This window comes from Paraburkholderia sp. OAS925 (genome assembly GCF_040543975.1).
GTDB lineage: Bacteria > Pseudomonadota > Gammaproteobacteria > Burkholderiales > Burkholderiaceae > Paraburkholderia > Paraburkholderia graminis.
The window spans coordinates 230687-288357 of record NZ_JBEUNO010000001.1 but is presented as its reverse complement, the minus strand read 5'-3'; the positions used below and the strand labels follow the sequence as shown (position 1 = coordinate 288357).

General features: G+C 62.3%; 38 protein-coding genes, 1 tRNA gene, 3 pseudogenes and 2 riboswitches (1 of these 44 cut by a window edge). Of the genes and pseudogenes, 28 read left to right on the top strand and 14 right to left on the bottom strand.

Annotation, left to right across the window (positions count from 1 at the left end; translation table 11 throughout):
• The 21 genes and pseudogenes from ABIE53_RS01300 to ABIE53_RS01200 form a co-directional block, all read left to right on the top strand.
• Positions 1-506, top strand: the 3' portion of a protein-coding gene (locus ABIE53_RS01300) for a branched-chain amino acid ABC transporter permease (protein WP_006050831.1). The gene continues 379 nt to the left of window position 1, outside the view; only the last 506 of its 885 coding nucleotides appear in the window; its start codon lies beyond the left edge, outside the window; it ends in the stop codon at positions 504-506.
• Positions 506-1477: a branched-chain amino acid ABC transporter permease gene (locus tag ABIE53_RS01295; protein ID WP_006050832.1), complete on the top strand. Its 972-nt coding sequence runs from the start codon at positions 506-508 to the stop codon at positions 1475-1477. The genes ABIE53_RS01300 and ABIE53_RS01295 overlap by 1 nt, the downstream gene beginning before the upstream one ends.
• Positions 1478-2000: 523 nt before the next feature.
• Positions 2001-3167, top strand: a complete 1167-nt coding sequence (locus tag ABIE53_RS01290; protein WP_006050833.1) for an ABC transporter substrate-binding protein — start codon at positions 2001-2003, stop codon at positions 3165-3167.
• A 387-nt stretch (positions 3168-3554) separates the two neighbouring features.
• Complete coding sequence (locus ABIE53_RS01285) at positions 3555-4727, top strand: ABC transporter substrate-binding protein (RefSeq protein WP_006050834.1); 1173 nt, start codon at positions 3555-3557, stop codon at positions 4725-4727.
• 164 nt (positions 4728-4891) lie between these two features.
• Positions 4892-5947 carry a branched-chain amino acid ABC transporter permease gene (locus ABIE53_RS01280; RefSeq protein ID WP_006050835.1) on the top strand — a complete coding sequence of 352 codons (1056 nt, stop codon included), beginning with the start codon at positions 4892-4894 and terminating at the stop codon, positions 5945-5947.
• 4 nt (positions 5948-5951) lie between these two features.
• On the top strand, positions 5952-7736 hold the full coding sequence (locus ABIE53_RS01275) for a branched-chain amino acid ABC transporter ATP-binding protein/permease (protein WP_006050836.1): 1785 nt from the start codon (positions 5952-5954) through the stop codon (positions 7734-7736).
• A gap of 11 nt (positions 7737-7747) precedes the next feature.
• Entirely contained in the window at positions 7748-8500 is a 753-nt protein-coding gene (locus ABIE53_RS01270) for an ABC transporter ATP-binding protein (protein ID WP_006050837.1), read from the top strand.
• A gap of 162 nt (positions 8501-8662) precedes the next feature.
• Entirely contained in the window at positions 8663-10621 is a 1959-nt protein-coding gene (gene mnmG, locus ABIE53_RS01265; RefSeq protein WP_114156628.1) for a tRNA uridine-5-carboxymethylaminomethyl(34) synthesis enzyme MnmG, read from the top strand.
• The gene (rsmG, locus tag ABIE53_RS01260; RefSeq protein WP_006050839.1) at positions 10618-11316 is read left to right on the top strand and encodes a 16S rRNA (guanine(527)-N(7))-methyltransferase RsmG; all 699 of its coding nucleotides are present in this window, start codon (positions 10618-10620) and stop codon (positions 11314-11316) included. Before mnmG ends, rsmG begins: the two co-directional genes overlap by 4 nt.
• Before the next feature lie 65 nt (positions 11317-11381).
• Entirely contained in the window at positions 11382-12173 is a 792-nt protein-coding gene (locus ABIE53_RS01255) for a ParA family protein (RefSeq protein WP_006050840.1), read from the top strand.
• Between the two features lie 18 nt (positions 12174-12191).
• Positions 12192-13079 (top strand): ParB/RepB/Spo0J family partition protein, encoded by an 888-nt coding sequence (locus tag ABIE53_RS01250; RefSeq protein ID WP_006050841.1) that lies wholly within the window; start codon positions 12192-12194, stop codon positions 13077-13079.
• A 485-nt stretch (positions 13080-13564) separates the two neighbouring features.
• Positions 13565-14119 carry an ATP synthase subunit I gene (locus ABIE53_RS01245; RefSeq protein ID WP_029971216.1) on the top strand — a complete coding sequence of 185 codons (555 nt, stop codon included), beginning with the start codon at positions 13565-13567 and terminating at the stop codon, positions 14117-14119.
• A 157-nt stretch (positions 14120-14276) separates the two neighbouring features.
• Complete coding sequence (atpB, locus tag ABIE53_RS01240) at positions 14277-15128, top strand: F0F1 ATP synthase subunit A (protein ID WP_029971217.1); 852 nt, start codon at positions 14277-14279, stop codon at positions 15126-15128.
• 81 nt (positions 15129-15209) lie between these two features.
• Positions 15210-15479: a F0F1 ATP synthase subunit C gene (gene atpE / locus ABIE53_RS01235; RefSeq protein WP_006050844.1), complete on the top strand. Its 270-nt coding sequence runs from the start codon at positions 15210-15212 to the stop codon at positions 15477-15479.
• Positions 15480-15614: 135 nt separating this feature from the next.
• Positions 15615-16086 (top strand): annotated as a pseudogene (locus ABIE53_RS01230) (F0F1 ATP synthase subunit B).
• Positions 16087-16088: 2 nt separating this feature from the next.
• A complete protein-coding gene (locus ABIE53_RS01225) occupies positions 16089-16628 on the top strand; it encodes a F0F1 ATP synthase subunit delta (RefSeq protein ID WP_006050846.1) in 540 nt (179 codons plus the stop codon).
• A 58-nt stretch (positions 16629-16686) separates the two neighbouring features.
• Positions 16687-18229 (top strand): annotated as a pseudogene (gene atpA, locus ABIE53_RS01220) (F0F1 ATP synthase subunit alpha).
• A gap of 139 nt (positions 18230-18368) precedes the next feature.
• Positions 18369-19253: a F0F1 ATP synthase subunit gamma gene (atpG, locus tag ABIE53_RS01215; protein WP_006050848.1), complete on the top strand. Its 885-nt coding sequence runs from the start codon at positions 18369-18371 to the stop codon at positions 19251-19253.
• 125 nt (positions 19254-19378) lie between these two features.
• Positions 19379-20773: a F0F1 ATP synthase subunit beta gene (gene atpD, locus ABIE53_RS01210; RefSeq protein ID WP_006050849.1), complete on the top strand. Its 1395-nt coding sequence runs from the start codon at positions 19379-19381 to the stop codon at positions 20771-20773.
• Positions 20774-20883: 110 nt separating this feature from the next.
• The gene (locus tag ABIE53_RS01205; protein WP_006050850.1) at positions 20884-21309 is read left to right on the top strand and encodes a F0F1 ATP synthase subunit epsilon; all 426 of its coding nucleotides are present in this window, start codon (positions 20884-20886) and stop codon (positions 21307-21309) included.
• Positions 21310-21560: 251 nt separating this feature from the next.
• Entirely contained in the window at positions 21561-23291 is a 1731-nt protein-coding gene (locus ABIE53_RS01200) for an AMP-binding protein (RefSeq protein WP_192700423.1), read from the top strand.
• Between the two features lie 930 nt (positions 23292-24221).
• Here the strand turns inward: ABIE53_RS01200 and ABIE53_RS01195 are convergent.
• On the bottom strand, positions 24222-25019 hold the full coding sequence (locus ABIE53_RS01195; protein WP_006050852.1) for a transporter substrate-binding domain-containing protein: 798 nt from the start codon (positions 25017-25019) through the stop codon (positions 24222-24224).
• A gap of 208 nt (positions 25020-25227) precedes the next feature.
• Between ABIE53_RS01195 and hemE the strand changes: the two genes are divergently transcribed.
• Positions 25228-26328, top strand: a complete 1101-nt coding sequence (gene hemE / locus ABIE53_RS01190; protein WP_006050853.1) for a uroporphyrinogen decarboxylase — start codon at positions 25228-25230, stop codon at positions 26326-26328.
• Positions 26329-26803: 475 nt separating this feature from the next.
• Positions 26804-29053: a primosomal protein N' gene (locus ABIE53_RS01185; protein ID WP_114156626.1), complete on the top strand. Its 2250-nt coding sequence runs from the start codon at positions 26804-26806 to the stop codon at positions 29051-29053.
• Positions 29054-29375: 322 nt separating this feature from the next.
• Here ABIE53_RS01185 and ABIE53_RS01180 read toward each other — a convergent pair whose 3' ends face one another.
• Positions 29376-29528, bottom strand: coding sequence for a hypothetical protein (locus ABIE53_RS01180; protein WP_006050855.1), 153 nt, complete (start codon positions 29526-29528; stop codon positions 29376-29378).
• 307 nt (positions 29529-29835) lie between these two features.
• Between ABIE53_RS01180 and putA the strand changes: the two are divergent.
• Positions 29836-33784: pseudogene (gene putA / locus ABIE53_RS01175) on the top strand (trifunctional transcriptional regulator/proline dehydrogenase/L-glutamate gamma-semialdehyde dehydrogenase).
• A 168-nt stretch (positions 33785-33952) separates the two neighbouring features.
• Entirely contained in the window at positions 33953-35101 is a 1149-nt protein-coding gene (locus ABIE53_RS01170) for a branched-chain amino acid ABC transporter substrate-binding protein (protein ID WP_029971222.1), read from the top strand.
• A gap of 81 nt (positions 35102-35182) precedes the next feature.
• On the opposite strand, the gene ABIE53_RS01165 is transcribed toward ABIE53_RS01170, so the two are convergent.
• The 8 genes from ABIE53_RS01165 to ABIE53_RS01130 all read right to left on the bottom strand — a co-directional run bounded on the left by ABIE53_RS01165 (position 35183) and on the right by ABIE53_RS01130 (position 46448).
• Positions 35183-36901, bottom strand: coding sequence for a thiamine pyrophosphate-binding protein (locus ABIE53_RS01165; protein WP_114156624.1), 1719 nt, complete (start codon positions 36899-36901; stop codon positions 35183-35185).
• Between the two features lie 200 nt (positions 36902-37101).
• Positions 37102-38490: an L-serine ammonia-lyase gene (locus tag ABIE53_RS01160; protein WP_114156623.1), complete on the bottom strand. Its 1389-nt coding sequence runs from the start codon at positions 38488-38490 to the stop codon at positions 37102-37104.
• A gap of 29 nt (positions 38491-38519) precedes the next feature.
• On the bottom strand, positions 38520-39650 hold the full coding sequence (locus ABIE53_RS01155; protein ID WP_114156622.1) for an alginate lyase family protein: 1131 nt from the start codon (positions 39648-39650) through the stop codon (positions 38520-38522).
• A gap of 115 nt (positions 39651-39765) precedes the next feature.
• Complete coding sequence (gene gcvP / locus ABIE53_RS01150; RefSeq protein WP_114156621.1) at positions 39766-42702, bottom strand: aminomethyl-transferring glycine dehydrogenase; 2937 nt, start codon at positions 42700-42702, stop codon at positions 39766-39768.
• Between the two features lie 70 nt (positions 42703-42772).
• Positions 42773-43153, bottom strand: coding sequence for a glycine cleavage system protein GcvH (gene gcvH / locus ABIE53_RS01145; protein ID WP_006050862.1), 381 nt, complete (start codon positions 43151-43153; stop codon positions 42773-42775).
• A gap of 71 nt (positions 43154-43224) precedes the next feature.
• A complete protein-coding gene (gene gcvT / locus ABIE53_RS01140) occupies positions 43225-44343 on the bottom strand; it encodes a glycine cleavage system aminomethyltransferase GcvT (RefSeq protein WP_114156620.1) in 1119 nt (372 codons plus the stop codon).
• A 78-nt stretch (positions 44344-44421) separates the two neighbouring features.
• Positions 44422-44574, bottom strand: a riboswitch (glycine riboswitch).
• Between the two features lie 56 nt (positions 44575-44630).
• A riboswitch (glycine riboswitch) is annotated at positions 44631-44730 on the bottom strand.
• 110 nt (positions 44731-44840) lie between these two features.
• Complete coding sequence (locus tag ABIE53_RS01135) at positions 44841-45191, bottom strand: hypothetical protein (RefSeq protein WP_114156619.1); 351 nt, start codon at positions 45189-45191, stop codon at positions 44841-44843.
• Between the two features lie 207 nt (positions 45192-45398).
• A complete protein-coding gene (locus ABIE53_RS01130; protein WP_114156618.1) occupies positions 45399-46448 on the bottom strand; it encodes an oxidoreductase in 1050 nt (349 codons plus the stop codon).
• Positions 46449-46866: 418 nt separating this feature from the next.
• On the opposite strand from ABIE53_RS01130, the gene ABIE53_RS01125 reads away from it, so the two are divergent.
• Complete coding sequence (locus ABIE53_RS01125; protein WP_114156616.1) at positions 46867-48972, top strand: UvrD-helicase domain-containing protein; 2106 nt, start codon at positions 46867-46869, stop codon at positions 48970-48972.
• Between the two features lie 158 nt (positions 48973-49130).
• On the top strand, positions 49131-49706 hold the full coding sequence (locus ABIE53_RS01120) for a hypothetical protein (RefSeq protein ID WP_114156615.1): 576 nt from the start codon (positions 49131-49133) through the stop codon (positions 49704-49706).
• 109 nt (positions 49707-49815) lie between these two features.
• Here ABIE53_RS01120 and ABIE53_RS01115 read toward each other — a convergent pair whose 3' ends face one another.
• Positions 49816-50733 carry a c-type cytochrome gene (locus ABIE53_RS01115; protein WP_053858889.1) on the bottom strand — a complete coding sequence of 306 codons (918 nt, stop codon included), beginning with the start codon at positions 50731-50733 and terminating at the stop codon, positions 49816-49818.
• A 310-nt stretch (positions 50734-51043) separates the two neighbouring features.
• Between ABIE53_RS01115 and ABIE53_RS01110 the strand changes: the two genes are divergently transcribed.
• Positions 51044-51119 (top strand) — tRNA-Arg (locus ABIE53_RS01110).
• Positions 51120-51222: 103 nt separating this feature from the next.
• On the opposite strand, the gene ABIE53_RS01105 is transcribed toward ABIE53_RS01110, so the two are convergent.
• The 3 genes from ABIE53_RS01105 to ABIE53_RS01095 are packed head-to-tail and all read right to left on the bottom strand — an operon-like array spanning position 51223 to position 56227.
• Positions 51223-52641 (bottom strand): TniQ family protein, encoded by a 1419-nt coding sequence (locus ABIE53_RS01105; protein ID WP_192700422.1) that lies wholly within the window; start codon positions 52639-52641, stop codon positions 51223-51225.
• Complete coding sequence (locus ABIE53_RS01100; protein ID WP_192700421.1) at positions 52638-53696, bottom strand: ATP-binding protein; 1059 nt, start codon at positions 53694-53696, stop codon at positions 52638-52640. Before ABIE53_RS01100 ends, ABIE53_RS01105 begins: the two co-directional genes overlap by 4 nt.
• Before the next feature lie 14 nt (positions 53697-53710).
• On the bottom strand, positions 53711-56227 hold the full coding sequence (locus tag ABIE53_RS01095) for a TnsB C-terminal domain-containing protein (protein ID WP_192700420.1): 2517 nt from the start codon (positions 56225-56227) through the stop codon (positions 53711-53713).
• Positions 56228-57671: the final 1444 nt, after the last annotated feature.

The window sequence follows — 57671 nt, the reverse complement described above, 5'->3', positions numbered from 1 at the left end:
CTTACGACGTGCCATCGGCGTTGTCGGGCGCGACCAACCTCGGCTTCATGTTCCTGCCGAATTATCGCGCGTGGGTCGTCGTGGCGTCGCTCATCGTCTGCTTCGCGACGTGGTTCGTGATCGAGAAGACACGGCTTGGCGCCTATCTGCGCGCGGGCACGGAGAACCCCAAGCTCGTCGAGGCGTTCGGCATCAACGTGCCGCTGATGATCACGCTCACCTACGGCTTCGGCGTCGCGCTCGCCGCGTTTGCCGGCGTGCTCGCCGCGCCCGTCATCCAGGTGTCGCCGCTGATGGGCCAGCCGATGATCATCACCGTGTTCGCGGTCGTGGTGATCGGCGGAATGGGTTCCATCATGGGCTCGATTCTCACGGGCCTCATGCTCGGCGTGATCGAAGGACTGACGCGCGTGTTCTATCCGGAGGCGTCGGCGACCGTGGTGTTCGTCATCATGGCGCTCGTGTTGCTGGTGCGTCCGGCGGGTCTCTTCGGCAAGGAAAAATGATGCAGAGAAAACTGCTCTACGGTCTGCTGCTGCTCGCGCTCCTCGCGGTGCCCGTGCTCGGCATCTATCCGCTCTTCGTGATGAAGGTGATGTGCTTCGCGCTCTTCGCCGCCGCGTTCAATCTGCTGATCGGATACACGGGGCTGCTGTCGTTCGGCCACGCGATGTTTCTCGCGTCGGCAGGTTACGTCACCGGTTATGCGATGCAGACGCTCGGCTTTTCGCCCGAGCTCGGCGTGCTTGCGGGCACTGCTTGCGCGACGCTGCTGGGGTTTGTCGTCGGCATCTTCGCGATTCGCCGCCAGGGCATTTACTTTGCGATGGTGACGCTCGCGCTCGCACAAATGGTCTACTTCGTGTTCCTGCAAGCGCCGTTCACACATGGCGAGGACGGTCTGCAAGGCGTGCCGCGCGGCAAGCTTTTCGGCGTGCTGGATCTTTCGTCCGACGTCGCGCTGTACTTTGTCGTGCTGGCGATCATGGTGCTCGCGTTCCTGCTGATCGTGCGGATCGTGCATTCGCCGTTCGGTCAGGTGCTCGTCGCGATCAAGGAAAACGAGCCGCGCGCCGTGTCGCTCGGCTACGATACCGACCGCTTCAAGTTGCTGGCCTTCATTCTCTCGGCGGGGCTTGCGGGACTCGCAGGGTCGCTGAAGGTCGTGGTGCAAGGCTTCGAAACTTTGAGCGATGCGTATTGGACGATGTCGGGCCTCGTCGTGCTGATGACGCTCGTCGGCGGCATGGGCACGCTGTTCGGGCCGCTGCTCGGCGCGGCGCTGATCGTGGCTCTTGAAGATCGGCTGGGCGACATCGGCAGCGCGCTCGCTTCGACGACGGGCGTCGAATGGTTCCGCTCATTGGGCGAATCGGTGACGATCGTGACGGGCGTGATCTTTATCGCCTGCGTGCTCGCGTTCCGGCGCGGGATCGTGGGCGAGATCATCGCGCGCGTTCGTCCGTTGCGCGCCTGAGCGGTGCAGTCCGGTTGCAGTGCATCGAATTACTTCGGCGTCCGATCTAATTGCGCTGCTTTGCAGTATGACCGGTCGATACCGCTTGAGCCCTTATTCACGTATCCTGCGGCAACGGCGCTTAAACGCGCCCCAATTTAGTGCCGCACTGCACCACTAGGGTAATTGCTAGTTGTGGCATGGGGGGTGCTCGTTTAACCTTCATGCAGTTCTGATGCACCACGAATTTGCAGGTGGAGAACGAGGAGACATGAGGCACTAAGTGCCCACACGAAAGCGCTGTTGGATTGATATCCAACAGCGCTTTTTATTTTTGTTTTCCAAATAGCGCCATTCAAATCTTTTGCTAACTCGGTGACCGTTTTATGTCGCCGACGATTCGCTCATTTGCCACGCCACAGCCCGTCAAAACGCTTGCGGCGTGCGGCTCGCCTCCGCTACACTCCTCATTCACCGACCGCTGGGTCGGGATTTAATTCACGAATTTAATTTGAATTGTTTTAACGGGGCACAGAGGAGCGGGATGAAGTCGGCATTGCGTTGGATCAGCGCGGCATTGGTCGCCACCGGAGTTTCGGCTGCATGGAGCGGCCCTGTATTCGCGGACGTGAAAATCGGCGTCACTGTCTCGGCAACCGGCCCGGCCGCATCGCTCGGCATCCCGGAGAAAAACACCATCGCGTTGCTGCCCAAGGAAGTGGCCGGGCAGAAGATCGATTACATCGTGCTCGACGACGCGACGGATTCCACGCAAGCCGTCAAGAACGCCCGCAAGCTCACCAGCGAAGATCACGTCGACGCGATGATCGGCTCGACCGTCGTGCCGAATTCGCTCGCCATGATGGACGTCGCCGCGGAAAACACCACGCCGGTTATCTCTCTGGCTGCTGCCGCAAGCATCGTCGAGCCAATGGACGCAAAGCGCGCGTGGGTCTTCAAGACGCCGCAAAACGACATCCTGATGGCCACCGCGATCGCGCAGCACATGTCCAACCAGGGCGTGAAGACGGTCGCGTTCATCGGCTTCTCGGACGGCTACGGCGAGAGCTGGTTCAAGGAATTCAGCAAGGCCGCCGACCTCGCGAAGATCAAGGTCGTGGCGAACGAACGCTTCGCGCGCAACGACGCGTCGGTCACGGGCCAGGTGCTGAAGATCATGTCGCAGAACCCGGACGCGGTGCTGATCGCAGGCGCGGGCACACCCGCAGCGCTGCCGCAGAAAACGCTCAGGGAGCGTGGTTACAAGGGCAAGTACTACCAGACGCACGGCGTCGCGAATAACGACTTCCTGCGCGTGTGCGGCAAGGACTGCGAGGGTACATATCTGCCGGCTGGCCCGCTGCTCGTCGCGGAGCAACTGCCCGATTCGAATCCGGTGAAGAAGAGCGCGCTCGCCTACAAGCGCGCGTACGAAGGCGCATATGGCGCGGGCTCGGTGTCGACTTTCGGCGGTCACGCATGGGACGCGGGTCTGCTGCTGCAACGCGCGATTCCTCTCGCGCTGAAGAAAGGGCAGCCCGGCACGCCGGCGTTCCGCGAAGCGCTGCGCGCCGCGCTCGAAGGCACGAAAGATCTGCCTGCATCGCATGGCATCTTCAACATGAGCGCGAACGACCATGCCGGTCTCGATCAGCGGGCGCGCGTGATGGTGCAGATTGTCGGCGGCAAGTGGAAGTTGTCCGGCGACTGAGCAAGGGCGAAGCAATAGTCGACCTCATACAAAAAGACGCGTGCAGTTGACGCGTCTTTTTTATTGCCTCGGTTGCTTTTTGCAGCGCTGTATCGACGCCGCGAGTGTGGTTGTGCGGCTTCAGGACAAACCCGCATTTGGGTTGCAGTCTATTGACCGTCGGCGCGACACGACGCAATACTACTAACATGTTAGTGTTTTGTGCACGCCAGTTCGGAAACGACATTTCAGGAATCGCAGCAGCAGGGAGTGACCTACAAGCGGCGAAGGCTATCTCGTTGAGCAGGGAAAACCATGCTTGGCACAGCCGGACCCTATAACTAGATTCAGACACCCGACCCACGAGTCGGATCACAGATACGCACTTCGGAGCGTTGGAGACTTGCAATGGCAATGACAAAGACAAAGACAAAGCAATGGGTACGGACTGGCATCGCGATGGCATTGATGTGCGGTGCAGGCGCGGCGTTCGCTCAGGTGAAGATCGGCGTGACGCTGTCGACCACGGGGCCGGCTGCATCGCTCGGGATTCCTGAGAAAAACACGATTGCGTTGCTGCCGAAAGAGATCGGCGGCAAGACGGTGCAGTACATCATCCTCGATGACGCGTCCGATACGGGCAAGGCCGTGCAGAACACGCGCAAGCTGATCGACGAAGATCACGTCGACGCGATCATCGGCTCAACCGTCACGCCGAATTCGCTGGCCATGCTCGATCCCGCATCAGAAGGCAAGACGCCGGTCATTTCGCTCGCGGCTTCCGCTGCGATCATCTCGCCGATGGACGCGAAGCGCGCATGGGCCTTCAAACCGCCGCAGAACGACAGCCTGATGGCCGACGCCATTGCCGAGTACATGGAGCATCACGGCGTGAAGACGGTCGGCTTCATCGGCTTCGCGGATGCCTACGGCGATAGCTGGAACAAGGTGTTCACAACCGCAGCCGCTGCGCACAACCTGAAGATCGTGACGAACGAGCGCTTCAACCGTACCGACGCTTCGGTGACGGGCCAGGTGCTCAAGACGATGGGTGCGAATCCCGACGCGGTCCTGATCGCAGGCTCCGGCACGCCGGCTGCGCTGCCGGCCAAGACGCTTAAGGAGCGCGGCTACAAGGGCAAGATTTATCAGACGCACGGCGTCGCGAATAACGACTTCCTGCGCGTGTGCGCCAAGGACTGCGAAGGCGAAATTCTGCCGGCCGGTCCGATCCTCGTCGCCGATCAATTGCCGGAGTCGAATCCGGTGAAGAAGTCGTCGCTGGCCTATAAGGCGGCGTACGAGAAAGCCTACGGCGCGGGTTCGGTCGCGACCTTCGGCGGTCATGCATGGGACGCCGGCCAGATGCTGCAACGTGCGATTCCGGAGGCTTTGAAGACGGCTCAACCGGGCACCGAAGCATTCCGCGTGGCACTGCGCGGCGCGCTGGAAAGCATCAAGGAACTGCCGGTCTCGCACGGCATCATGAACACGACCACGACTGACCACAACGGCCTCGACAAGCGCGCACGCGTGATCGTCGAGATCGTCGACGGCAAGTGGAAGCTGCAGAACGACTAATACAAAGCGACTCATAGAAAGCGGTACGCGCCTCTCGTGAAGTGCGGCACATGACGCCGCACTGCCATTCTGTTCGATGACAATGGCACCGACCGCCGCGCCGTGCTCCGGCGCGGCGGTCGTCTTTTTCCAGTTTCGATTTCGACGCTTCAGGACGAGGAAGTATGGATCTATCAATTGCGGCGATCCTCGCGCAGGACGGCATCACGACGGGCGCCATTTACGCGTTGCTCGCGCTCGCGCTGGTGCTGGTGTTCTCCGTGACGCGGGTGATCTTCATCCCGCAGGGCGAGTTTGTTTCGTATGGCGCGCTCACGCTCGCCGCGTTGCAAACCCAAAAGTTTCCGGCCACCTGCTGGCTGCTGATGGCGATGGGCGCGGCATGCTTCGTCGTCGAAGTAGTGGGATTCGTGCGGCACGCGGAACGGCGCCGGCATGCGGCGCGCACGCTGGCCGTACTGGTCGGCAAGTATCTGCTGTTTCCGGTTGCGGTTTATGCGCTGACGCAAGGTGTTTTCCTTCACCCTCTGCCGATGATCGCGCAGATCGCGTTGACGCTCCTGATCGTGATTCCGATGGGACCGTTTGTTTACCGGCTCGCGTATGAGCCGATCGCCGAGGCGACCACGCTGTTGCTGCTGATCGTCGCAGTGGCGGTGCATTTCGCGATGGTGGGCCTCGGTCTCGTGATGTTCGGCGCGGAAGGCTCGCGCACCACCGCGTTTTCGGACGCGACGTTCAACCTGGGCAGCCTGTCGATTTCAGGACAAAGCCTGTGGGTGGTCGGCACGGCGGTCGTGCTGATCGGCGCACTGTATCTGTACTTTGACCGCTCGATCTCCGGCAAGGCATTGCGCGCGACATCCGTGAACCGGCTCGGCGCGCGGCTCGTCGGCATCGGCACGACGCAAGCAGGGCGGCTCGCGTTCACGCTCGCCGCGGGCCTTGGCGCGCTGTGCGGCATTCTCGTCGCGCCGTTGACCACCATCTACTACGACTCGGGCTTCCTGATCGGCCTGAAGGGCTTCGTGGGGGCGATTATCGGCGGGCTCGTCAGCTATCCGCTGGCGGCGGCCGGCTCGATCCTCGTCGGTCTGCTGGAGTCGTACTCGTCGTTCTGGGCGAGCGCCTACAAGGAAGTGATCGTGTTCACGCTGATCATCCCGGTGCTGCTCTGGCGCAGTCTCGCCAGCCCGCACGCCGAAGAGGAAGAGGAGTGACGCGATGAAACGGATCATGAAAAACAAGTTCTTCTGGCTGTTCCTCGTCGTGCTGTTCGCGTTGCCGGTGTTGCCGCGGCCGATTCACGTCCCCGAATACTGGGTGACGCTGCTTAATTACATCGGCCTCTATTCGATCGTGGCGATCGGGCTCGTGCTGCTGACGGGCATCGGCGGGATGACGAGTTTCGGGCAGGCGGCGTTTGTCGGCATCGGCGCCTATGCGACGGCGTACCTGACCACGCGCTTCGGCGTCTCGCCGTGGCTCGCGCTAATCGCCGGCGTGTTGGTGACGGCGTTGATCGCGCTGATTCTGGGTCTCGTGACGATGCGCCTGTCCGGCCACTTTCTGCCGCTCGGCACGATCGCATGGGGACTCTCGCTGTTTTACCTGTTCGGCAATCTGGAGATGCTGGGCAAGTACGACGGCATCAACGGTATTCCGGTGCTGAACGTTTTCGGCATCGACCTTGAGTCTGGCCGCCATATCTATTACCTGATCTGGCTGGTCGTGCTCGGTGCCGTAGTTTCTGTTCAAAACCTGCTTAACAGCCGGCCTGGACGGGCGATCCGCGCGCTGCGCGGCGGCGGCATGATGGCCGAAGCAATGGGCGTGAATACGGCGTGGATGCGCGTCGTCATTTTCGTCTACGCGGCGGTGCTGGCTTCCGTGTCCGGTTTTCTGTACGCGCATTTGCAGCGGGCGGTGAATCCGACGCCGTTCGGACTGAATCACGGCATCGAATTCCTGTTCATGGCGGTGGTGGGCGGGGTGTCGCATGTGTGGGGGGCGGTGCTCGGCGCGGCCATCCTCACGGTATTGCAGGACTATTTGCAAACGCTGCTGCCGAAGTTGCTCGGCGAGAACGGCAACTTCGAGGTGATCGTCTTCGGCATTCTGATGGTGCTGTTGCTGCAATACGCGCGGCAGGGCGTCTGGCCTTTCGTCGCGCGTTTCTTCCCGCGTGGGCCGCGCGCGCATCTGCCGGATCACGCGGATCCGTTGCCGCAGCGCAGCAAGCCGACGGCCGGCGAAAGCCTGTTGACGGTGAACAAGGCGCGCAAGCAGTTCGGCGGTCTGGTTGCGGTGAACGACGTCAGCTTTGAAGTAAAAGCAGGGCAGATCATCGGCTTGATCGGCCCGAACGGCGCCGGCAAATCGACCACGTTCAACCTGGTGACGGGCGTGCTGCAAGCGACGAGCGGCGAAATCTCGTTCCGCGGCGAGCGGATCGACTCGCTCAGTTCACGTGAAATCGTCAAGCGGGGAATCGGCCGCACGTTTCAGCACGTCAAGCTGCTGCCGGGCATGACTGTGCTCGAGAACGTCGCAATTGGCGCGCATTTGCGGGGGCATGCGGGTGTCTGGCGAAGCGTCGTGCGCCTGAATGGCGTCGAAGAAGCGCGGTTGATGGCCGAGGCGGCTCGTCAGATCCGGCGCGTCGGACTCGAGCAGCACATGTACGACGAAGCCGGAAGTCTCGCGCTCGGGCAGCAACGGATTCTCGAAATCGCGCGCGCACTGTGCTGCGATCCGACATTGCTCCTGCTCGACGAGCCGGCGGCCGGCTTGCGATATCAGGAAAAGTTGCAGTTGGCGGACTTGCTTCGCCGGCTGAAGGCGGAAGGGATGAGTGTGCTGCTGGTCGAGCACGACATGGACTTTGTGATGAATCTGACCGACCGGCTAGTCGTGATGGAATTCGGCACGCGTATCGCCGAAGGTCTGCCGCAGGAAGTGCAGCAGGACCCGGCTGTGCTCGAGGCGTACCTCGGCGGGGTGGAGTAATGGAGAACGACATGAATGCAGCGGCACCGATTCTCGATGTGAACGGTCTTTCCGTGCGCTACGGCAAAGTCGAGGCACTGCACGGCGCGGCGATCAAGGTACGGGCCGGCCAGATCGTGTCGGTGATCGGGCCGAACGGCGCGGGCAAATCGACGTTGCTGAACGCGATCATGGGCGCCTTGCCGCCTACGGGGCACGCTAAGGGTGCGGTTGTCTACCAGGGCGAGGACGTCAGCGCGGTGCCGGTTGAGAAGCGCGTGGCTCGCGGCATGTGTCTGGTGCCGGAGAAGCGCGAGCTTTTCGCGTCGATGACCGTCGAGGACAACCTCGTTCTGGGCGCTTACCGGCGCAAGCGGGCGGGCGAGCGTAACTTCCTGGATCAAATCGAACCGGTCTTTGAACTCTTCCCGCGCCTGAAGGAGCGCCGCAAGCAGGCGGCAGGGACGTTGTCCGGCGGTGAGCGGCAGATGCTCGCCGTAGGGCGCGCGCTGATGGGCAAACCGGACTTGCTGATGCTGGATGAGCCGAGTCTGGGTCTTGCACCGTTGATCGTGAAGGAGATTTTTCACATCATCAGCGCGCTGCGCCAGACGGGAGTGGCGACGCTTCTGATCGAGCAGAACGCGCGCGCTGCGCTGCAAATTTCCGACTATGGCTACGTGCTCGAAACCGGCGAGTTGGCGCTGGAAGGCGCGGCGGCTGAATTGGCGCAGAATCCGCGGGTTATCGAGACTTATCTGGGGCTGGCCAAAAAGGCAGCCTGAGCGTTCTTTTCGAGGGTTCTTAAGCGGCGTGTTTCACGTGAAACACGCCGCTTTTTTTGTCTTAGGCCATCCGGCCGAATTCGGGCCGAAACCGAACCCGTTATAATTCGCCCAATACTTTTCTTTTGAAGGCTCACGCGACGATCTGGCGTGAGATCCGCGATGCTTTTTCCCACAGAATTTGACGTAATCGTTGTCGGTGGAGGCCACGCCGGCACCGAGGCCGCTTTGGCCTCCGCGCGCATGGGCAATAAAACGCTCCTGCTCACGCACAACATCGAAACGCTTGGACAGATGAGCTGCAATCCGTCGATCGGCGGCATTGGCAAGGGCCATCTGGTCAAGGAAGTCGACGCGCTCGGCGGCGCTATGGCGGCCGCGACGGACGAAGGTGGAATCCAGTTCCGCATTCTCAACTCGTCTAAGGGGCCGGCTGTGCGTGCTACGCGCGCCCAAGCCGACCGACTGCTTTACAAGCAGGCGATTCGTCATCGTTTGGAAAATCAGCCGAACTTGTGGCTTTTCCAGCAGGCTGTCGACGATCTGATGGTCGAAGGGGATCGCGTCGTCGGTGCGGTTACGCAGGTGGGAATCCGCTTCCGCTCGCGCGCTGTCGTGCTGACGGCGGGGACTTTCCTCGACGGCAAAATCCACGTTGGGTTGAACAATTACACGGGCGGCCGGGCGGGCGATCCGGCGGCCGTCTCGCTGTCGGCGCGTTTGAAGGAGCTCAAGCTCCCGCAAGGACGTCTCAAAACGGGGACGCCGCCGCGGATTGACGGTCGCACGATCGATTTCTCGCAGCTTGAAGAGCAACCGGGCGACCTCGATCCGGTGCCAGTATTTTCGTTTCTCGGTCGGGCGGAGCAGCATCCGCGGCAAGTGCCGTGCTGGGTGACGCATACCAACGAGCGTACGCACGACATCATCCGCGGTGGATTGGATCGCTCGCCGATGTACACGGGCGTCATTGAAGGAGTGGGGCCGCGGTACTGCCCGTCCATTGAGGACAAGATTCACCGCTTCGCGTCGAAGGAATCGCATCAGATTTTCCTGGAACCGGAAGGGCTGACGACCAACGAGTTTTACCCGAACGGGATTTCGACCAGCCTGCCATTCGATGTGCAGCTTGAGCTCGTGCGGTCGATGCGTGGGTTAGAGCATGCGCACATCCTGCGACCGGGTTACGCGATCGAGTACGATTATTTTGATCCGCGCGGCTTGAAGGCGTCGCTGGAGACTAAGGTAATTAGCGGGTTGTTCTTCGCGGGTCAGATCAACGGCACTACTGGCTATGAGGAGGCTGCGGCTCAAGGGCTGCTGGCTGGCATCAACGCTGGTCTGTTCGTCCAAGGGAAGGACGCGTGGTGTCCGCGTCGCGATCAGGCGTACCTCGGTGTGCTGGTCGACGATCTCGTCACGCGCGGCGTCTCCGAGCCGTATCGCATGTTCACGAGCCGCGCCGAGTACCGGTTGAGCTTGCGCGAGGACAACGCGGATATGCGGCTGACGGAAATCGGCCGCGAGTTGGGCGTGGTGGACGACGTTCGGTGGGACGCGTTCAGCCGCAAGCGCGACGCTGTTTCACGTGAAACAGAGCGGCTACGGACAACCTGGGTGAACCCCAAGACGCTATCCGCCGACGAAGCGACGGCCTTGCTCGGCAAGCCTATCGATCACGAATACAGTCTGGCGGATCTGCTGCGTCGGCCCGGCGTCAGCTATGACGGCGTTTGCGCGCTCCGGGATGGGGCTTGCGCCGCGCCCGGGACCTTGGCGGAAGACGAGGTATTGTTCGCTCAGATCAAGGAACAGATCGAAATCGGTATCAAGTATCAGGGCTATATCGACCGTCAGGCGGATGAGATCGAACGGAACGAGGCGCACGAGAGCACGCGCTTGCCGGAAGGCTTGGACTACGCGGAAGTAAGAGGGCTGTCGTTCGAAGCGCGCCAGAAGCTGACGCAGTTCCGTCCCGAGACTATCGGTCAGGCATCGCGCATTTCGGGGATCACGCCCGCAGCCATTTCGTTGCTGATGGTGCACCTGAAGCGTGGGCTCGGCCGCCGCGCCACAAAGCCCGCGGAGCCGGGCGCCGACAGCTCGCCGGTGGCGCAATGACGTCGAAGCAGAAGGGCAGCGACCGGGAAGCGTTGGCGCAGCTACTCACGGACGGCACACGTGAGCTCGGTCTCCTCGACCTGAGCGACGCTCAACTTGGCAAGCTGCTCGACTACGTCGCTTTGCTGGGTAAATGGAACGCTGTATATAACCTGACGGCGATCCGCGATCCGCGACAGATGCTGATTCAGCACATTCTCGACTCGCTTTCCATCGTGCCGCATCTGGCGCTGCGCAATCCGCGCTCCGTGCTCGACGTGGGTTCCGGCGGTGGCTTGCCGGGGATCGTGCTGGCGATTGTCCTACCGGATTGCGGCGTCACCGTGAACGACATCGTTCATAAGAAAACGGCTTTTCAGGCGCAGGCGAAGGCCGAGTTGGGGCTCACCAATCTGTCAGTGGTGACGGGGCGCGTCGAGACCTTGCAACCTGGCGCCGAAGTGCCGGCAAAGTTCGACGTAATCGTCTCGCGAGCATTCGCAGAACTCGCCGATTTCGTTACACTGGCCCGTCATCTCGTCGCGGAGCACGGCGCGATCTTGGCGATGAAGGGCGTGCGCCCGGACGGCGAGATCGAGCGCTTGCCGGCAGGCGCCCACGTGGAGCAAACGGTGCGGCTCCAGGTGCCGTTTCTCGACGCCGAGCGCCATCTGGTCACCGTTCTCGTCGACGAAGCCCGTCAGGCCTCGAAGTGACATTCGCCGCTCATCAGTTTGACCACGTAACTACATCTTCAGGCAGCAAAAGGGACATTCCAACGATGGCAAAAATCTTCTGCGTTGCGAACCAGAAAGGCGGCGTCGGCAAGACGACGACGACAGTCAATCTGGCGGCCAGCCTGGCAGCGCAGGGACAGCGAGTCCTTCTTATCGATCTGGACCCGCAGGGCAATGCCACGATGGGTAGCGGCATCGACAAGGCTGCGTGTGCGAACACCGTCTATGAAGTGCTGGTGGATGGCGTCTCGGTGGCTGATGCGCGCATGCGCCCGGAAGCCGTCGATTACGACGTGCTGCCCGCCAATCGTGAACTAGCCGGCGCCGAAGTCGAGTTGGTCAGCGTGCAGAATCGCGAGCGTCAATTGAAGGCCGCGCTTGCCGCAGTCGAAGGCGAGTACGACTTTATCCTGATCGACTGTCCGCCGGCCTTGTCGCTGCTGACGCTCAACGGCTTGTGCGCCGCTCACGGCGTGGTAATTCCGATGCAGTGCGAGTACTTCGCCCTCGAAGGGCTGTCCGATCTGGTCAACACCATCAAACAGGTGCACGCGAATTTGAACCGGGACCTCAAGGTGATCGGTTTGTTGCGCGTCATGTTCGACCCGCGCATCACATTGCAGCAGCAAGTTTCCGATCAATTGAAAGAGCATTTCGGCGACAAGGTGTTCGACGCGGTGATCCCGCGTAACGTGCGTCTCGCCGAAGCGCCGAGTTATGGATTGCCGGGCGTGGTATTCGACAGGGCGTCGCGTGGCGCGCAAGCGTATGTGCAGTTCGGCGCGGAAATGATTGAACGGGTGCGCGCACTGAATGACGCGCCCCAGGCATCCTAAGCGGATCGAGGAAGCACGATGAACGCAGTAGCAAGAAAGAAGGGATTGGGCCGCGGCCTGGAAGCGTTGCTCGGCGGAAGCGCCGACATCACGGAGGCGGTGGCGATAGAAGGTGCGCCGAATGTGCTGCCTCTGTCGAAAATGCAGGCCGGCAAGTATCAGCCGCGCACGCGCATGGACGAGGGCGCGTTGCAGGAGCTGGCGGCCAGCATCCGCGCGCAGGGAGTGATGCAGCCGATCCTTGTGCGGCCCGTGTCGGCGGACAAGTACGAAATCATCGCGGGCGAGCGGCGTTTTCGCGCGGCGCGCCTCGCGGGCCTGGAAGAAGTGCCCGTGCTGGTGAAGGACGTGCCCGATCAGGCCGCGGCAGCGATGGCGCTGATCGAGAACATTCAGCGTGAAGATCTGAATCCGCTGGAAGAGGCGCAAGGCATTCAGCGCTTGCTCGACGAATTCGATTTCACGCACGAACAGGCGGCGGAATCGGTCGGCCGCTCGCGCAGCGCCGTATCCAACTTGCTGCGTCTGCTGAACCTTGCCACGCCCGTTCAGACGATGCTGCTTGCCGGCGACCTCGACATGGGGCACGCGCGCGCGTTGCTTGCGGTCGATGCCGCGACGCAGATCACGCTGGCGAATCAGGTCGTCAACAAGCGCATGTCGGTGCGCGAAACCGAGAAGCTGGTGGCGGCGACGACCAAGGCGGCGCCGGCGGTGAAGGCACGCGCGAACCCGGACGGCGGCCGGGATACGCGACGACTGGAAGAAGAACTGTCCGACTTGCTCGCCGCCACAGTGAAGATCAAGCTCGGTCGACGCGGCCGCGGCCAGGTTCTGGTCGACTTCGGCGATCTCGATGCGCTGGAAGGCATCCTGGTGCGCTTGCGCGGGAATGCTACGGCTTAGAGCAGAATCGTTTGCTATCAATCGTGGGCGGTGCAGAGAAATTAGCTGCACCGTCCAGATTTTCTTGGATTCCTAACTAATCCGGCATCGGCGACCAAAGATGGCGGCGCAAGACAAGAGCAGAACGCTTATCTCCGCCGCCAAGAAAAACGCATCGTGCCGCGCGGTCAAGTAAACCGCCCATCATCGGTTGTTGCATTTTCGAGACGTCCGCTGCAACGTTTTTCGCGCCTATCTACAGTGAGAAAACTTGCCAGTTTGCGCATGCGTTTTGCCTCTGCCCGACAGCCTTACATTTAACGTGCTGCGCGTAGCCATGAAGGCTTTTCCACATCGCGAAGCGTCGTTTCGCACTGTTTATTGAACGGCCTAAAGTCTTGAATTGCCTGCAACTATCGCTTACAATCGCCCGGATTTAATTGCACGGCAACCCCGTAAGCGCAGCGAAAGCTCGCTGATCGGAACGAGACTTTCGGAACACTGCGATGGCGGTCAAAGCGTCGAATCAAGCGCCAAAAAATGGGCGCGGCAACGGGCGCGATGAACACCGCGAAGAGCGCACCGTGTCGAATGCCTCCACCGCTCAGCAAGTCGCGCGCGAAGAATCGTGGGACGCCGAGCAGGATAACAATATCGTTCCGCTCACGCGGGCCGAAGCAGAAAAGCTGTTTGGCCCGAATGTGAGTCGTCCATCGCGCGTTACGCCTTTCAAGGTCGTGGCAGCGCAAATGGTTTTGTCCCTGGTTGCAACGTTGGTGTGGTGGCTGTTCTATAAGCCGCCGGGCGCTGCTGCGCTGTCCGCGTTCCTGGGGGGAGCGATCTGCTGGGTGCCGGGCGCATTGTTCGCGGCGCGACTGAGAACACTGAGCGGCGCCGAAACAGTGATGAGCTGGGTGCTCGGCGAAGCGCTCAAGATGGGGGCGACGATCGCGATGTTTGTAGCCATCGCCTTCTGGTATCACGACGTGCGCTGGGTTCCGCTGCTCGTGACTTATCTCATCGCGCTCAAGACGTACTGGATTGCCTTGGCGTGGCGCTGAGGAAGCAACAGGCAACTGCAAAGATTTGAAGCCGGCGCATGGCGCCGGCGAGAGCGTGCGGATATGACACCATCCGCACCCGGCGCGTTTCCGCAATAGAGCTTTGCGGCGGGAACGGCCCAAGACGATTTTCGACAATTTGGGTGGCTTTAACGATATGGCAGCTAGCGAAGGCACGCGCGCAATGGATCCGTCCGAGTACATCGCGCACCACTTGCAAAACTTTTCCACCGGGCACCAGACGTCGATTTTCGACATCCACGTGTGGAATCTGGACACCCTGTTCTGGTCGATCGTTTGCGGTCTGGCCACCATCATCATTCTGCATCTCGCTGCCCGCAAGGCAACGTCCGGCGTGCCGGGCCGTTTCCAGTGCGCGATCGAAATGCTGGTCGAAATGGTCGAGGACCAATCGAAGTCGATGATCCACGGCACACGCACGTTCATCGCGCCGCTGGCTCTGACCGTTTTCGTGTGGGTCGCGCTGATGAACTCGCTCGACTTCATCCCCGTCGACCTGCCGGGCCACGTGATCGGCTGGCTCGGTCTGTCGGAAGCCATCCCGCATCACCGCATCGTTCCGACAGCCGACCTGAACGGCACGATCGGCATCGCACTCGGCGTGTTCGCGCTGATGATTTACTACAACTTCAAGATCAAGGGCGCAGGCGGCTTCGTGCACGAACTGCTGTCCGCTCCGTTCGGCGCGCATCCGGTGTTGTGGATCCCGAACCTTGCACTGAACATCATCGAGTTCGTCGCGAAGACGGTCTCGCTCGGCATGCGGCTGTTCGGCAACATGTACGCGGGCGAACTGTTGTTCCTGCTGATTGCCCTGCTCGGCAGCATCTGGAGCTTCGGCGCGGACACGACGGTGCTTGGCTTCATCGGCCACGTGATCGCCGGCAGCGTGTGGGCAATCTTCCACATCCTGATCGTTCTGCTGCAGGCGTTCATTTTCATGATGCTGACGCTGGTGTACATCGGCCAGGCGCACGACACGCACTAACCTGCGCGTCGTTAAAAGAATCGTAGTTTTTCAAATCCCAGTTCCAACCAGTTCTAAAAGACTTTTCACAAAGGAGTGATCATGCAAGCTTTCATCGCCAACATCCAGGGTCTGACCGCCATCGGTATCGGCATCATCATCGGCCTGGGTGCAATCGGCGCCTGTATCGGTATCGGCCTGATGGGCGGCAAGTACATCGAAGCATGTGCTCGTCAGCCGGAACTGATGAACCCGCTGCAAACCAAGATGTTCCTGCTGGCTGGTCTGATCGATGCGGCGTTCCTGATTGGCGTTGGTGTGGCAATGCTGTTTGCGTTCGCGAACCCGCTGCTGGCCAAGCTGGCAGGCTGAGGTTCCTCGGAAGTTTGCGCCTGAGCTATAACTGAAGGCGCAGGGCGGAACGGGCACTTGGGCGCTGATCGAGCACAGAATCGATGAGCGCCTTGCCGTTTCACTTTCCGAACTAGCAACGTTTAAGGAAACACCGTGAATCTCAACGCAACCCTGTTTGCGCAAATGGTCGTGTTCCTGATCCTCGCGTGGTTCACGATGAAGTTCGTGTGGCCGCCGTTGATCAACGCCCTCGACGAGCGCTCGAAGAAGATTGCTGACGGTTTGTCTGCCGCTGAGAAGGGCAAGGCGGAACTCGAAGCCGCTCACAAGCGCGTCGACCAGGAACTCGCCCAGGCACGCAACGACGGTCAGCAGCGCATTGCTGACGCAGAAAAAGCGCGCTGTGGCAGTCGCTGACGAAATCAAGGCTCAAGCACAAGCTGAAGCCGCTCGCATCATCGCGCAAGCGAAGGCCGACGCGGAGCAGCAAGTCGTGAAGGCGCGCGAAACGCTGCGCGGCGAAGTCGCCGCACTGGCAGTGAAGGGCGCTGAACAGATCCTGAAGCGCGAAGTCGACCAGGCAGCTCACGCTGACCTGCTGAATCAACTGAAAGCCGAGCTCTGATCATGGCCGAACTTGCAACCATCGCCCGTCCGTACGCAGAAGCGCTGTTTGGCGTGGCCGAAGCTGGTGACATCGCCGCCTGGTCCACGCTCGTGCAGGAGCTGGCACAGGTTGCGCGTCTGCCCGAAGTGCTGTCGATTGCCTCGAGCCCGAAAGTAAGCCGCGCCCAGGTCAGCGAACTGCTGCTGGCTGCGGTCAAGTCGCCGCTCAAGGACAACGCGCAAGCGAAGAATCTGGTGCAAATGCTGGTGGACAACCATCGTCTGCAATTGCTGCCGGAAATTGCTGTGCAGTTCGAAGAGTTGAAGAACGCCCGCGAAGGGGCGGCCGATGTGCTGATCGTCAGCGCATTTCCGCTCGAAGGCGCGCAGTTGAACGACCTCGTCGCAAGTCTCGAACGCAAGTTCAAACGCAAGCTGAAGCCGACGGTCGAGATCGACTCGTCGTTGATCGGCGGCGTTCGCGTGACGGTCGGCGATGAAGTGCTCGATACCTCGGTCCGCGCGCGGCTTGCCAGCATGCAAACGGCTCTGACGGCCTGAAGCGCCCACGGCGCTGAAGCGGCTGGCACGCAACAGAATTGACTATCAGGAGCGAATAATGCAACTCAATCCCTCTGAGATCAGCGAGCTGATCAAGAGCCGGATCCAGGGCCTTGAAGCGAGCGCAGACGTTCGCAACCAGGGCACTGTGATCTCCGTGACCGACGGTATCGTGCGTATTCACGGTCTGTCGGAAGTGATGCAGGGCGAAATGCTCGAATTCCCGGGGCAACACCTTCGGTCTTGCGCTGAACCTCGAGCGTGACTCGGTCGGCGCCGTGATTCTGGGTGAGTACGAGCACATCTCCGAAGGCGACATCGTCAAGACGACGGGCCGCATTCTGGAAGTGCCGGTTGGTCCGGAACTGCTCGGCCGCGTGGTCGACGCACTGGGCAACCCGATCGACGGCAAAGGCCCGATCAACGCAAAGAAGACCGACGCAATCGAAAAGATCGCTCCGGGCGTGATCTGGCGTAAGTCGGTTTCGGAACCGGTCCAAACCGGTCTGAAGTCGATCGACGCGATGGTGCCGGTTGGCCGTGGCCAGCGCGAGCTGATCATTGGCGACCGCCAGTGCGGCAAGACCGCAGTCGCAGTCGACGCGATCATCAACCAGAAGGGCAAGAACCTCTTCTGTATCTACGTCGCGATCGGCCAGAAGGCTTCGTCGATCATGAACGTGGTGCGCAAGCTCGAAGAAACCGGCGCGCTGGAATACACGATCGTCGTCGCCGCTTCGGCTTCGGAATCGGCTGCCATGCAGTACCTGGCGCCGTACGCCGGCTGCACGATGGGCGAATACTTCCGCGACCGCGGCCAGGACGCGCTGATCGTTTATGACGACTTGACCAAGCAGGCTTGGGCATACCGTCAGATATCGCTGCTGCTGCGCCGTCCGCCGGGCCGTGAAGCGTATCCGGGCGACGTGTTCTATCTGCACTCGCGTCTGCTGGAGCGTGCTGCTCGCGTGTCGGAAGACTACGTCGAGAAGTTCACCAACGGGGAAGTCAAGGGCAAGAGCGGTTCGCTGACGGCGCTGCCGGTCATTGAAACGCAAGCTGGCGACGTGACCGCATTCGTTCCGACGAACGTGATCTCGATTACCGACGGCCAGATCTTCCTGGAAACCGACCTCTTCAACGCAGGTATCCGCCCGGCAATTAACGCCGGCGTGTCGGTGTCGCGCGTCGGCGGTGCGGCTCAGACCAAGGTCGTGAAGAAGCTGTCGGGCGGTATCCGTACCGACCTCGCGCAGTATCGTGAGCTGGCAGCATTCGCACAGTTCGCATCGGACCTCGACGAAGCAACCCGCAAGCAGCTCGAGCGTGGTCGCCGTGTGACCGAACTGCTGAAGCAGCCGCAATATCAGCCGCTGCAAGTGTGGGAACTGGCTATCTCGCTGTTCGCCGCGAACAATGGCTACCTGGACGATCTGGAAGTGTCGCAAGTGCTGCCGTTCGAAAAGGGCCTGCGCGAATATCTGAAGTCGAGTCACGCTGACCTGGTCAAGCGCATTGAAGACAACAAGGAACTCTCGAAGGACGACGAAGGCCTGCTGCACACGGCCGTCAAAGACTTCAAGAAGTCCGGCGCTTATTGATCCGCGAGTGATCCGCAAGGCATAAAAGGACTTTGAAGCGGCGCGGGCCGCATGTGTACGCTCCCGCGCTGTTTCGATCGCTTTGCATGGGACCTGGGTCAGCGCTCAGGCGCTAACCCCGGCCGACAAGGAGCAAGCAATGGCTGGAATGAAGGAAATTCGCGGCAAGATCAAGAGCGTGCAAAACACGCGCAAGATCACGAAAGCGATGGAGATGGTGGCCGCATCGAAGATGCGTCGCGCTCAGGAGCGCATGCGCGCTGCTCGCCCGTACGCCGACAAGGTCCGCGATATTGCTGCACACATGAGCCGTGCGAACCCGGAGTATCGTCACCCGTTCATGGTGTCGAACGAAGGCGCGAAGACGGCGGGCATCATCCTCGTCACGACCGACAAAGGTCTGTGCGGCGGCATGAACACCAATGTGCTGCGCGCGGCGCTGCAGAAGTTCAAGGAACTCGAAGGTCAGGGCAAGACGATCGAAGCAACTGCGATCGGCACCAAGGGTCTGGGTTTCCTGAACCGTCTGCGCGCGAAGGTGGTATCGAATGTCGTGCATCTCGGCGACACGCCGCATCTGGAAAAGCTGATCGGCGCGGTGAAGGTGCAGCTCGATCTGTACTCGGAAGGCAAGGTCTCGGCGGTGTATCTCGCGTACACGCGCTTCGTCAATACGATGAAGCAGGAGCCGGTGATCGAGCAACTGCTGCCGCTGTCGGCGGATCAGTTCGAGCGCAAGGAAGAGCAGGGCGCGACGCCGACCACGCAGTGGGACTACATCTACGAGCCGGATGCGCAGGCAGTGGTCGATGAACTGCTGGTGCGTTATGTCGAGGCGCTGGTCTATCAGGCCGTCGCGGAAAACATGGCGTCGGAGCAGTCGGCCCGCATGGTCGCCATGAAGGCCGCTTCGGACAACGCGAAGACGGTCATCAACGAACTGCAGCTTGTGTACAACAAGAGCCGTCAGGCCGCGATCACGAAAGAACTGTCGGAAATCGTCGGTGGCGCGGCGGCGGTCTGACCTTCAGGTCAGGCAATCCGCTTCGTGTGCGCCCGTGTGGCGCACCGTCCGGGCAACGGTCTGGGCGATCCCATCGAAACAGCGCCTTTGCGCGAGTGAAGAATTGAGTATCTAAAGGAAAAGCGATGAGTACTACTGCTTTGGTAGAAGGCAAGATCGTACAGTGCATCGGCGCCGTTATCGACGTGGAATTTCCGCGTACGGACATGCCGAAGATTTACGACGCGCTCATTCTCGAAGGTTCGGAACTGACCCTCGAAGTCCAGCAACAGCTGGGCGACGGCGTTGTCCGTACCATCTGTCTGGGTGCATCCGACGGTCTGCGCCGCGGCACGGTCGTGAAGAACACCGGCCATCCGATCAGCGTGCCGGTCGGCAAGCCGACGCTCGGCCGGATCATGGACGTGCTGGGTCGTCCGATCGACGAAGCCGGTCCGATCAACTCGGACGTGGTTCGCGGTATTCACCAGAAGGCTCCGGCGTTCGACGAACTGTCGCCGTCGACCGAACTGCTCGAAACCGGCATCAAGGTTATCGACCTGATCTGCCCGTTCGCGAAGGGCGGTAAGGTTGGCCTGTTCGGTGGCGCCGGCGTGGGCAAGACCGTGAACATGATGGAACTCATCAACAACATCGCTAAGGAACACGGTGGTTACTCCGTGTTCGCCGGTGTTGGCGAGCGTACCCGCGAAGGGAACGACTTCTATCATGAAATGAAGGACTCGAACGTTCTGGACAAGGTCGCGCTGGTGTACGGCCAGATGAACGAGCCGCCGGGCAACCGTCTGCGCGTCGCGCTGACCGGCCTGACGATGGCTGAGCACTTCCGTGACGAAGGTCTCGACGTGCTGTTCTTCGTCGACAACATCTACCGTTTCACGCTGGCCGGTACTGAAGTGTCGGCACTGCTCGGCCGTATGCCGTCGGCAGTGGGCTATCAGCCGACGCTGGCTGAAGAAATGGGCAAGCTGCAAGAGCGTATTACGTCGACCAAGACCGGCTCAATCACGTCGGTTCAGGCCGTGTACGTCCCTGCGGATGACTTGACCGACCCGTCGCCGGCTACGACTTTCGGCCACCTGGACGCAACGGTCGTGCTGTCGCGTGACATCGCTTCGCTGGGTATCTACCCGGCCGTTGACCCGCTCGATTCGACCTCGCGTCAGATCGACCCGAACGTGATCGGCGAAGAGCACTACTCGATCACGCGCGGCGTGCAGCAAACGCTGCAGCGCTACAAGGAATTGCGCGACATTATCGCGATTCTGGGCATGGACGAACTCGCGCCGGAAGACAAGCTCGCCGTGGCGCGCGCTCGTAAGATCCAGCGTTTCCTGTCGCAGCCGTTCCACGTCGCTGAAGTGTTCACGGGCTCGCCGGGCAAGTACGTTCCGCTGAAGGAAACGATCCGCGGCTTCAAGATGATCGTTGAAGGCGAGTGCGACCACCTGCCGGAACAAGCCTTCTACATGGTCGGCACGATCGACGAAGCCTTCGAAAAGGCCAAGAAGATCCAGTAAAGGTCGGGTGTAACGAAGCGGGCGCCGGAGTCCGCGCTTATTGGATGCTCTGGGCATCCCACACGCGAAGCCGGTGCCTCTCACTACGCTCAACCCAGGAGTCGACATTTATGGCAACTATCAAGGTAGACGTCGTCAGCGCGGAAGAGCAGATCTTCTCGGGCCAGGCGAAGTTCGTCGCGCTGCCGGGCGAAGCAGGTGAACTCGGCATTCTGCCGGGCCACACGCCGCTCATCACGCGGATTCGTCCGGGTGCGGTGCGCATCGAAGCTGAAAACGGCGAAGAAGAGTTTGTGTTCGTCGCCGGCGGCATTCTCGAAATCCAGCCGGGCGCTGTGACGGTTCTCGCCGACACAGCAATCCGCGGCAAGGATCTCGACGAAGCCAAGGCCGAAGACGCGCGCAAGCGCGCGGAAGAAGCACTGCAGAACACGGGCTCGAACCTCGAGTATGCAACCGCGCAAGCGGAACTGGCGTACGCGACGGCTCAGCTTGCTGCGATCCAGCGTCTGCGCAAACTGCGCGGTCAAGGCTAAGCAGCACGTTTGAGAAAAAGTAGAGAAAAAGCAGCCCGCGTGGCTGCTTTTTTTTGACCTCGACTTGACGTTTACGGAAAGGTAATCGACATTATGTGTCCGTGACCGCCCGCGCGACTGCCGGCCACGAAGAGCCTTCGACACGAGCGGACCTGCTGCGGGTAAGACTTGATGCCGGACGACCGCGCGCCGGTGGCACAATCGGTTTCAAAATCATTTCAATAGGGCGAATTGCTCACGGAGACAGCACCATGGCAACGCAAGTGTCAGGCGAAGGCGCAATCATCCAGCCGAAAGACGGGCTCTCGTACGTCCGTGGATCGACAGACATTCCGTTGAGCGAAGCGACCATCGGCGAGTTTTTGCGCGAGACCGTCAGGCGCTTTCCGGACCGGCCCGCGGTGGTGTTTCGAGAGCAGCGAATTCGGTGGACATGGAAGGAATTCGCCGACGAAGTGGACATTTTGGCCGCCGGATTGCTCGCGCTGGGCATTGCGAAGGGCGATCGCGTTGGCATCTGGTCGCCGAATCGCGTCGAATGGCTGCTGACGCAGTTCGCGACGGCGGGCATCGGCGCGGTGCTCGTCAACATCAATCCGGCTTACCGGCTTTCCGAGCTCGAATACGCGCTGAACAAGGTCGGCTGCAAGGCGATAGTCGCGGCGGAGCGCTTCAAGACGTCTATGTATCTGGAGATGCTGCAGCAACTCGCGCCCGAGCTTGCGACGCATGCGCCCGGCGATCTGCATGCGGCTCGATTGCCGGAACTGCGCTACGTCATCCGCATGTGCGACACCGAAACGCCGGGCATGCTCAGCTTCTCCGACTTGATCGAGCAGGGGCGTGCGACCCTCGACGTCGCTCGGCTCGATGCAATCGGCGAGACGCTGTCGTGCCACGAGGCGATCAACATCCAGTTCACCAGCGGCACGACCGGCAATCCGAAGGGCGCGACGCTCACGCATAGCAACGTGGTCAACAACGCGCGTTATATCGCGATGGCCATGAACCTGAGCGAGCAGGACGCGCTGTGCATCCCCGTGCCGCTGTATCACTGCTTTGGAATGGTGCTGGCCGTGCTGGCGTGCGTGTCGGTGGGCGCGAACATGGTATTTCCGGGCGAGGCTTTCGACCCGGCGGCGACGCTCGCGGCCGTCACCGAGGAGCAGTGCACGGCTTTGCACGGCGTGCCGACCATGTTCATCGCGGAACTCGATCATCCCGACTTTGCCTCGTATGACCTCTCGCGCCTGCGCACGGGCATCATGGCGGGCTCGCCGTGCCCCATCGAGACGATGAAGAAGGTCGTCTCGCGGATGCATCTGAGCGAGATCACGATTGCTTATGGCATGACGGAGACGAGCCCTGTGTCGTTCCAGAGCTCGACCACCGATCCGCTCGACAAGCGCACGACCACCGTCGGCCGAATCCAGCCTCACCTGGAGGTGAAAATCATCGATCCGCTTGGCAACATCGTACCGGTCGGCGAAACGGGCGAGCTGTGTACGCGCGGCTATTCGGTGATGCAGGGCTATTGGGGCGACGAAGAAAAAACGCGCGAGAGCATCGTGGATGGCTGGATGCACACCGGCGATCTGGCGACGCTCGACGCCGAAGGCTATTGCAACATCGTCGGCCGTCTGAAGGACATGCTGATTCGCGGCGGCGAGAACGTCTATCCACGCGAGATCGAGGAGTTCCTGTTCCGCCATCCGAAGATCCAGAGCGTGCAGGTATTCGGCGTGCCGGACGCTAAGTATGGCGAGGAAGTGTGCGCGTGGGTCGTGCTGCGTTCAGGCGAACAGGCGACGGCAGAGGAAATCCAGCAGTTCTGTCATGGCCAGATCGCGCATTACAAGGTGCCCAAGTACATTCGTTTCGTCGACGAACTGCCGATGACCGTGACCGGCAAGGTGCAGAAGTTCGTCATGCGTGAGCGCATGATCGACGAACTGAAGTTGGAGCAAGGGAAGACCGCCTGAATGGCGCGAACGCAAAGCCATTGCAAAAAAAAAGAAGGCCGCCCTCGGGCGGCCTTCTTTCTCGCGGCAATCAACGCTGCACGCCGCGAATTTCACACATGACCGAATCGTCGAAACAGCGCGAACTAGCAGGTAAAAGCTGCCATCTTGCACTGCGCAAACGTTTGGCGAGACGAAAAAAAAGCGGGCCTGGAGCCCGCTAAAAACCACACGCTACGGGGTTAGCGCGAGGAGACCAAAGTAGGAACCAACTGAGACGACGACCCTGCGTCGACTACGGCCCCAGCAGGGATGCCCCTTCACAGGGCTTCGGCCTAAGCCGACCGGCAAGTGCATCGTATCCGCTCACACCACGCACCCCGCCACATCCGTGTTGAAACCGTTGAGGGCATTGTGGGCGAATTAATCCAGGAGCGCCGTAACAAAGTGTTTCAGGTTGTAACGCCCGCCAGATAAGGCGTTGCGGGATTTATTGCGGAAATCAACTGTTAAAAAAGCAAGTTTTACCGATGACTACGGCGCAATTTAATACGCTTGTTTCATGCTATTCGTGAAGCATGGCGCCGCATAAATCGTTAAGGCGATTCCGCATGAAATGGTTGCAGATTCATCTTTCCGATCATGAACCGCCGCTGTTACAACTCAATGGACGATGCCCAAAATTTTCGCAGCGACGCTTGCAACCATGAATGCGCCGCAGCAAAGGGAGTCGGCGTCAAAAGCGCACGAGGGTCTGTTCACCGGTCCAGCCAGGTTTCAGTCTCGTTCGACTCGCGCCAAGCTCACGCCGCCCGCGTTACATTAAGCAGCCCGGGTTTCGTGCAGGCATAACCACACGGGCAGCCGTTGGAAGTAGAGCCTCGCGCGGCCGCGCGCCGTCCTCGAGCGCATCAAGAGCGCACCGAGAAACGCCACGGCCGCACCATCACCTCACTTCAACCACTTATCCGACACGGCCTGATATTCGCCCGTAGCTCGCGCCAGGTGCAGCCATTGGTCGACGTACTGCTGGAAAGCCACGTCGCCGCGCGGCAACAGCCACGCCTTTTCGCCGTACTGGAACGGCTTGTCCGGATGCACCGAGCACAGGCCGGGATTGAGCTTTTGCTGTAACAGGGTCTCGGACGCGTCCGTCACCATCACATCGGCTTTGCCCGCGAGAATCTGCTTGAAGATCGTCACGTTGTCCGGATAGACGGTCATGTTCGCGTGCGAAAAGAACTGCTTCGCGAAACGTTCGTTGGTGCCGCCCGGATTCACGATCACGCGCGTTGCGGGCTGGTCGATCTGCGCCACGGTCTGATACTTGTTGACGTCGTCGCAACGGACGATCGGCGTTTTGCCGTCGACCATATAAGCCTGCGTGAAGAACGCGCGCTTTTGCCGCTCGAGCGTCGGCGAAACACCGCCCACGCCGATATCGCACTTGGCGACGAAGTCGTTCATCAGGTTCGACCACGAAGTCTTGACGTACTCCGCCTTGACGCCGAGCGACTTGGCAAGCGACTCCGTCATGTCGATGTCGATGCCTTCGAACTGGCCGTCCGTCTTATAGAACGAATACGGCTTGTAGTCGCCGGTCGTACAGGCCCGCAGCGTGCCGCGAGCGAGAATGTCATCAAGCCGCGAAGCTGTCGCGGGTGTGCCGGACGCTTGCGCCTGAACCGCGCCACTGTGGATTAGTACGCCCGCCACGACGCTGAGCAATGCGAGTGCAACCTTCTTCATTGAGTCTCCTTGGTTATGCGTTGTTATAAGGCTGTCGGATGATAGCCCGGCAATTTTGCCTTGAACATCGGCCGTTCGGCCAGGTTGCAGTAGGGCGACCTTCTGCCGAAAATGGCCTGAACTCGCGCACCGCAGTTATTGCCCGCATTGGACGGAATGCGGCGGCGTCGTCCGGTAAAATGCCCCTTTGCCCTCAGTCGCACGCAACGTGGCCCATAACCTCCTAAACGACACTTTCCTGCGCGCGCTGCTGCGCCAGCCCACCGACTACACGCCCGTCTGGTTGATGCGGCAGGCTGGCCGCTACCTGCCGGAATACAATGCCACGCGAGCTCGCGCAGGCAGCTTTCTCGGGCTCGCGAAAAACCCGGCCTTTGCAACGGAAGTCACGCTGCAGCCGCTCGAGCGCTATCCGCTCGACGCCGCGATTCTGTTCTCCGACATCCTGACGGTGCCGGACGCCATGGGCCTCGGCCTCGAGTTCGTCGCCGGCGAGGGGCCGACATTTGCGCGGCCGGTGCGCACCGAAGACGACGTTGCGCGCCTCGCCGTGCCGGACATCGACGCCACGCTGCGCTACGTGACCGACGCCGTGCGCGAGATTCGCCGTGCGCTGACGGACGCGCAAGGCCGTCAACGCGTGCCGCTCATCGGCTTTTCGGGCAGTCCGTGGACATTGGCGTGCTACATGGTCGAAGGCGGCGGCTCGGCCGACTTCCGCACCGTCAAGTCCATGCTCTACGCGCGCCCGGATCTCATGCATCGCATTCTCGAGATCAACGCCAGCTCGGTCGCGGCGTATCTGAACGCGCAGATCGAAGCCGGCGCGCAGGCCGTGATGATCTTCGACACGTGGGGCGGAGCGCTCGCGGACGGCGCCTATCAGCGCTTTTCGCTGCACTACATCCAGCAGGTCGTGAATCAGTTGAAGCGCGAGCATGACGGTGAGAAGGTGCCGGTCATCACGTTCACGAAGGGCGGCGGTCTGTGGCTCGACGAAATCGCCGAGACCGGTGTCGACGCGGTCGGCCTCGACTGGACGGTCAACCTGCGCAACGCGCGTGAGCGCGTCGGCGGCAAGGTGGCGTTGCAGGGCAATATCGACCCGTCAGTCTTGTTCGCGCCGCCTGCCGCCATCCGCATGGAAGCGCGGGCCGTGCTGGACAGCTTCGGCAATCATCCGGGGCATGTGTTCAACCTTGGCCACGGCATCTCGCAGTTCACGCCGCCGGAAAATGTCGCCGAACTCGTCGACGAAGTGCATCGCCACAGCCGCGCGATTCGCAGCGGCGCGCATGCACCCGCCTGACGTTGCAATTCCTACCGTTTTTTGCTGCGATGCAGCACGCTGGGCTCTGCAACTAAGGGAAAGTTCGCGGGTTGCGGGCCGTCAGCAGGCACTCTCGCAGTTGTCAAGACTTGACTTATACACATTGATCACGTTGCGGCGCGGTAGAAGCTTTAGTCGTGTCGGAACCCTTGCGCGTTGCCCGCTTATTTGATCTCAGCCTTGTCTGGCAAGGGTTTCGCGGCTTCCGCGAGAAATGTGCGGAATCCCACAGAAGGCCGCTGCGGCGCGGTTTGCGGGCCGTTGGAGCGAAGTTCTCAACAAAGTTATCCACAGGCGTGCAGGGTCGACAGCAATTGTTCAGCCGAATCCAAAACTTAGCGCCGAAATTGAAGTTTTACTTTAAGTTCGGGCGGGCAACTCATCGTCGGGCGATTCCGGGCGCGGACCGCGGTGCCGGGACGCGGCTCGCCGTCGCCAGAATCCACGCTGGCCGATGACTACTGCCGTGTTCGTTCGCGTCGCGCTGGATCACCCGCTGCCGACCCTCTTCGACTACCGCTGGAACATGTCCACGGCGGCCGTGCCGGGCACGCTGGTGAGCGTGCCGTTCGGCAAGCGCGACGCGGTGGGGCTCGTGTGCGAAGTGACCGCCCACAGCGAGGTGCCCGCCGATCGTTTGCGCGCGGTGAACGGTGCCTGCACCGCATGTCCGCCGCTGTCGGCCGAATGGCTCCGGCTTGCTGCCTTTGCCGCCGACTACTACCAGCGCGGTCTTGGCGAGGTGGCGCTGCCGGCGTTGCCGCAGGCGCTGCGCGACGCGTCGCGTTGGTCGCGGCTGCTCGCGCCGGAAGAGCGCTACAGCCTGACGCCGCAAGGCCACCTGGCCTTGGCCGACGCTTTGCCGGCGCGCGCCACCGCGCTGCGAAGCCTGGCGCAGGCGCTCGCCGCCAACGACTTTCTCTCTGCCGCCGACGCCCGCGCGCTGCACCCAAAAGCCATCGCGACGCTCGCCGCATGGCAGGCCGAAGGCTGGGTTGCACTTGAGCTTGTCGATGCCGCCACAGTCCTGCCGGCCCTGACATCCACAGCCACGCCGCCGCCGACGCTCCCCACGCTCACCGACGAGCAGGCCGCCGCCGTCGAAGCGATTCGCGACGCACGCGGTTTTGCCCCGTTCCTGCTGCACGGCGTGACCGGCAGCGGCAAGACGGAAGTCTATTTGCGCGCGCTCGCGGAAATTCTCGCCGCCAATGCGGACGCGCAAGCGCTCGTGCTCGTGCCGGAAATCAATCTGACGCCGCAATTCGAGGCGGCTTTTCGCGCCCGCTTCGCGGCGCTGGCCGACACGGCGATCGTCACTTTGCACAGCGGCCTTGCCGAAGGCGAGCGAGCGCGTAACTGGTTCGCGGCGCACACCGGCCGCGCGCGCATCGTGCTGGGCACGCGGCTCGCGGTGCTCGCGTCGCTGCCGCGGCTCGCCGTGATCGTCGTCGATGAGGAGCACGATCCCGCTTACAAGCAGCAGGAAGGGCTGCGCTATTCGGCGCGCGACCTCGCCATTTATCGCGCGAAGCAGCTTGGCTTGCCGGTCGTGCTCGGGTCGGCCACGCCGTCGCTGGAAAGCTGGTGGCAGGCCGATCAGGGACGCTACAAGCGGCTCACGTTATCGCGCCGCGCAGTCGCCGATGCGGTGCTGCCTACCGTGCGCCTGATCGATCTCGAAGAGGAACGCCGGCGCGGACGCGCTTCCGTCGAAGGATTATCGGGGCCGCTGATCGCGGCGCTGAAAGCGCGGCTCGAGCGCGGCGAGCAAAGTCTCGTATTCCTGAACCGGCGCGGCTACGCGCCGCAGCTCGCGTGCGACGCCTGCGGCTGGGTCGCCGGTTGTCCGCGCTGCAGCGCCTACGTCGTTTTGCACAAGCCCGAGCGCGCGCTGCGCTGCCATCACTGCGGCTGGGAATCGCGCATTCCGCGCTCGTGCCCGGAATGCGGCAATGTCGACATCGAGCCGATGGGCCGCGGCACCCAACGCGTGGAGGAAACGCTGGCGAGCGCGGTGCCGGGGGCGCGCGTGCTGCGCATCGACGCCGACAGCACGCGCCGCAAAGGCAGCGCGCAAGCGCTTTTTTCAGATGTGCACGCCGGCGAGGTCGACATCCTCGTCGGCACGCAGATGATCGCGAAGGGGCACGACTTTCAGCGCGTGTCGCTGGTCGGCGTGCTGAACGCCGACACCGCGCTCTTTTCGCACGACTTCCGCGCGAGCGAACGCCTGTTTGCGCAACTGATGCAGGTCAGCGGCCGAGCCGGCCGCGCCGGCTTGCCCGGCGAGGTGCTGGTGCAGACGCGTTATCCGCGTCACGCGCTTTATCACGCGCTTGGGCGCCACGATTACGTCGGCTTCGCCAATTCGACGCTGGCCGAGCGGCGCGACGCCCACTTGCCGCCGTTCGTCTATCAGGCGCTGCTGCGCGCCGAGGGCCGCACGCTCGAGGCCGCGCTTGCGTTTCTCCAGCAGGCCGCCGCCGAACTCGCGGGGATTCCGGCGGCCGAGCGCGTGACCGTCTACGACGCGGTGCCGCTCACCATCGTCAAGGTGATGCATGTGCATCGCGCGCAATTGCTTGTCGAGAGCGCGTCGCGCGCCGCACTGCAAGCCACGCTGCGCGCATGGCAACCGTTGCTGCGCGGTTTGAAGGGCGTGCTGCGCTGGAGCCTCGAAGTCGATCCGCTCGACATCTGAGCCCAAGGCGCGACGGACTCAACCGTCAGTATCGACACCGGCTGCGCGCCGTGCGGGCGCGTGCTCGCACCGTATTCGAATAGCTCGCCGCGGGAGTCGGAGCCGCAGCGGCGACACGCGTCGCTGTGCGCGTCCCCAATACCGCCGATGCCCGCGACGAAACCGGCGCGCCACGCGCCGCCAGTTGCCGGTATCGCGCGGAAGATCTGTAGTCGCTGGAACAAAGCATGGTGGCTCTCACGGTGTTCGCTTCTTCACGTTCGCCTTCCGGCGCCGGCCGCTCACCGGCACGTCGCGCTCGCGCCGCGCAGTGAGCGCTCGCTCAATCGTTTAATGCAGCCTGCGCGTCGCCGGCGGACGCGCGTCCTTCAGCAGGCTCGCGCTTGCCTGACGCGCCCGTGGCGCCGCGAATAAACAGCACAGCGCAGGTTGCGCACATCGCCCAGATGCCCAATACGACCAGCCACTTTTCCATTTCGCTGTCCTTAACCCCGTGCCGTTGTTGTTGGCGCGCCATCGCGTCGCGCCGGCTATGACTTCTTTAACGGCGCGCCGTCCGGTTTGATAAGGGCTGATGCAAAAGAAATGACGCCAGGGAAAATACCGATCCTTACCGCGCTCGCCGGCTGCGGCGCCACCGCCCGCAAACCCGCGTCGAATAAGGGTTTCGCTCGGGTGCAACCAATCCGGCGCAGCGGTTGCACCTTTTTATTGAGAGGGGTACGATTCGGCCAACTTTTAGTCTTTCACCAGCATTTCGTCTGGTCTCCGAAGAAGGAAACATGGCTAGCACCACCCTTGGCGTCAAGGTCGACGACCTCCTGCGTTCCCGGCTGAGAGATGCCGCTACGCGCCTCGAACGCACTCCGCACTGGCTGATCAAGCAGGCGATCTTCGCGTACCTCGAAAAGATCGAACAAGGCCAATTGCCGCCGGAACTGTCGGGCGCGGCCGGTTCGGCCGAGATGGGCGACGGCGCGGCGGTCGAGCATGACGAAGACGGCGCCGCGCATCCGTTCCTGGAGTTCGCGCAGAACGTGCAGCCGCAATCGGTGTTGCGCGCGGCGATCACCGCGGCTTACCGTCGGCCGGAGCCGGAATGCGTGCCGTTCCTGCTCGGCCAGGCGCGTCTGCCCGCCAAGCTCGCCGACGACGTGCAGGCGCTCGCCGGCAAGCTCGTCGAAACGCTGCGCGGCAAGAGCAAGGGTGGCGGCGTCGAAGGACTGATCCACGAATTCTCGCTGTCGAGCCAGGAAGGCGTCGCGCTGATGTGCCTCGCCGAAGCACTGCTGCGCATTCCCGACCGCGCCACGCGCGACGCGCTGATTCGCGACAAGATCAGCAAGGGCGACTGGAAATCGCACGTCGGCCAGGCTCCGTCGATGTTCGTCAACGCCGCGACTTGGGGCTTGATGATTACCGGCAAGCTCGTGACGACCAACAGCGAGACGAGCTTGTCGTCGGCGCTCACGCGTCTGATCGGCAAGGGCGGCGAGCCGCTGATCCGCAAGGGCGTCGACATGGCGATGCGCCTGATGGGCGAGCAGTTCGTCACCGGCGAGAACATTTCCGAAGCACTGGCGAACAGCCGCAAGTACGAAGCGCGCGGTTTCCGCTACTCGTACGACATGCTCGGCGAAGCGGCCACGACCGAGGCCGACGCGCAGCGCTACTACGCGTCGTACGAGCAGGCGATTCACGCGATCGGCAAGGCGGCGGGCGGCCGCGGCATCTACGAAGGGCCGGGCATTTCGATCAAGCTGTCGGCGCTGCATCCGCGGTACTCGCGCTCGCAGCAGGAGCGCACGATGAGCGAGCTGCTGCCGCGTGTGCGTTCGCTCGCGATTCTCGCGCGCCGCTACGACATCGGCCTGAACATCGACGCGGAAGAAGCCGACCGTCTGGAGATCTCGCTCGATCTGCTCGAAGCGCTGTGCTTCGATCCCGAACTGGCCGGCTGGAACGGCATCGGCTTCGTGGTGCAGGCTTATCAGAAGCGCTGCCCGTTCGTGATCGAATACATTGTCGACCTCGCGCGCCGCAGCCGTCACCGGATCATGGTGCGCCTCGTGAAGGGCGCGTACTGGGACACGGAAATCAAGCGCGCACAAGTGGACGGCCTCGAAGGCTATCCGGTCTACACGCGCAAAATCTATACGGATGTGTCGTATCTCGCGTGCGCGAAGAAGCTGCTCGGCGCGCCCGACGCGGTCTATCCGCAGTTCGCCACGCACAACGCGCATACGCTGTCGGCGATCTATCACCTCGCGGGCAACAACTACTATCCCGGCCAGTACGAGTTCCAGTGTCTGCACGGCATGGGCGAGCCGCTGTACGAGGAAGTGACGGGTCCGGTTTCCGCAGGCAAGCTGAATCGTCCGTGCCGCGTCTACGCGCCGGTCGGCACGCATGAAACGCTGCTCGCGTATCTCGTGCGCCGTCTGCTCGAGAACGGCGCGAACACGTCGTTCGTGAATCGTATCGCCGATGAAAACGTCGCGATCGAGGACCTGATCGCCGATCCGGTCGAAGAGGCGTCGAAGATCGTCCCGCTCGGCGCGCCGCACGCGAAGATTCCGCTGCCGCGCAACCTGTATGGCACCGAGCGTCTCAATTCGATGGGCCTCGACCTGTCGAATGAGCATCGTCTCGCGTCGCTGTCGTCGGCGCTGCTGGCGAGCGCGAATCATCCGTGGCGCGCCGCGCCGATGCTGGCCGACGATCAGATCGCGTTGGGCAACGCACGCGACGTGCGCAATCCCGCGGATCATCGCGATCTGGTCGGCACGGTGGTCGAAGCGAGCGCCGAACACGTGAGCGCCGCATTGGCGCACGCGGTCGCCGCCGCGCCGATCTGGCAGGCGACGCCCGTCGAAGCGCGCGCCGATTGCCTCGCGCGCGCCGCCGATCTGCTCGAAGCGCAGATGCATACGCTGATGGGTCTCGTCGTGCGCGAGGCGGGCAAGTCGCTCGCGAACGCGGTGTCGGAGATTCGCGAAGCCATCGACTTCCTGCGTTACTACTCGACGCAGATTCGCAGCGAGTTTTCGAACGACACGCATCGTCCGCTCGGGCCGGTTGTCTGTATCAGCCCGTGGAATTTTCCGCTGGCGATTTTCATGGGTCAGGTCGCCGCCGCGCTCGCAGCCGGCAACACGGTGCTCGCGAAGCCCGCGGAGCAAACGCCGCTGATCGCCGCGCAAGCCGTGCGGATTCTGCGCGAAGCAGGCGTACCCGCGGGCGCCGTTCAGCTTCTTCCGGGCGACGGCGAAACGGTCGGCGCCGCACTCGTCGCCGATGCGCGCACGCGTGCCGTGATGTTCACCGGCTCGACGGAAGTCGCGCGTCTCATCAACAAGACGCTGTCGAGCCGCCTCGATCCCGAAGGCAAGCCAATTCCGCTGATCGCCGAAACGGGCGGTCAGAACGCGATGATCGTCGATTCGTCGGCGCTCGCGGAACAGGTGGTCGCGGACGTGATGCAGTCGTCGTTCGATTCGGCCGGCCAACGTTGCTCCGCGCTGCGCGTGCTGTGCTTGCAGGACGACGTCGCGGACCGCACGCTCGAAATGCTGACGGGCGCCATGCGTGAGCTGACGGTCGGCAATCCGGACCGGCTGTCGACCGACGTCGGCCCCGTGATCGACGTGGAAGCGAAGCGCGGCATCGACGCGCACATCGCCGCGATGCGCGAAAAAGGCCGCAAGGTCGAACAACTGCCGCTGCCGGAAAATTGCGCGCAAGGCACGTTCGTCCCGCCGACGCTGATCGAGCTCGACAGCATCGACGAATTGAAGCGCGAAGTGTTCGGCCCGGTGCTGCATGTGGTGCGTTATCGCCGCAGCCAACTCGACGCCCTGCTCGAACAGATCCGCGCAACCGGCTACGGCCTGACGCTCGGCATCCATACGCGAATCGACGAAACCATCGCGCATGTGATCGGCCGCGCGCATGTCGGCAACATCTACGTGAACCGCAACGTGATCGGCGCGGTGGTCGGCGTGCAGCCGTTCGGCGGCGAAGGTTTGTCGGGCACGGGTCCGAAGGCCGGCGGCGCGCTGTATTTGCAGCGTCTGCTCGCGAAGCGCCCCGCTGGTTTGCCGAACTCGCTCGCGCAGGCGCTCGTCGCCGATGTACCGCAACGCGCGGAAAACAGCGACAATCCGTCGGCCGCGCTGACTGCATTGACGGCGCTGCGCGATTGGCTGATCGCCGAACGCGAGCCGCAACTGGCCGCGCGCTGCGACGGTTATCTGTCGCATATGCCGGCCGGTGCAACGGCGGTGCTGACCGGACCGACCGGGCGAGCGCAACACGTACACGCTGGGCGCACGCGGCACGGTGCTGTGCATCGCTTCGACGGCAAGCGGCGCGCGCGTGCAGTTCGCGGCCGTGCTGGCTACGGGAAATCGTGCGCTGTTCGAAGGCGCCGCTGGTGAACAATTGGTCGCGCAACTGCCGGCGTCGCTGAAGTCTTATGCGAGCGTGCGCAAGAATGCCGACACGCCGTTCGACGCGGTCCTGTTCGAAGGCGATAGCGACGAACTGCTCACGCTCGTGAAGGAAGTGGCGAAGCGCCCGGGACCGATCGTATCGGTGCAAGGCGTCGCGTCACGCGCGCTCGAAAACGGCGACGAAGACTACGCGCTCGAACGTCTGTTGACGGAGCGCTCGGTCAGCGTGAATACGGCAGCCGCCGGCGGTAATGCGAATTTGATGACGATCGGTTGAGCGAACCTCATCGATCGCGCAGGAAAACGCCGGGCCGCCCCAAGTTTTCTTGCACCCCCTCGGGGGGCCTGGTGCGAAGCGCCAGGATTTGGGGGCGGTCATCAAAACGGAAGCGGTAACGGCGATCCCGGAAACCGCTCCATCCACACCTGGTACCAAGGAGAAGATATGCAACACAAGATGACACTGCTGGCAGGCGCAGCGCTGGTTGCGGCGATGTCGGTGGCGGGGACGGCCAACGCTCAATCGACGGAAGACGTGAAGGTCGGTTTCGCCGGCCCGATGACGGGCGCGCAGGCGCACTACGGCAAGGACTTCCAGAACGGCATCACGCTGGCGGTCGAAGACATGAACGCGACGAAGCCGGTGATCGGCGGCAAGCAGGTTCGCTTCGTGCTCGACGCCGCCGACGACCAGGCTGACCCGCGCACCGGCACGACCGTCGCGCAGAAGCTCGTGGACGACGGCATCAAGGGCATGCTCGGCCACTTCAACTCGGGCACGACGATCCCGGCATCGCGCATCTACGCGAACGCGGGCATTCCCGAAATCGCGATGGCGACGGCACCTGAGTACACGCAGCAAGGCTTCAAGACCACCTTCCGCATGATGACGTCCGACACGCAGCAAGGTTCGGTTGCCGGCGCGTTCGCGGTCAAGACGCTGGGCGTGAAGAAGATCGTGATCATCGACGACCGCACGGCTTACGGCCAGGGTCTCGCCGATCAGTTCGAGAAGGCGGCGAAGGCTGCGGGCGGCACGATCGTCGATCGCGAATTCACGAACGACAAGGCCGTGGACTTCAAGTCGATCCTGACCAAGGTGAAGTCGGTCAGCCCGGATCTGATCTATTACGGCGGCGCCGATTCGCAAGCAGCGCCGATGGTCAAGCAGATGAAGGCGCTCGGCATCAAGGCGCCGCTGATGGGCGGCGAAATGGTCCACACGCCGACGTTCATCAAGATCGCGGGCGACGCGGCGAACGGCACGGTGGCATCGCTCGCCGGCCTGCCGCTGGAAGAAATGCCGGGCGGCAAGGACTACGTCGCGAAGTACAAGAAGCGTTTCAACGAAGACGTGCAAACGTACTCGCCGTACGCATACGACGGCGCAATGGCGATGTTCGCCGCGATGAAGAAGGCGAATTCGACCGATCCGGCGAAGTACCTGCCGGTGCTGGCCCAGACGTCGATGCCGGCTGTGACGTCGTCGAACCTTTCGTACGATGCGAAGGGTGACCTGAAGAACGGCGGCATCACGCTGTACAAGGTTGTCGACGGCAAGTGGACGACGCTGCAAAGCGTGGGCGGCAAGTAAGCTACTTTTTGCAGCTTGCTGTGACGTTGTGAGAACCCCGCTTCGGCGGGGTTTTTTTAGGGTTACAGGCGGGGCCTTTCTCTATTCCCCGCGCAATTTCCTCCCCTGCTCCCGAATCTGCTCGAGCGTCGCGCCTGGCGTACTCGCTTCCTGCGGCATGCGAACCTCGATTACCGCCGCGCGCTTCGCTTCCAATGAACGCTGCAACGCCGGCAGAAAATCTTCGGTACGTTCCACCGTTTCGCCGTGTGCGCCGAACGATCGCGCGAATGCCGCGAAGTCGGGATTCGTGAGCCCGGTGCCATGCACGCGGTTCGGATAATGCCGTTCCTGATGCATGCGGATCGTGCCGAAGTGCCCGTTGTTCACGACAATGAAAAGCACATGCAAGTCGTATTGCATCGCCGTCGCGAGTTCCTGCGCAGCCATCATGAAGCAGCCGTCGCCGGCCAGCGCGACCACCGCGCGTTGCGGATAGAGCGACTTCGCCGCGATCGCCGCAGGCACGCCGTAGCCCATCGCGCCGCTCGTCGGTGCAAGTTGCGAGCGGTAGTGCCGATACGAAAAGTGCCGATGCAGCCACGTCGCGTAATTGCCTGCGCCGTTGGTCAGGATCGCGTCGTCAGGAAGATGCGCGCGCAACTGTTGAATGACTTCGCCCATCTGCACATCGCCGGGAATCGGGCGAGGCTTGCGCCACTCCAGATACGCGCGATGCGCTTCGTCCGCCGCGCCGCTCCATGCGAGTGTTTCGGCCGACGGCTTCAAGGCCGCCAGCGCCGCCGTCAGTTCCGGCATGCCGGAGACGATCGGCAGATCGGCCGCATAAACGCGTCCCAACTCTTCCGCGCCCTGATGAACGTGAACCAGCGTCTGCTTGGTCTTCGGAATGTCGAGCAGCGTGTAGCCATTCGTCGTCGCCTCGCCGAGTCGCGGCCCGAGCACGAGCAGCAGATCGGCATCGCGGATACGCTGCGCGAGTGCCGGATTGATGCCGAGCCCGACATCGCCGGCATAGTTCGGATGCTCGTTATCGAGCGTGTCCTGGAAGCGGAACGCGAGGCCAACCGGCAATTGCCAGTTCTCGACGAAGCGTTGCAGGTCCGCGCATGCATGAGACGTCCAGCCGCTGCCGCCCGCAATGGCCATTGGCCGTTGCGCGCGCTCGAGCAGTTCGCGAAGCCTGTCGATCTGTGCCGCCGACGGCGACGCCGCCACTCGCTGATAAGCCGGCGCGCCGGGCACGGCGTCGCATGCATCGCTCAGCACGTCTTCGGGCAAGGACAGCACGACAGGTCCAGGACGCCCGGATGTCGCCGTGTGAAACGCGTGACTCAGATACTCGGGAATGCGCTTCGGATCGTCGATCTGCGCAACCCATTTCGCCATCTGACCGAACATGCGCCGATAGTCGATCTCCTGAAACGCTTCGCGGTCGAGATGCTCGCGCGCGCATTGGCCGATCAGCAGAATCATCGGCGTCGAGTCCTGAAACGCGGTGTGTACGCCGATGGACGCATGCGTCGCGCCGGGTCCCCGCGTGACGAGCGCGACGCCTGGCCGGCCGGTCAGCTTGCCGACCGCTTCGGCCATGTTCGCGGCCGCCGCTTCATGGCGGCAGACAATCGTCTGAATGCGCGTGGTCTCGTCGTGCAGTGAGTCGAGCACCGCGAGAAAGCTCTCGCCGGGCACACAGAAAACGCGCTCGACACCGTGCGTGAGCAACGCATCGACGACGAGGCGCGCGCCGGTCGTTCGAGCGGCGGCAGAATCGGAAACGGGAGCATTCGGCAGCGACATTGCGATGGGGCCTCCAGGCAGTGAGTGCGGTGAGTGCAGTGAGTGCAAGTGAGCCCCGACAGCTTACGCCGACAGCGTGTGCAGTGTCACGGCGCAGCGCAATGCATGGTCACGCCGCGGACATGGCCCCGCGAATGCGCAAACAAAAACGCGGGCCGAAGAGCCCGCGTTTCGATACGCCGCGATCATCGAATCGCCCATCAACACTCGACGATATTCACCGCCAAACCGCCGCGCGAGGTTTCCTTGTACTTCGTCTTCATATCCGCGCCGGTCTCGCGCATGGTCTTGATGACCGAATCGAGCGACACGTAGTGACTGCCGTCGCCGCGCAACGCCATGCGCGCCGCGTTGACCGCTTTCACCGATGCCATTGCATTGCGCTCGATGCACGGAATCTGCACCATGCCGCCGACCGGATCGCACGTGAGCCCGAGATTGTGTTCCATGCCGATCTCGGCCGCGTTCTCGACCTGCCTCGGCGTGCCGCCCATTACCGCAGCGAGCGCGCCCGCGGCCATCGAGCACGCGACGCCCACTTCGCCCTGACACCCCACTTCGGCACCGGAAATGGACGCGTTCAGCTTGTACAGAATGCCGATAGCCGCCGCGGTCATCAGGAAGTCGATCACGCCCTGCTCATTCGAGCCGGGCATGAAGCGTGTGTAGTAATGCAGCACGGCCGGGATGATGCCCGCCGCGCCGTTGGTCGGCGCGGTGACGACGCGCCCTCCCGCGGCGTTTTCCTCGTTGACGGCGATCGCATACAGGTTGATCCAGTCGACCATCGAAAGCGGATCGCGCAACGCCAGCTCAGGGTTGCCCGACAGCGCACGATAGAGCTGCGGCGCGCGGCGCTTCACCTGGAACGGGCCCGGCAGATTGCCGTCCGCGTCGGGATTGTTGATGCCGCAACCACGCGACACGCACGACTGCATCACGTTCCAGATTTTCAGCAGGCCCGCGCGCGTTTCTTCTTCGGTATGCCAGACGCGCTCGTTGTCCCACATCAATTGCGCAATGCTTTTACCGGTCGATTCGCACAGCGCGAGCAACTCGTTGCCGCTGCGAAACGAGTGCGGCAATTGATCGACGGCAGCCAGCACTTTCGTGTTCGGCGCGCCGGCCGTCACAACGAATCCACCGCCTACCGACAGATACGTCGATTCGCGCAACGTCTCGCCGTTTGCGTCGAACGCGCGCAGCTTGAGTCCGTTCGGATGTTCGGCCAGCGCCTGGCGGTAAAACGAAATGTGGTCCTTCTGCACGAACGGGATTTCATGCGTGCCGAGCAATGCCAGCTTGCGCGTGCTGCGCACGGCTTCCAGTCGCTCTGCAATCGTGTCGGGATTCACTGTGTCGGGCGCGTCGCCCATCAGACCGAGCATCACGCCGCGATCCGTGCCGTGACCTTTGCCCGTCGCGCCGAGCGAGCCGTACAGATCGACCTTCACCGAGGCCGTGTTCGCAAGGAGCCCGTCGCGTTCGAGCCCTTGCGCGAACATCAGCGCCGCGCGCATCGGCCCGACCGTATGCGAGCTCGACGGACCGATGCCGATTTTGAAGAGATCGAACACACTGACTGCCATTGACTGCTCCCTGCTGATGAAATGTTGGTTTAGCGCGCCGGCATCGGCAAACACACGGCAAGCCATGCGGGCGGCGTTGCTGCAAGTTGCAGCGCGATCGGCGTATAGCGTCCGTCGAGACGCGCCGCCAGATGAAAGAGCTCCGTCGCGTTCTTCGGGTCCCATTGACCCGAGTAGCCGGGCAAGCCGGCTTCGCGACGTTTGGCGTCGAAGGCGACGCTCGAATGCACGAATTCCTCGTGCGTCTTGCTGCCGGCCGCATACGGCGCGAGCCAGTTGAGGGCAGCTTGCAGCGACGCGCCGTTCGCGCCCTTCTCCGGCAGCCAGTTGCGGTTGTGGCGGCGCGCCGCAACGGCGGCCGTGACCAGCGGCTGCAGATCGTAAGTGACGTAGTGCAGCGCATCACGTTCGGCGAAATCGACGGTCGAACCATTCGGCTCGATGTTGTCGCCGACATGCTCGACAAAGAGACGCTGCGCCGCGTTGATCATCTTGCGGTTGTCGAGCGTGAAGGCGGCCATTGCAATCAGTTTGATCCGGTGGCTTTGCCAGTTGTTCCGGTAATTGCCTTTCAATGGACGCGGCTGCTCGTCGATCTGCGCGATATAGCCGTTCGCGAGCTTCGTCAGAAACGCCATCGACGCATTGCGCGTTTTCACGGGCAGCGCGCTCGCGGTCATGTCGTACGCGAGAATCAGCCCTTCGAAATGCGTTTCGTCGATGGGATTGAAGCTCGGCTGATAAGTCGTGACCCACGCGTACAGCAAGCGATCGACGAGCTTGAGATAGCGGTCGTCGCTCGTTGCGCGCCACGCGAGCGCGGCGTCGCGCAGCAAGTCCAGATCTTTTTCCGCCTCGACGCTCTGATCGTAAATGCCCTCGTGCGGCAGCGTGCCTTCGGTGTGCAGCTTGGCCTGCGCGTGCGGCCGGTCGTTCAGATGCGCCTGCACATTGCTCACCAACGCCTTCACGCCGGGATCGGCGTTCGTGCGCTCGCTGGTTTGCCACGCGGGCGCCGCGCAAAAATTCATTGCGGCGTACGCGTGCCGCAGCGGCAGCAACGCGGCGGCGCCGGCGAACAGCATGGCGCCCGCTTGCCGCCGCATATGAATGCGCGTCGCTTTGGCCAGGCTTTGCATCAATCGCACCTTTCGCACCATGCGAAACTCCTCGTTGGGCTGATTTGGTGTGTGATGTTAGCCGTTTGCGGCCTGGAGCGACAGAAGCGCGCGCCGCCCGTCTATCAGCACGGGTAACGCGCGCCGAAGGCAACGCTTACTCGTAATCGGCGACCGGCACGCAGGAGCAGAACAGGTTGCGATCGCCATACACGTTGTCCGCGCGGCCGACCGGCGGCCAGTACTTCTTCGCGATTAACGTGGGCAGCGGATACGCGGCCGTTTCGCGCGCATACGTGTGCTTCCAGTCGTCGGCGATCACCACTGCGGCCGTGTGCGGCGCGTGCTTCAGCGGATTATCTTCGCGGTCCGAATGGCCTTCTTCCACCGCGCGAATTTCCTCGCGGATCGCAATCATCGCTTCGATGAAACGGTCGAGTTCTTCCTTCGATTCCGATTCGGTCGGCTCGACCATCAGCGTGCCCGGCACCGGGAAGCTCATGGTCGGCGCATGGAAGCCGTAGTCCGCGAGGCGCTTCGCGACGTCGTCGACGGTGATGCCGCTCGTTTCCTTGATCGGACGCAAATCCAGAATGCATTCGTGCGCGACGAGTCCGCCGGGGCCCGAATACAGCACCGGATAATGCGGCGCGAGTTTCTTCGCGACGTAGTTCGCATTGAGGATCGCGGTTTCGGTCGCGGCGGTCAGGTTTTTCGCGCCCATCATCGCGATGTACATCCACGAGATCGGCAGGATCGACGCCGAGCCGTACGGTGCGCCCGACACAGCGCCGATGCCGTTCGGCGCGCGCTCATAGCCCGACGAAATCTGGTTCGGCAGGAACTGCGCGAGATGCGCGCCGACCGCGACCGGACCGACGCCGGGGCCGCCGCCGCCGTGCGGAATGCAGAACGTCTTGTGCAGATTCAGGTGCGAGACGTCGCCGCCGAATTGACCCGGCGCCGTCAGGCCGACCATCGCGTTCATGTTCGCGCCGTCCACATAGACCTGGCCGCCGCGCGCATGCACGATCTCGCAGATTTCGCGCACGTTCGCCTCGAATACGCCGTGCGTCGACGGATACGTAATCATGATCGCCGCGAGTTTGTCGGCGTGCTGATCGGCTTTCTTCTTCAGATCTTCGATGTCGACGTTGCCCTGCGCGTCGCACGCAACCACCACGACCTGCATGCCCGCCATTTGCGCCGAAGCCGGGTTCGTGCCGTGCGCCGAAGCCGGAATCAGGCAGACATTGCGATGCGCTTCGCCGCGCGACGCGTGGTACGCGTGAATAATCAGCAGGCCCGCGTACTCGCCTTGCGAGCCCGCGTTGGGTTGCAGCGACACGGCTGCATAGCCGGTTGCCGCGACCAGCATCGCTTCGAGCTGATCGATCATTTCGCGGTAGCCGACGGTTTGCTCAGCGGGCGCGAACGGATGAATCTGGCCGAACTCGGGCCACGTGACCGGCAGCATTTCCGAGGTCGCGTTTAGCTTCATCGTGCACGAGCCGAGCGGAATCATCGAGCGGTCGAGCGCGAGGTCCTTGTCCGACAGGCTGCGCAAATAACGCAGCATTTCCGTTTCCGAATGATGACGGTTGAACACGTGGTGCGTGAGGTACGCGCTCGTCCGTTCGAGCGATGCCGGCACCGATGCGGTGTTCGACGCGGTCAGCGCAGAGTCGAGCGCGTCGACTTGCGGGACATCGCGCGCGCCGGCGGCTTGCGCAAACACCGCGAGCAGATCGGCGAGATCGGCGCGCGTGGTCGTTTCGTCGATGGACACGCCGACTTGCGTACCGCTCACGCGGCGCAGGTTGATGCGCTTCGCGTTGGCCGCGTCGTGCAGCGCCTGCGTGCGCGCGCCCGCGTCGAACGTGAGCGTGTCGAAAAACGTTTCGTTGACGAGCGTGTAGCCGAGCTGCTTCGCGCCTTCCGCGAGCAATGCGGCGATGCGGTTCACGCGCAACGCGATGGTCTTCAGGCCGCGCGGGCCGTGATAAACCGCGTACATGCTCGCCATGATCGCGAGCAGCGCTTGCGCGGTACACACGTTCGACGTCGCCTTCTCGCGGCGAATATGTTGTTCGCGCGTTTGCAGCGCGAGACGCAGCGCGGGATTGCCTTGCGCGTCGACGGTCACGCCGACGAGACGGCCCGGCATCTGACGCTTGAATTCGTCGCGCACGGCGAGATACGCCGCGTGCGGACCGCCGAAGCCAACCGGCACGCCAAAGCGCTGCGTGTTGCCGACAGCCACGTCCGCGCCCCACTCGCCCGGCGGCGTCAGCACGGTCAGCGCGAGCAGATCGGCGGCGACCACCACGTGGCCGCCCGCTGCGTGGATCGCTTCGGTGAGCGCGCGGTAGTCGCGCACGTCGCCGTTCACGCCCGGATATTGCAGCAGCACGCCGAATGCGTTCGCGTTCGCGGCTTCATCTGCGGGGCCGACTTTCACTTCGATGCCGACCGGGGTTGCGCGCGTCTTTATCACTTCGACAGTTTGCGGCAACACGTCGTCGGCGACATAGAACACGTTCGACTTCGGCTTGCCGACGCGTTGCAGCAGCGTCATCGCTTCGGCTGCGGCGGTGGCTTCGTCGAGCAGCGACGCGTTCGAAATCGCGAGCCCCGTCAGATCGATCACCATCTGCTGGAAGTTGAGCAGCGCTTCGAGTCGGCCTTGCGAGATTTCCGGCTGATACGGCGTGTACGCCGTGTACCAGGCCGGATTTTCGAGCACGTTGCGCAGGATCACCGTCGGCGTGTGCGCGTTGTAATAACCCTGCCCGATGTACGAGCGGAACACCTGGTTTTTGTCCGCGAGTTCGCGCAATGCGGCGAGCGCTTCCGCTTCGCTTTTCGGTTGCGTGAACGGACCGAGCGGCAGCGGCTCGGTGCGGCGGATCGTCTTCGGAATGACGGCGTCGATCAGCGCGGCGCGCGACGCGAAGCCCAACGCTTCGAGCATGGCCTGCTGGTCGGCCGCATCCGGGCCGATGTGCCGTTCGGCGAAGGCGTCATGCACTTCGAGCGCGGCAAGCGAGAGAGGAGTGCGGTTCATCAGACGATCCGGGTGTTCGAGCTTCATGGTGTTCCTGGCGGTGCGACTGTCCTTGCGCGAAGGGCGCGCCGCACCTGACGGTTAGACGAGAGGTGAATCAGGCGCCGATCGACTTCGTGTACGCGTCGGCGTCGATCAGACGGTCGAGCGTGGCGTCCGCGGCCGGCTTGATCTTGAAGAGCCAGCTTTCGTACGGCGTGCTGTTGACCGAATCCGGCGAGTCGGACACGGCGCTGTTCGCTTCGATCACTTCGCCCGAGACCGGCGCGTAAATGTCCGACGCGGCTTTCACCGATTCGATCACCGCGACCGTGTCGCCGGCGGTCACGGTCTTGCCCAGTTCCTGGACTTCGAAGAAGACGATGTCGCCGAGCGCTTCCTGCGCATGGTCGGTAATGCCGACCGTCAGCGTGCCGTCCGCTTCGGTGCGGACCCATTCGTGCGATTCGGTGTATTTCAGATCGGCCGGGATGCTCATCGGATGCTCCTATGCGGTGTGATTCGGTAGTGACTGGATAAGGGACGCGCGCGCCGGTGGCTTGCGGAGGCTCAGGCCGCCGCGAGCACTTTGCCGTTGCGCACGAACGGCAGTTTTACCACGCTTGCAGGAACGGATTTGTCGCGAATCTGCACATGAACCGTGTCGCCCGGCTGCACGCCTTGCGGCACGCGCGCGAAGGCGATCGATTCCTGCATCGTCGGGGAAAATGTGCCGCTGGTGATTTCGCCCTCGCCGTGCGGCGTGACGACCTTCTGATGCGCGCGCAGCACGCCTGCGGCCTTGCCGTTTTCCTTGCGCAAGATCAGGCCGACGAATGCGGCCTTCGAGCCGTCCAGTTCGAGCCTGCTTTTGCCGACGAATTCGCGCGGCGAAGCGAGGTCGACCGTCCACGCGAGACCGGCGTCGAGCGGCGAGGTGTTGTCGTCCATGTCCTGGCCGTACAGATTCATGCCGGCTTCGAGGCGCAGCGTGTCGCGCGCGCCGAGACCGGCGGGGCGCACGCCTTGCGCTTGCAGCGCGTTCCACAGCGCAACCACGTGGTCCGCAGGAACGATGATCTCGAAGCCGTCTTCGCCGGTGTAGCCGGTGCGGGCGACGGTCAGCTCGCCGAACGGCGCGGTTTCGATGCGCGCGGCGTTGAAGGGCTTCAGCGCCTCAGTGGCGGCGCGGAGGGAGGGCGCCGTCTGCCAGACCTTCTCACGTGCGTTCGGACCTTGCACGGCGACGATCGCGAGATCGCGGCGCGGCGTGATCGTCAGGCCGAAGCCGCCTTCGTTCAGTTGATTGAACCACGCGATGTCTTTGTCGGCGGTGCCCGCGTTGACGACCACGCGGAAATGATCTTCGCCGAAGTAATAGACGATCAGATCATCGATCACGCCGCCGTCGGGGTTCAGCATGCACGAGTAGAGCGCGCGGCCCGGTGTTTGCAGCTTGCCGACGTTGTTGGCCAGCGCGTATTCGAAGAACGCACGCACGCGCTCGCCGGTGAAATCGACGACGCACATGTGCGAGACGTCGAACATGCCCGCGTCGGTGCGCACCGCGCGGTGTTCGTCGATCTGCGAGCCGTAGTTGACGGGCATGTCCCAGCCGCCGAAATCGACCATGCGGGCATTCAGCGCGCGATGGGTGGCGTTGAGCGGAGTGTGTTTGAGTTCGGTCATGGGGCCTCGGGCGTCTCGCGAAACAAAAAAGGCCATGCGGCGCCGCGCCTCGCGCCTTTAGCGGCGAGCGTGGTGCTGCATGGCCCCTCTGTCCTCGATACCTGAGAGATTGCGCTGCCGTGGCGATATGGATTCGCCACGGTGAACGCGCGCCCCTTCGGTGGGCAGCTTGCCGGGTCTGCGCGGCGTGTGCGACGCAGACGGCTACTGCCGCTCTCCAGAGTGCGAAAAACCGCGCCTCGATGTTTGCCAGCGTATTGCCTGGCTGTTACGTGGGCGCGAGTTTTTCGACGCGGTCGGTCCTTTTGCCTGAGAGTTTCCGGGTGTGCCCCTTCGGCGGCGCGGCCTGCGAATTCAGCGGCCAGCGCGCTCTCCCGACGCGTGCGGCGAATGTACGCGAGGCCCGGAGGCTTGTCAAATAAAGGGCGTGTCCGCAGAAGGGCTGGTGCGCCGCCTTTGGGAGCGGCCTGGAGCCGGCATCTAGCGCCGGCTCGCCGTCATTCGCCGATCGCGCGCGCAGCGCCGTCGAGTTCCTCGTTGAGCACGCGCTGTTCGTCGGCGGACAGACCGCCGCCGTGCTGCGCGGCCATGTCGTGCGCTTCACGCCGGATCACCTCGAGCCGATGATGCAGCTCGCCCCCTTGCGGCGGCGGGTAATAGCCCTGATTCACGCGATTGTCGATACGGCGGCTCAGGTTGTCGATGCGGCCGTCGACCTGACGCAGCCGCTTGTCGGCAATCTGCTGCGGGTTCGGGCGCGGCGCCGGTTCGGGCTGCGGCGCGACCACACAGGCGGCGAGGGAACTGAGCAATGCGCATGCGGCGAGCGCGCGGATGATACGTGGCATGGACTCTCCGTGAAGTCGTTGTCGTTTTGCGATGCTACCCACGTAGCAACGGATCACGGCTCGCTCACGCTGACCCCAAAGGCCGGCCGATTTGTAACGTTATATTGCTTGCGGTTTTGTCAGTCGGCTGCCGGTCGCTTGCCTGTCGCCTGTCGAGGTTTGCCGGCGCGAGGTGCGAGATGCTTCGCTTCGCGCCGGCCTGGGCGTTTAACGAATGCGTTCGAACGGCAAGCGGATGCCTTCGTCGGAACTGCGCGCCGCGAGTTCGATGATCGTCATCACATCGACGGCGTCTTGCGGGCTCACGGGGAACTTCACGCCGTGTTGAATCGCGTCGGCGAGCGCGATATAGAAGCCCGCGTAATCGCCATTGCGCGTCGGCACTTCCCGCTCTGCTTCGCGATCGCCGTCGAGCACCCGCAGCGTGCCTGCCGCGTTGCCGGCGGCGAAGCCCTCGTCGCCCGGACGCAGGCCCGCTTTCAACTGGTCCTCTTGCGTGTCGAGCCCGTATTTCACGTAGCTGCCGCGCGTGCCGTGAATGACGAAGCGCGGCGCGACGATCGCCGTCAGCGCGCTTGCATGCAGCACGACTTCGAACGCGCCGTAGCCCAACTGGATATGCACGTAGTCGGGTGCGCTCGCCTGATCGCGATGCGTGCGCACCGTTGCCGCCACGGTCTGCGGCGCGCCGAACAGCGCGAGCGCCTGGTCGATCAGATGCGGCCCGAGGTCGAACAGCAGACCGCCGCCGCGCGACGCTTCCTCGCGCCAACGCTGGCGCACTTCGGGCCGGAAGCGGTCGAAATGCGATTCATAGTGCGTGACGCGCCCCAACTCGGCGCTCGCGAGCAGATCGCGCACGGTCAGAAAATCGCCGTCCCAGCGGCGGTTGTGAAACGGCACGAACAGCTTGCCCCGCGCGAGCGCGATGTTGGCGAGCGTGTGCGCGTCTGCGGCGGTGAGCGTCACCGGTTTGTCGACGACGACGTGCTTGCCCGCTTCCAGCGTGCGGCGCGCGAGGTCGAAGTGCGTGTCGTTCGGCGTGGCGATCACGACGCAGTCGATGTCGTCGAGCGCAAGCAGCGCGTCGAGGTCGGCGACGACTTTCGCGTGCGGATAGTCGGCGAGCGCGGCGTCGGGCTTGCCAGTGGCGATAGCCGCGACGCTCGCGCGGCCGCAGTGCGCGATCACCGGCGCATGAAAGGTCGCGCCGGCGAACCCGTAACCCATCAATCCCATTTTCAGCGATGCGGACATGCGTGTCTTCCTGCAAAAACGGCGCGCCGCTTTGCCACCGCGGCGGCGGCGCGCAACGCCGTCATTGTGGCATGGGCGCGCGGCGACGGAGCGTCGGCGAATCGCGTGAGATTTTCGCGCTGGCTGGTGGCGGCCGTGTGCCCGATGCGATTCGTCGGCCGAATTTATCCGCCGATTTCATCCGTGTTAGCATCGCTCCTCTCGCGCGAACCTGGGCGCGTCGACCGGCTTCAGATCACGCGCGGCGCGTATGTCGCAGCGCGCGCCGGGCGGCCACTCCGCTCGCTTCGCGACTTGCTGCAAGACTGTGCCGCGGCGCCGTGAGCGCCGCTTTAACGGCGCGTTTCCCCGAGGGCCGCGCCTTTCATAGCCGCGTCCTCGCAGCCGCATTTCAACCGCAACACCCCATCTACAGACGATGTCCGCAGGCCTCAATCCCGCTCAAAGTGAAGCGGTCCGTTATCTCGACGGGCCGTGTCTCGTGCTCGCCGGCGCAGGCAGCGGCAAGACGCGCGTGATCACGCAGAAAATCGCGCACCTGATCGAGGCGAAGGGCTTCGAGCCGCGCCACATCGCGGCCGTCACCTTTACCAACAAGGCCGCCGCGGAAATGCGCGAGCGCGTGGGCAAGCTGCTCCAGGGCAAGACGCTCACGACGCCCGGCAAGGAAGGCCGCAAGGTGCCCGTCAATCAGTTGACTGTGTGCACGTTCCACTCGCTCGGGGTGCAGATTCTGCGGCAGGAAGCCGAGCACGTCGGCCTGAAGCCGCAGTTCTCGATCATGGATTCCGACGACTGCTTTGGCATGATCCAGGAACAGGTCGGCTCGACGGACAAGGGCTTTATCCGCAAGATCCAGTCGATCATTTCGTTGTGGAAGAACGGCCTGATCATGCCCGACGAGGCGATGGCGATTGCCGCGAACGAAGACGAGCATCAGGCCGCGATCGTCTATCGCAACTATGTGGCGACGCTGCACGCGTATCAGGCAGTGGATTTCGACGATCTGATCCGCTTGCCCGCCGAACTCTTCGCGAAGAACGAGCAGGTGCGCGACCGTTGGCAAAACAAGCTGCGTTATTTGCTGATCGACGAGTATCAGGACACCAATGCATGCCAGTATGAATTGCTGAAGCAGCTCGCCGGCCCGCGCGCCGCGTTCACGGCCGTGGGCGACGACGACCAGGCGATCTACGGCTGGCGCGGCGCGACGCTCGAAAATCTCGCGCAGCTCGGCAAGGATTTTCCGAAGCTGCATGTGATCAAGCTCGAGCAGAATTATCGTTCGACGGTGCGCATTCTCACGGCCGCGAACAATGTGATCGCCAACAATCCGAAGCTCTTCGAAAAGAAGCTGTGGTCCGAGCACGGCATGGGCGATTCGATCACGGTGACTGGTTGCAACGACGAGGAGCACGAAGCCGAATCCGTCGTATTTCGTCTGTCGGCGCACAAGTTCGAGCGGCGCGCGAACTTCCGCGATTACGCGATTCTCTATCGAGGCAATTTCCAGGCGCGCATCTTCGAACAGGTGCTGCGCCGCGAGCGGATTCCGTATGTGCTGTCGGGCGGTCAGTCGTTTTTCGATAAGGCCGAGATCAAGGACATCTGCGCATATCTGCGCCTGATCGCCAACGCGAACGACGACCCCGCGTTCATCCGCGCGATCACCACGCCGCGGCGTGGCGTCGGCAATACGACGCTCGAAGCGCTCGGGTCGTTCGCGGGCCAGGCGAAGGTGTCGCTGTTCGAGGCCGTGTACATGGGCGGCATCGAGGCGCGCCTGTCGCCGCGTCAGATCGAACCGATGCGCGCGTTCTGCGACTTCATGCAGCGCCTCACCGACCGCGCCGAAAAAGATGCGGCCGGCACGCTGCTCGACGAGTTGATGGACGCGATCCACTACGAAGCGTATCTCTACGATGCATTCGACGAACGCCAGGCACAGGCGAAGTGGCAGAACGTGCTCGAGTTCATCGAATGGTTAAAGCGCAAGGGCACGAAGGCTGAGCCGGGCGATTCGGGATCGGCTGGGTCGGCGAATGGCGAAGCTACCGGTTACGACACGGCCGACGGTCTCACCGATACCGGCAAGAATCTGCTCGGTCTGATCCAGACGGTCGCTTTGATGTCGATGCTCGAAGGCCGCGAAGAAGATCCGGACGCGGTCAGGCTTTCGACCGTGCACGCGTCGAAGGGTCTCGAGTATCCGCATGTGTTTCTGGTGGGCGTCGAGGAAGGCATCATGCCGCATCGCGGCGGCGCGGACGACGAGCCGATCGACGACGGGCGCATCGAGGAAGAGCGCCGTCTGATGTATGTGGCGATCACGCGCGCGCAGCGTAGCCTGCATCTGAACTGGTGCAAGAAGCGCAAGCGCGCAAGAGAGACGGTGGTGTGCGAGCCGTCGCGGTTTATCCCCGAGATGCTGCTCGACGATGCGCCGCCGCCGACGCCCGAAGAAGCGCCGATGTCGCCGAAAGACCGGCTCGCGAGCTTGAAGGCGCTGTTGCAGAAGCCATGACGCGCGGCGTGGCTTGCTATCGTGAGTCCGCAAGACCACGCTGAGCAAAGGTGCTTCGGCTGGTTTCGCGGATGCGCGCGCTACAGTGGCGCGGCTAGTTGGTCGCGTTAGACGCATTACTCGCGCGCCTTCGAGCATGCCAACCGGAGATCGCCCGCATGACCTTGCCGCCGCACGCGCCTTACATTCGCGCGCTCGAAGCCTACATCGACGCAAAAGACAATACGCGCCCGCAGCGCATGGCCGACGCATTCGCGTCCGATGCCGAGCTCACCATTTCACTCGCCACGTCGACGATCGCGTTTCCCGCCCGCACGCTCGGGCTCGACGCGATCACGAAAACGCTCGTCACCGATTTCGGCGCGACTTACACGCGATGCCGCACGTATTACGTGTGCGACTCGCTGACGGTGCGCGACGGCGCGATCGACCCGCTGCCCTGGCTCGTGCTGATGCGCGAACCGGCGGCCGGCGCATTGCGCGTGGGGCACGGCGTGTATCGATGGACTTTCGACGACACGCCCGCCGTGAGCCGCTTTCATATCCACATCGCGCGCATGGACGTCGTGCCCGATGCCGACGGCGCGTTACTCGAAGCGTTGCAGGAAGGCTTGAGTTATCCGTGGCTCGCGCCCGCCGAGTTGCACGCGCGTTTTGCGGGGCATGCGCGCAGTGCGCCGAGGCTCGCATTCGTCGAGGCGTTCAGCCGTCCCGCCCCGGGCGCGGACGCTTGACCGCTTGGTTTTGAACAACGCCGCCGCATGAAAAAATCCCTGCCCGCGTAGGTGCACGCGGTGCAGGGATTTTCGTGGCGCGGCAAAAGCCGCGAAGCTGTTCGGTGCGTTACTTCACGGAGCTGACCATGTAATCGACGGCGGCCTTCACGTCCGCATCCGACGCATTCGATCCACCTTTCGGCGGCATCGCGCCCTTGCCGTGCAGCGCGTAGTTGTACACGGTGTCCATCGGCTCCTTCAGGCGCGGCGCCCACGCTTCCTTGTCGCCGAACTTCGGTGCGTTGAGCACGCCGGCCGCGTGACATGCCTGGCAAACCTGCTGATACAAGGCCTTGCCCGCTTGCGATGCATCAGCGCTTTGCGTCGCGCCGGCTGCGGGCGCCGCGGCGGTTTGCGGAACGCTCGCCATGGCGGCCATCGCTGCGGCGGCCTGAGCCGCGCCTGCGTCGGACGCGCCGCCTGCCGCCGCACCGGAAGCCGCGGTCGCAGCCGTCGCAGCGGACGCCGCCGCGGCGCCTGATGCCGGTTGCGCCGGTTCAGGGAAGCTCGCGCCCGAGTTGTTCGCCATGTACGCAACCGCGCGGGCGATCTCGAAGTCGCTGTAATCGTCGGGACTCGTGCCGCCGCGCGGGGGCATTCCGCCTTTGCCGGCGAGCGCCGTATGCAGCAACGTGTCGAAGCCTTGCGAGATCCGCGGCGCCCAGTCGGCCGTGTTGGTGAACTTCGGCGCGCCCGCTGCGCCCGACGCGTGACACGCCGAGCAGACCGCCTTGTAGACTTCCTCGCCCGTCTTGTAGACGCGCGGCGCGTTGGCGTCGCGAACGTCGACCTGGGCGAGTGGTTTGATGCGGGCGGTGACTTCGGCTTCGGAGAGACTGTCGGTGCCGGCGCCGGTGCGCGTCGAATTGTCGACGTAGTAAGCCAGCAGAACGATGATGATGATCGGCACAGCAAACCCGGCGATGACCGCGGCGATGAGCTGTCCTGGGGTTTTAATCGGGGCTCCGTGTGGTGCTTCGCTCATGCTTGTCTCGTCTCCGTGGGTATGTGAGCGGTACAGCGCGACGGCAACTTCTTGTTCTTGATCAGCCACGGACGATTATAGACGGAAGCTTTCGACGGCGGCGAGAGGCGCGGCGCGCTGTTCAGCAGGCGTTTACCCGCATCGTGCGAAGTGGCGTGGTAGGCATGCGGAGGCGCGTGAATGTGGCGGGATGGGAGCAGGGAAAGGCCGCGGAGGCCGTCCGGTGGACGGTATGGCCGAAACCGGGTATCCTTTCGGTCTCGCTTTGGCGCCGCAGCCGTTCTTCTGGTTGCCGCGCTGTCAAGTCGAAGCGCCCGTAGCTCAATGGATAGAGTACTGCCCTCCGAAGGCAGGGGTTGCTGGTTCGATCCCAGCCGGGCGCACCAACCCTCCCGAGGGTTGCGACGATCTACCTGTTTTGTGGATTTTCGCCACTGATGTCGTAAACGACATCAGTAGGTTGCACGAACGTCTATAAAAAGTCCCGTCTTAGATTTTTATCTCCGTTCGTCCACGACTTTGGCGACTCGACGCTCCGCCTCCAACTCGCGCAATCATTACACCTGTCTCAGCATGTGCTTTTCGCTGGGCTCTCTCAGCGTTCTCGCGCCTTCCCATGGACTCGACTTTTCCGTGCATGCGCTCGAGTACCCGCCTACGCGCTGGATAGACGCCCGCGTCCCAAAGCGCTCTATGCTCGCTGAGATAGACTTGGTCGAACTCGGCAGTCGTCGCCTTTCGGCGCGCCTCTGCAATTTCCTTACCATTCTGGACCAGGAGCGCCTGTTCAATGGGGAAGTTCCGCCGCAGAAATTTTGACGAGACCTCCAGAGTCCGCGCTGCTTCCGTCGCGTTGTTGACGCGGCCGTCACGAATCAATTCATCGAGTTCCCTGCGAAGGTCCTCCTTCGGCCGCTTGGCCCCCTCGCCGCCACTAGCAATAAGACGACGGTTCTGGCATCGCGGTGCCGGTAGAAGCGAAAGCATTACCCTGTTGCCAAGCAATATGTCCGCGATGGCACAGCCGCAGCAGTACGCGACGAGTGCCAGACGTGGGAGGCTCATACGGACTTGTCCTTTCATCCAGCCGTGCAATTGCGATTTGCTCACGCGGAGATGCGCAGCGAAGGGTGCATACTTCCCTTTGAAGAGAGTGTCGACCGCGTGCGTGAGGAACGCGGACTGAGCGGTCGTCGCGTGCCCGGCGTCGGCAAAGACCACTGCGTCATCAAGGAGCTCCGCAATAAGACGCGCGCTTTCGACTTCATAGTCTGACGCAGGCAACAGCGGGGCCGACTCTATCAACTTGGCGTTTTCTGTGACTTGGCGGGATGGCGATTCGGCCTGCCCCAAATTTGAAGCCCGCCGTTTCAGCTTGGGCCGATTAACGAGCTTCATGCGGTGCAATGGGCAAGCCGCCACTGCTTCGATGCTCCAAAGTAAGCGGTCGTAACAGTCACGCTGTCCTCGCAAATCGTCCTCATAGCAACGCGGACAGAAACGGCGCTTATCAGATAGCAGCACGAACGCCGAAACGACTCCTCTGAGCGGCAGCAGTGTACAAAGTTGAAGGTTGGTGCGCAGTGTGAGCGCGTTCAACGTATGAGCCCATTGATGCGCTTGCTCCGTATGGCTTGAAACGATGAGGCCATAATCGGCACGGCCAACGTCCCGAGCCATTCGGTCGCTGCTGACGCCGAAGAGTTCCTGGGCGGCGGGTCCAATGATTCTATTCGTCAGCGTCCAGCGCGCCATATCATGGGCAGCGCTTAGGCGCAAAATGTAGTTACCTAGGCTTTCGCGGTCCTCGCCGGAGCATCCGTAAGGCGGGAGGCTATAAAGAATCGACCGTGGCGGCGCGTCTTCAGGCCAACCGCCGGGTAATGTGGTACGGAACGGACTTTTCATCGGGCGCGCCCTCGCTGGTTGTTGCCACCGGTCTGTGCTTTCCTGGTCGCAAGGCTGGCGAGCAGCTCCGCTTCGTTCGGATAGTTAATCGGGTGAGTCGACGAGAGATAGGGTTTGACATTTTCCTCCCCGCTCAGGGTCTCCAAAGCGATAGTTTCGTATTCCGCCGTGGTGGGAAGCGCGCTCCAAACGTACTCGTCCTTCCACGATTGGCTGCCTTCAAAAGCACACGCAACTACCGCCTTGATAAGGGCGTTAGCCGCATACCCCGGCATGCCGAGGTGCGCGTAGAAGAGCCGCTCAACGTAGTTCTCCAGGTGGACCTCGAATGGCAACGGGATGTGGCTGGAGAAGTCTTTGACGAACTTGGTGAACGCGTCGAAGTCGTCCTGAGTTTCGTAATACCGTGGGAAGTGGACGACGCCGATACGACGGGCCAGTTGTCCGCTAGCGCGGACCAGCTTTTCGGAGCCATATGCACCGATGAGCAGCAGGTTCAAACTCGTGCGGTTGGCGAGAGACTTGAGAAGATTGCCGTATTGAAGCGGTTCCGTCTTCGAGTCGACGAAATGCACGGCTTCGTCGAGTATGAGGTGACGAACCTTCCGAAAACGAAGTGCTTGTTCGAACAGGAGCCGATAATCTCGAACGCCGTCAGCGGTCTTTCCGGCGGAAGTGGGTCCGCTGGGGAAATCCGGGGCGAGCGCATGGAGGTCATCCAGAAGATGCCGATAGAACAATCGCCAGTTGATATCTTTTCCGTCCGCAGCATCGACCTCGTTGAGTACGACCGGGATTACGCCGGGGTTCTCGCGTATCTCCACGTCATAAGGTTTAAGCAGTGTCTCCGTCTCGAGGCCGGCAAACGTGGATTTTCCGACACCGGTCGGTCCAACGACAATAGTGACGGAGAGCCCGGAACCAGGAATCATGTGCCTCTCGACCTCGTTCACGACGTTTGTGAGATTTCGGTGCATGAAGCGAAGGGACTTGAGGTACTCACCCTTTTGACTGGGACTTCCGTTCAAAGCCTGTTCGAAGCTGATTGAGCTCATAGAACCTCCAGGAGTTAGACGGGACAGGACGTGGGGAGGCTGTCGTAGTTCATCTTGAGCCGGCCCTTCATCGGCTTTGGCACGGGGACGCGCATGACGCTGTCGTCATCCGGCGGGTCGATTGCTGCGGGCGCCGTGATGGGCATGTCGAGGCTTGCGTCTTGCTGGGTTTCGTGGTCGTCGATGAGAAGTGCATCGCCATAGACCTGGCGAGTGGCTGCTGTCAGGGAAGCTGCGTCGGGAAGAGCGTGGTCACTGATGACCGCATAAAGCACCTCCTCGAGCTTTTCATCAGGTTCACCACGCATCCGCATACGAACCTCGTACCCAACATAGCCCCATTCGACGTAGGTCAGCTTGCGGTACTTCATGAGCAGATTGGAGCGGCAGCGGACCCATTCGCCGTTGAGCAACGCGTAGGCAATGCTCACGTCCCACATGTCGACGAGAACTTCCAGGTTCTGCGGACGTACTGCCTTGTCGGCGAATTTATCGGCCCAATACCAGACATGGCTAATCTTTATGCCCATCTGTTTGTCGAGCATGCGCGTGCTTCCCTTGGAAGGCGGGATACACGTCAAGATGTAGAAGTACGTATCGTACGGAGTCAGACGCGCGAGACGGCGACCAGTAGCAGCGAATCGAAGGTGCATGTACTCGATAGGTGCATGGTCGTGGGCCGGATGAATCCGTTGGTTGTAGTCCCGAAAGAAGTACCTATCGAGAAGGGCATGCAACTGCGGGAATGTCAGAAGGTCAGCGCGAATCGGGTCGACGGACCGCGTGACTGTGCGAACGTCGCGCAGCGCCTTGGAGGTGCCCACCAGGTTGTGAATAAGTTCTGTATTGGTCGTGCCGAACAGCCTTTCTATCACTGCTCCGAAGCGAGAATCGTGGGCCGGGCGGAACTGCAGAGTGATATGGAGTAGGTCGCAGAGGCGGTCGAATGCGGCCGAATGAAACTCCTTACCGTTGTCGACAACAATCGCGGAGGGCGTACGCTTGAACACCCGGACCATCGCTCGAATAGCCATCATGCAACTGACCGTGCTCGGTGCATGAATTGACAGGTAGAAAGCGAGCACCGCCCGGGTCTCCGCGTCCATCACAATGGTCAGCCACGGGCGCTTTCTGAATATCCTGCCCCCTTTGCCCCGTATGCTGATGAATACGTCGAGCTTCGTGTGGTCGATATGTACCCGGTGGAAGGGACGGCCCCCGTGTATTTTGTCTTCACGACTGAGATACCAAGTGGCTGGCTCTTCGTTGTAGGCGACCCTGCTGCCACGGCGCGCTTTTACGTCGATGAACTTCTTGCGGTGTGCGTAGAAGGTCTTCTGTGACACAAGGGGCACCTTCGCTGCGGTGCTAAGTTTTCTGTACTCCCGATATGAAGCCCGGCCGCCCGCATTGGTGGGGTTGTTGCCCCGTTCGGTCGCCTCCTGAATCAGTTCGCGCTGTCTTTTTGAGGTCTGGCAGCGCCCCCCGCTTCTGGCCTTCGGCGTTGCAGCTCTTCGCCGGGCAGACGCTGCGTCCCCAGCCTCACGAATTGCCTTTCGTATTCGTTGGACCTGCCTCTTTGAAAGATTGCAACGGACCTCTTTACCAAGCTCGAAGTCCCGAGCCATCAGGAGCCGATTTCTTCCCTCGATAATCTGATATTCCGTAAGAGCTTCTATTTGTGCGAGGCGCTCATCGGTCGATGGTTGTGATGAGAGAAGAACCACTTCCCTGCGAAAGATTGCCCGCTCGAAGTCGGACACAGGCATTAGAGAGCCGTTGCGGGACTGCTGGTCAAAGAAATGCACGGAGTCCGACGTTACGACAGAGACTTCAAAGACCTCGGTGCGCCCCTTGAACATGAACTCAGTGCCCATGTCGACGGAAAATGCCACTTCCTCGCTGACAGCTTTCGGTGCTGGCCTGTTGAACTGAAGGGCGTCGAGCTGCGCACGGGAGTTACATACAATGACGTCGTGTGCTTCGCTGAGGTCGTCATACTCAAGGTCCACAAACAGGAGATGGTCCGCGATTGCCTTATAGACATCGTCGACGAGAAACGCATGTGGCGGAGTGTCCACGAGGAGAGGCTCGCCCCATGGTGTTTGCTCTGGGTAGGCATGCGTGAGGAGCAGGCCCAATGTCATTGGACATGCTTCGCCTGTAATCTTTTGAATGGCGCGCCACGCATTGTCGGTCAGCGGGGCGCACCTGTCGCACAGGTAGTCGTCGAGGAACTCCAGATTGGAGACGAATATGCCTCCGTTCTCGTTCCCAGAGCGCAAGCAGAAGGTTATGCCCATGGAGGCAAAGTGCCTTTCCCGCTCCGGGCATCGCCACGTTCCGTCATCATCCTTGAAGAAGCGCCTCGGGTATTTTTCTTCAAGGCGCTCGAGGTCCGTTTCTGTCTTCCACTCATCGACAAAGATACCGTATGGCGTCAGCCGCAGGATGTCCGGCGTGTAAGGCGTGGGCGCCTGGTAGTAGGTATAGGTACCATCAGAGTGCTTGCGTTCGGTCTCGACGCTCACTCGGACTTGCGGCGGCTGACAGTAATACTCACGCGTGGTCCCGTCGAAATCGTATCTCACTACTGCGCCGAACTCAGGCTTGCGACTTTCGGTTACCACCCGCCGTCGCATCTTCCGCGAGGTGTAGTGAGAAATGACGTTACCTCGGCGGGATTGGACCTTTCGTGAAGGACATCTACCCCGGGCCTCCCAAATGTAGGCCTGCCCGTCAAGAGGCGTTCCCCACCGTTCAAACTCTTCTCTCAATTCGGCGTCCGAGTAAGGTGGCGGCGCAGTTCCAATAGGGCTCTCCTCGTACCATCGAGTCTCCATTTGCTGCCATCTGGATTTCAGCGGAGCCACCACAGGGAGGCTGGTTGACATGGTCTTCTCCTATCGCGCGTCGCGGACGTTGCGAGGCGATGCGGGTCCCGTTGGTCTGGAAGGTCTCTGGTCTGGCAATAGGTAGGAGCTGCGTTCGAGAAACTCGTCGCGGGTGCCCACGGGGAGGTCCTCCGTGGTCGAAGTCACCGGGCGCAGACGCACGAAGGCGTCGGTCCATTCATATCGGAGTTCGATAAGCGACCTGACTGCATTGGCGCGCTGTTCGTCCCACGGCCTGATTCGTCTCGCCAGCTCAGCGGCCAGCCAGCCGTCGATTGAACTCCTGATTTCGTCCGTACTTCGAGAACGCAGCGAGAACTTCCAGTTCTTGAAAGTCCGATTTGTCGACACGAGGCAAAACGGGCTCGAGCGTCGGAAAATGCTGGACCAGGGGAAGACGGCATCGCCCGGTTCCGTCCAGTCGCGCGCAAGAAGAGATTCAGTCGTAATAACGCTCACCTCATAAACCTGCTCGCCGTGCCAGCGCCTAATGAGCAGTGGTCTTTTGGGCACGTACTGTTGACGCGGCGCAGGCGGTGGCGGCGAAACGGATAGGGCAGATACGCGGGCGCTATCCTCCGATTTGGCCGCCGCTGTGCTCAAGCAGAGGCGCTTGATGCTTCGCGGACATTCCCGACGACGTCCCTTCACGGTCACAAGAACCTGCGAGCGAGAGTGGGATGCGGACGGCGGCCGACTAGGCATTCCGCGCTTGCCCACGGACCTATCTGGAGGAAGGTGCAAGGTGCTGCGGGCGACCGTCGCGCCATCTCTAAAGTGCTCGAGGCTAGCGAGTAGGAGGTCACAGTCGTCTGAGAAGTCTTTGGCTGTTTCGGTGTGCATGTCAGCTCCGTTGGCCATACCTAAAGTCGTCAGCGCTCCCCGCGGCTGTCGGGCCGACAGCCTGCGGAAAGGTATGCGCCGACCCAGCCGGGACATAATGTGTCCGGCCGAAATATGCTTAGTACGACTACGCGTACCAGCCTGTCAGGTCAGATGAGGTCGATAAACCATTAGGTCCAAAATCGACGACTGGAGGCGGCTCTGCCGGGGGCGTTCAGAGGAAGTGGGGGACTGGAGA

What these genes read in the sequence shown, in the direction of transcription:
- ABIE53_RS01225 (WP_006050846.1), top strand. Translation starts at nt 16,089, where the DNA reads ATGGCCGAACTTGCAACCATCGCCCGTCCGTACGCAGAAGCGCTGTTT.
- ABIE53_RS01125 (WP_114156616.1), top strand. Translation starts at nt 46,867, where the DNA reads ATGTCCGCAGGCCTCAATCCCGCTCAAAGTGAAGCGGTCCGTTATCTC.
- ABIE53_RS01295 (WP_006050832.1), top strand. Translation starts at nt 506, where the DNA reads ATGCAGAGAAAACTGCTCTACGGTCTGCTGCTGCTCGCGCTCCTCGCG.
- gcvP (WP_114156621.1), bottom strand. Translation starts at nt 42,702, where the DNA reads ATGAAGCTCGAACACCCGGATCGTCTGATGAACCGCACTCCTCTCTCG.
- ABIE53_RS01250 (WP_006050841.1), top strand. Translation starts at nt 12,192, where the DNA reads ATGAACGCAGTAGCAAGAAAGAAGGGATTGGGCCGCGGCCTGGAAGCG.
- ABIE53_RS01165 (WP_114156624.1), bottom strand. Translation starts at nt 36,901, where the DNA reads ATGTCGCTGCCGAATGCTCCCGTTTCCGATTCTGCCGCCGCTCGAACG.
- mnmG (WP_114156628.1), top strand. Translation starts at nt 8,663, where the DNA reads ATGCTTTTTCCCACAGAATTTGACGTAATCGTTGTCGGTGGAGGCCAC.
- atpB (WP_029971217.1), top strand. Translation starts at nt 14,277, where the DNA reads ATGGCAGCTAGCGAAGGCACGCGCGCAATGGATCCGTCCGAGTACATC.
- ABIE53_RS01120 (WP_114156615.1), top strand. Translation starts at nt 49,131, where the DNA reads ATGACCTTGCCGCCGCACGCGCCTTACATTCGCGCGCTCGAAGCCTAC.
- ABIE53_RS01130 (WP_114156618.1), bottom strand. Translation starts at nt 46,448, where the DNA reads ATGTCCGCATCGCTGAAAATGGGATTGATGGGTTACGGGTTCGCCGGC.
- ABIE53_RS01100 (WP_192700421.1), bottom strand. Translation starts at nt 53,696, where the DNA reads ATGAGCTCAATCAGCTTCGAACAGGCTTTGAACGGAAGTCCCAGTCAA.
- ABIE53_RS01105 (WP_192700422.1), bottom strand. Translation starts at nt 52,641, where the DNA reads ATGAAAAGTCCGTTCCGTACCACATTACCCGGCGGTTGGCCTGAAGAC.
- ABIE53_RS01275 (WP_006050836.1), top strand. Translation starts at nt 5,952, where the DNA reads ATGAAACGGATCATGAAAAACAAGTTCTTCTGGCTGTTCCTCGTCGTG.
- ABIE53_RS01285 (WP_006050834.1), top strand. Translation starts at nt 3,555, where the DNA reads ATGGCAATGACAAAGACAAAGACAAAGCAATGGGTACGGACTGGCATC.
- atpE (WP_006050844.1), top strand. Translation starts at nt 15,210, where the DNA reads ATGCAAGCTTTCATCGCCAACATCCAGGGTCTGACCGCCATCGGTATC.
- ABIE53_RS01245 (WP_029971216.1), top strand. Translation starts at nt 13,565, where the DNA reads ATGGCGGTCAAAGCGTCGAATCAAGCGCCAAAAAATGGGCGCGGCAAC.
- ABIE53_RS01180 (WP_006050855.1), bottom strand. Translation starts at nt 29,528, where the DNA reads ATGGAAAAGTGGCTGGTCGTATTGGGCATCTGGGCGATGTGCGCAACC.
- ABIE53_RS01115 (WP_053858889.1), bottom strand. Translation starts at nt 50,733, where the DNA reads ATGAGCGAAGCACCACACGGAGCCCCGATTAAAACCCCAGGACAGCTC.
- ABIE53_RS01255 (WP_006050840.1), top strand. Translation starts at nt 11,382, where the DNA reads ATGGCAAAAATCTTCTGCGTTGCGAACCAGAAAGGCGGCGTCGGCAAG.
- rsmG (WP_006050839.1), top strand. Translation starts at nt 10,618, where the DNA reads ATGACGTCGAAGCAGAAGGGCAGCGACCGGGAAGCGTTGGCGCAGCTA.
- gcvT (WP_114156620.1), bottom strand. Translation starts at nt 44,343, where the DNA reads ATGACCGAACTCAAACACACTCCGCTCAACGCCACCCATCGCGCGCTG.
- ABIE53_RS01270 (WP_006050837.1), top strand. Translation starts at nt 7,748, where the DNA reads ATGAATGCAGCGGCACCGATTCTCGATGTGAACGGTCTTTCCGTGCGC.
- ABIE53_RS01160 (WP_114156623.1), bottom strand. Translation starts at nt 38,490, where the DNA reads ATGGCAGTCAGTGTGTTCGATCTCTTCAAAATCGGCATCGGTCCGTCG.
- ABIE53_RS01205 (WP_006050850.1), top strand. Translation starts at nt 20,884, where the DNA reads ATGGCAACTATCAAGGTAGACGTCGTCAGCGCGGAAGAGCAGATCTTC.
- ABIE53_RS01280 (WP_006050835.1), top strand. Translation starts at nt 4,892, where the DNA reads ATGGATCTATCAATTGCGGCGATCCTCGCGCAGGACGGCATCACGACG.
- ABIE53_RS01290 (WP_006050833.1), top strand. Translation starts at nt 2,001, where the DNA reads ATGAAGTCGGCATTGCGTTGGATCAGCGCGGCATTGGTCGCCACCGGA.
- ABIE53_RS01195 (WP_006050852.1), bottom strand. Translation starts at nt 25,019, where the DNA reads ATGAAGAAGGTTGCACTCGCATTGCTCAGCGTCGTGGCGGGCGTACTA.
- ABIE53_RS01170 (WP_029971222.1), top strand. Translation starts at nt 33,953, where the DNA reads ATGCAACACAAGATGACACTGCTGGCAGGCGCAGCGCTGGTTGCGGCG.
- ABIE53_RS01155 (WP_114156622.1), bottom strand. Translation starts at nt 39,650, where the DNA reads ATGGTGCGAAAGGTGCGATTGATGCAAAGCCTGGCCAAAGCGACGCGC.
- atpG (WP_006050848.1), top strand. Translation starts at nt 18,369, where the DNA reads ATGGCTGGAATGAAGGAAATTCGCGGCAAGATCAAGAGCGTGCAAAAC.
- gcvH (WP_006050862.1), bottom strand. Translation starts at nt 43,153, where the DNA reads ATGAGCATCCCGGCCGATCTGAAATACACCGAATCGCACGAATGGGTC.
- ABIE53_RS01200 (WP_192700423.1), top strand. Translation starts at nt 21,561, where the DNA reads ATGGCAACGCAAGTGTCAGGCGAAGGCGCAATCATCCAGCCGAAAGAC.
- ABIE53_RS01185 (WP_114156626.1), top strand. Translation starts at nt 26,804, where the DNA reads ATGACTACTGCCGTGTTCGTTCGCGTCGCGCTGGATCACCCGCTGCCG.
- ABIE53_RS01135 (WP_114156619.1), bottom strand. Translation starts at nt 45,191, where the DNA reads ATGCCACGTATCATCCGCGCGCTCGCCGCATGCGCATTGCTCAGTTCC.
- atpD (WP_006050849.1), top strand. Translation starts at nt 19,379, where the DNA reads ATGAGTACTACTGCTTTGGTAGAAGGCAAGATCGTACAGTGCATCGGC.